Below are 54,531 nucleotides of genomic sequence, written 5' to 3'. Positions count from 1 at the left end.
AGCCGTCGAACCACCAGAACCCGGCCGCCGCGAACACCGCGACGACGGCGAGCGCGGCGCCGACGGCGGGCAGCAGCGCGCGCAGCGCCGCCCGCAGATCGGCCGCACCGGCCAGCACCGCGACCGCGGGCAGCGCCATCAACGCCAGACCGTAGTTGAGGAAGACCGCCCACCCCAGCAGCAGACCGGCGGCGACGGCGACCAGTTCCGGCCGACGGGTGCCGCGGTGCACCGCGACCGCCAGCAGCGCGACACCCCAGGCGGCGACGCCGGCGAAGTAGCCGTCGGCCGAGACCACCACCCAGATCGCGGTCGGCGCGACCGCGACGAACGGTGCGGCCAGCCGCGCGGTCGGCTCGCCTGCCACCGCCCGCATCGCCACCAGGATGGCCGCGGCCACACTGGATCCGACGAGCAGACACAGCAGCCCGGCCCACGCGCCGCCGCCCAGCCCGATCCGGTCGAGCCAGACGAACGTCAGCAGCGCGCCGGGTGGATGCCCGGACACGTGGGTGATCCACGAATCCGGTTGGTAGTCGAGGATCCGGTCGGCGAAACCACGCACCGCGGCGGGGATGTCGTCGATCGTGGGCACCTGCCGCAGGTATTCGTGCCGCGCGGTCAGCCGGCCGGCGAAGCCGCGCTGCCAGCCGTCGATCATCGCCAGCGAGAACGCCCACGCCGCCGAGGTCGCCCACGCCGTGAGCAATAGTGCGCGCCAGCCCAACCGCTGCGCGAGCGCCTGACCCCACAGCACCGCGGCGACACCGAGGACGACGGCCGGTATCGTTCCCCACCCGACGTGGGCGTTCCACCAGCCGAAGATCGGCGCGGTGCCCGCGAAGGTGCGGAACCGTTCGGGCGTCGCGTTGATCAGCGGGGTGACGGGGTCGAGATGCAGGTGGGGTACGACGAACGCGGCGACGACGAGCAGCAGGCCGAGCCCGGCGGCGATCGTCTCCCTGCGGTGGGCACGCACCCGGCCAGCCTACGGCTCACAACCGGGCACCGGCCCCGGTGAACTGATCGTGACGTGGTGTCAAACTCGTTTTACAGGCCCGACACATCGGCTGGTCAAGCTACGACCCATGTCGTATGTGAATCCAGCGCAGTTCGTCACCACGATGGTCGACGCTGGCGAGAAGAAGGCGTTCATGTCGACCCGCGACACCGTGATCCGCGCGTACATGGCGGGGGCGATCCTCGCGCTGGCCGCGGCGTTCGCGGTGACCGTGACGGTGCAGACGGGCAACGCCCTTGTCGGCGCGTTGCTGTTCCCGGTCGGGTTCTGCCTGCTGTACCTCCTCGGATTCGATTTGCTCACCGGCGTTTTCACGCTGGTGCCGCTGGCACTGCTGGACCGTCGCCGCGGTGTCACCCCGCGGGCGGTGGCGCGCAACTGGGGGCTGGTGTTCCTCGGCAACTTCGCGGGGGCACTCACCGTCGCGTTGATGATGGCGGTGATCTTCACCTACGGGTTCTCGGTGGACCCCAACGAGGTGGGGCAGCGGCTCGGTGAGATCGGCGCGAGCCGCACCGTCGGCTATGCCGACCACGGCGCGGCGGGCATGCTGACGCTGTTCCTGCGCGGCGTGCTGTGCAACTGGATGGTCTCCACCGGCGTGGTGGCGGCGATGATGTCGACGTCGGTGTCGGGCAAGGTGATCGGGATGTGGATGCCGATCATGCTGTTCTTCTACATGGGGTTCGAACACTCGGTGGTCAACATGTTCCTGTTCCCGTCCGGGCTGATGCTCGGCGGCGACTTCTCGGTCATGGACTACCTGCTGTGGAACGAGATCCCCACGGTCGTCGGCAATCTCGTCGGCGGGCTGGTGTTCGTCGGGCTGGCGCTCTACGCCACCCACGCCCGCACCGGCGGTGAGCGCAACCGCCCGGTCTCGCCCGAGGAGTTCACGCTGGCGGCCGAGGCGCGCGCATGACCCGCGACGAGCTCACCGCCGACATCACCGCGGCGCGGATCGCCAAACAGCTGACGTGGCAACAACTCGCCGATGCCATCGACCGGCCGGTGATGTGGACGATCGCCGCACTGCTCGGCCAGCATCCGATCCCCTTCGAACAGGGCAAGGTCATCGTCGACCTGCTCGGGCTGGACGAGTCGTCGGTGGCGCTGCTGGCGGCGGTGCCGATGCGCGGTGGGCTGCCCACCGCCGTACCCACCGACCCGACCATCTACCGCTTCTACGAGGTGCTGCAGGTCTACGGCGGCGCCATCAAGGAACTCATCCACGAGGAGTTCGGCGACGGCATCATGAGCGCGATCAACTTCAGCATCGACGTCGTGCGTAAGCCCCATCCCGCTGGCGATCGCGTGGTCGTCACCCTGGACGGCAAGTTCCTGCCGTACGACTGGACCGCCGCCGAGGAGTGAGGGACTTTGGTCCCTCGTCTCGAGGACCATCGCCCGGCCCCGGCGGCCGCCGCGCGTCCGTAGCCTGAGCGAATGCCTTCGCCCACAACGCTCAACGGCATCGTCGTCGGTGCCGACGGCTCCGCGCCCGGCTACGTCGCCGTCGACTGGGCGGCCCGCACCGCCGCCCGCCGTGCCGTGCCGCTGACGCTGGTTCACGTGACCGCGCCCAAGGATCTCCGGATGTGGATCGAGGTGCCCGCCCCCAACGAGTACCTGAGGTGGCAGAGCGAGCGCAGCGAGCAGGTGATGGCGCGCGCCGAGGAGATCGCCGAGCGGGCCGCCGAGGGCGGGCGCCTCACGGTGGTGCGGCAGGTCATCTCCGGGCAGGCGATCGCCACGCTGGTCGACATGTCCAAGGACGCCGACATGGTCGTGGTCGGCAGCCGCGGCCTCGGCGCCTGGGGCAGGCGTCTGCTGGGGTCGGTGAGCTCGGCCGTCGTCCACCACGCGCACTGCCCGGTCGCGGTCGTTCACGACGAGGATCCGCTGGTCGATCACCCGGACCAGGCGCCGGTGGTGGTCGGCGTCGACGGCTCCGAGGCCGCCGAGCGGGCCATCGCCATCGCGTTCGACGAGGCGGCGCGGCGCGGCGTCGACCTGGTCGCCGTGCACGCCTGGAACGACGTCGATTACGAGTTCCCCGACATCAAGTGGGTCGACTACACCGACCGCGGTGAGCGCATCATCGCCGAATGCCTCGCCGGGTACTGCGAGACCTATCCCGACGTCACGGTGCGCAAGGTGCTGGTGCGCGACCGCCCGGCGCGGCAGCTGCTGCAGCAGGCGGAGTCGGCGCAGCTGCTCGTGGTGGGCAGCCACGGCCGCGGCGGGTTCGCCGGCATGCTGCTCGGGTCGGTCAGTTCCGAGGTGGTGCAGGCCGCGCGTATCCCGGTGATCGTCGCCCGCGGGTCTTGACCGCCGGCCTCACCGGGCGGGCCGCACCTCCACGCAGCATTCCCCGGCGGCGGCGGACAGCACGGCCTCGACGGCATCGGTGCCCAGGCCGTCGAGCGCACCGGCCACGAAGGCGTGGTTGAGTCGGCAGACCAGCTCGGGCAGTTCGCGGGCAAGCGGGTGAAAGGGGCAGTTGCGCAACCGGATACACGCACCGTGAGTGCGGTACGGTTCGAACCCGTACCCGACGAGCATGTCCTCGGTCAGGCGCAGCGCGCGCTCGGCGCCGACGCGTCCGCCCCGCGGTCGGGTGGTCGCGCTCACCGCGGCCGCCCCACGCTCGCGGGCCAACCGCACCGCGGCGTCGCGCACCGAAGTGGGCCCGCCCTCGGCGAGCACCGCCCGGGCCAGGACGTCGGCCATCAGATCGGGTCTGCGCGGCGGAATGCTCACCGCGAAGTCAGCGTCGGCGGGCGCGTACATCTTCGGTGGGCGGCCGACACGCGCCTCGTTCTGCGAGAAGCGGAAGTGCAGCAGGCCGACGTCGACGAGCTTGTCGAGGTGGAACGCGGCCAGCTTCCGGGAGATGCCGACGGCGGACGCGGCTTCGTCGCGGCTCACCGGGCGGCGTTCGTCGCGGGCGAAGGCGTACAGCCGTCGCCGGATGTCGTCGCCCAGCGCCGCGATCGCGCGGATGCTGCGGCCCTCGTGGTCCACGGGTTCACGATATCGCCAACAAAGTTGGGTGAAACCCACTCTTGACCGAATCGTCCGAATAAGACCAAAATTGATTGTCCAAACCACAGCGATGTGGGAGGTGGTCGTGGACACACCGCTCGAGCAGGCCAAGCAACCCGTGAGCGCGCTGCTGGCCGGTCCCTACGGGCACCCCTTCCACCCGATCCTCGTCACGGTCCCGATCGGCGCATGGGCGGCCACCCTCTGCTTCGACATCGCATCCCATCTGGTCAACGAACCGGCCGCGCTCGCCCAGGGTGCGCAGTGGCTGATCGCGATCGGGGTGCTCGGTGCGCTGGCGGCCGCGACGGTCGGCTTCCTCGATCTGCTCGCGATCCCTTCGGGCACCCGCGCGCACCGGGTCGGGTTGCTGCACATGGCGCTCAACCTGACCGTCACCGCGCTCTACGCCGTCGGATTCGCCTGGCGGCACACGGACTATCCGCAGCAGGAGGCGGTCGGCATCGGGCCGCTCGCGTTGTCCGTACTCGGGTTCGCCGTGCTCGCGGTCTCGGGCTACCTGGGCGGGATGTTGTCCTACCGCTATGGCGTGCGGGTCGCCGGCGAATCCACACAGGCCGAGGGCTTCGGGGGGAGTCGAATCACCGACACCGGGAGGTAACGATGGGTATCGCGTCACTGATCGCCTGGATCCTGACCGCGGGTGGCGGCGCGTTCATGCTCGCCAAATGGGTGAGCGGCGGCGGCCACCGCGACCGCACGAGAACCCACTTGCCCCCGCCAATGGTGTTCGGCCACTTCGCTTTCGCGGCGCTGGGCCTCGTGCTGTGGATCGGATACGTGTTCACCGACAACCACCCGGTCGGCTGGGTCGCGCTGGCCCTGCTCATCCCGGTGGCGGCGCTCGGCGTCGCGATGGTGCTGCGCTGGTGGCCGGTGCACCGCAACCACACTCAACTCGTCGGCGCGGGCGCATCCGGGCCGGCCGACGCCCCCGAGCGGTCCTTCCCCGTCGCGGTGGTGCTCGCCCACGGCGTCCTGGCCGTCGTCACCGTGGTGCTCGCGTTGCTGGCGATCCTCGAGATCGGCGGCTAGTAGAGCATCCGCCGCAGGTTGTCCTCGGCGTAGTACTCGTCGAGTTCGGCCTCGCTCAGATCCGGTTTGAAGGACTTGGCCAACTGCGCGACGCTGGGCACCGCATCCGGACGCCAGGCCTCCGGCTTCCACGCGTTCGAGCGCAGAAAAGCCTTGGCGCAGTGGAAGAACACCTCTTCGACGCTGATCTCTAGCGCGAGGATCGGCCGCTTGCCCGCCACCACCATCGCGTCGAAGTAGTCCGCGTCGGCCAGCACGCGGGCGCTGCCGTTGACGCGGAGGGTGTCGCCGCGGCCGGGGATCACGAACACGGTGCCGACGCGCGGACGCTCCAGCACGTTGAGGTACCCGTCGACCCGTTTGTTGCCCGGCCGCTCCGGGATCGCGATCGTGCGGTCGTCGATGATGTGCACGAAGCCGGCCGGGTCCCCCTTGGGGGAAACGTCGAGGTGACCGTCGGCGTCGGTCGTCGCCACGAAACCCAGGGACGCGGCGCGCAGCCAGTCCTGGTGGATCGACGACAGGCGCGGGCTGACCTTGTTGGCCACGTAGCTGTTCGGATGGCCGACGATCTCCCGCAGTTCGTCGACGGACGTCACTTCTCGGCGCATACCGTCATCATGCCGGTGTTCCGAACCGTGCGCGCAACGCGTTTCGGTCCACCTTGCCGATGCCCTTGCGCGGCAGCGCGTCCAGCACGTGCACCTCGCGCGGCGCCGCGGTCGCGTCGAGTTCGGCCGCGACGTGCGCACGCAACTGCGCCACCGTGGGCGCCGCCGCCCCCTCGGCCGCCACGATCGCGGCCACCACCCGCTGTCCCAGGCGCTCGTCGGGCACCCCGAACACCACGCAGTCGGCGATCGCCGGGTGCCGGGACAGCACCGCCTCGACGATCGGCGGCATCACCGTCAGCCCACCGGTGCTGATCGCGTCGTCCACGCGGCCCAGCACTCGCAGCACCCCGCCGTCGAGGGCGCCGACGTCGTCGGTGCGGAACCATCCGGGTTCGGCGAACGGATCGGGGTCGACGGGGTTGCGGTAGCCCTTCGCCAGCGTCGGCCCGCCGAGCAGGATCCGCGCGTCGTCGAGCCGCACCCGCACCCCGTCCAGGGCCACCCCGTCGTAGACACACCCGCCTGCGGTCTCGCTCATCCCGTAGGTGCGCACCACCGAAACCCCTGCGGCAGCGGCTCTTTCGGCGAGACCGGCGGGCATCGGGCCGCCGCCGATCAGCACCGCGTCGAACGTCGCCAGCGCCGCGGCGGCCGCCGGATCGCGCAACACCTTGTCGAGTTGCACGCTGACCAGCGACACGTATCGCCGTCCCGCACCCATCCCGGCCACCGCCGCCACCAGCTCGCGCGGTTCGAAACTCGCCGGGATCGCCACCGGCGGCTCGCCGGCGACGACGCCGCGCACGAGCACCTGCAGGCCGGCGATGTGGTGGGCGGGCAGCGCGAGCAGCCAGCGGCCCGGCCCGCCGAGGCGGGTGTGGGTGGCGTGCGCGCTCGCCGTGCGCGCCGCCGCGGTGAGCATCGCCCCCTTCGGGGTGCCGGTGGTGCCCGACGTCGGCACCACCACGGCGACGTCGTCGTCGATCGGCGCCCCGACGCGCAGCGCCTCGGCCACCCGCCCGGCGTGCCCGGCGTCCTCGGCCGGAATCGGCAGGACCGCCGGGCCCCGGCCGGACACCATGTCCTCGACCGCGGGCAGGATCTCGAGCGCCGCACCGCCTGCCGGTACGGCGAGGGCGCGCAGGACGGCTATCGGTCCTCCTCCGGGTCGTCCCGGTCATCGACCGGCCAGTCCCGCGCCGCGAGCCTCGCCCGCACCCGCTCGATGTCGGCCGGGGTCGGCAGGTCATCGGTGATCGAGGTGATCAGCACCGCGATGTCGACGTGGTCGAACTCGCCGGTCTCATCGAGCGCCAGCGCCACCGCCGTGACCTCCTCGTCGGTCAACCGCCTGCGCAGCAACGCGAGCAGCGGCACCCGGTCCGGCCCCGGAACGCCCTCGGGGTAACCGGCGGTGATCCACGCGACGATCCTGGCTAGGAAGTTGGGCACTGACATCACTTTCCCGGGCACGGAGGCGACCGTGTGCCCGCAGGCAGTCGATGGTAGCCGCGGCGGCCTGCCGCCGCCCTGGACCAACGGCGGGCGCACGCTGGATGAACACTTGGTGAACAACCCCGTTTTGCCGGCAAAAGCCCAGGACACGCGGGAATTCGCCGCGCCCTAATTTTGGTTACGGAGGGCATGGCACAGCAGAATGAGGACTCGTGAGTTCCGAGTTGATCATCTTGGTGCTGCTCATCGCGACGGCACTGGCTTTCGACTTCACCAACGGTTTCCACGACACCGGAAACGCGATGGCCACGTCGATCGCAACCGGCGCGCTGAAGCCCAAGACGGCGGTCACGCTCGCGGGCATCCTCAACCTGGTCGGCGCATTCCTGTCGGTGGAAGTGGCCGTCACCGTCACCACCTCGGTGCTCAAGATCCAGGACGGCGACACCGGATCCCTGCTGCCGAACATCGACGCGTCCACCGGGCTGACCATCATCTTCGCCGGCCTCATCGGCGGCATCCTGTGGAATCTGCTGACCTGGCTGTTCGGCATCCCGTCGAGCTCCTCGCACGCCCTGTTCGGCGGCTTGATCGGCGCCGGTCTGGCCGCCATCGGGCTGTCCGGGGTCAACTGGACCGGCGTCACCCAGAAGGTGCTGATCCCCGCGATCGCCGCACCGGTCATCGCCGGTCTGGTCGCCGGCTGCGGCACCTGGATCGTCTACCGCATCACCCGCAAGGTGGCGCGCAAACAGCGTGAGACCGGCTTCCGCTGGGGTCAGATCGCCACGGCGTCGCTGGTCGCGCTGTCCCACGGCACCAACGACGCGCAGAAGACGATGGGTGTCATCGCGCTCGCCCTGATCACCACCGGCCACCTGACCGGGGACGTCAAGGAGCAGGGCCTGCCGTTCTGGATCATCGCCAGCTGCGCGCTGGCCATCGGCCTGGGCACCTACCTCGGCGGCTGGCGCGTCATCCGCACCCTCGGCAAGGGTCTGGTCGAGATCGAGTCCCCGCAGGGCCTGGCCGCCGAGGCGTCATCGGCCGCGATCATCCTCAGCTCAAGCGCCGCGGGTATGGCGCTGTCCACCACCCACGTCGCGACCGGATCGATCCTCGGCAGCGGCGTCGGCAAGCCGGGCGCGCAGGTGCGCTGGGCCGTGGCAGGCCGGATGGCCGTCGCCTGGCTGATCACGCTGCCCGCCGCTGGCCTCGTCGGCGCGCTGGCCTTCTGGCTGTCCCACTCGGTCGCGGGCATGACCACCCAGCTGGTCGGCGACGGGTTGATCTTCCTGATCCTCGTCGGCGTCTCCTTCGGACTGTGGTGGCGCGCCCAGCAGCAGAAGGTCGACCACCGCAACGTCAACGCCGACTGGGACGACGACAGCAACTCCGTGGTGCCCGCCGAGGTCCGCGAAGCGCCCCGCGACGTCGCGGCCGTCTGACCCGAACGACACGACTGAAGGACACCGGACATGGTTCACCTCGAGAGCATCCTGCGGGTGCTGGCCGTCGGCCTGATCCTCGGCGCGGGACTGCCCGCACTGTTCGCGTGCGGTCTGGTCGCCTACTCCGCCGGCGCGGGTGACCCCGACGCCGACGGCGCCGCCCAGGCCCCCAACCCGGCGCTGAAAGCCCTCGGCGTGGCGCTGTTCACGCTCGTCGGCGCGGTGATCCTGATCGGGCTGCTCTGGATCACCCGCTCGACGATCGAACACCAGCTCGGCATCAACCTGTTCCCGTTCGCGAAGTGAGGGTGGCGTTGACGACTGAGAACGCCGGCGTCATGGACAAGGTGCTGACGTGGCTGCGCGACGGCTATCCGCAGGGCGTACCGCCGAAGGACTACTTCCCGCTGCTGGCCCTGCTGAAGCGCTCGCTGACCGAGGAAGAGGTCGTCAAGGCCGCGCAGTCGGTGCTGCGCTCGACCGATTCCGACACCGTCACCGAGGACGAGATCCGCGCCGCGGTGCACGACCTCATCGACAAGGAACCCAACCCCGAAGAGGTGCATCAGGTCGCCGCGCGGTTGGCGTCGGTGGGCTGGCCGCTGGCCTCGCCGGTGCGCTAACCGCGGGTGTCGCGCCGCAACGGGTGATTGTCGGGCACTTGAACGACGATCAGCGTGACGCCGTCGGGGTCGCGCACGTGCATCTCGTAGAGCCCCCACGGTTCCTGCTTCGCCTCGCGCGCGATCGCGACGCCGCGCCCACGCAGCTCGTCCTGGGCGGCGTGGATGTCGCGGACCTGCAGCCACACCGTTCCGCCGGCGTCCGGACCGCCGTGGGCGGCCAGCTCGATGAGTGACTGGCCGGCGTAGAACACGGTGCCGCCGGCGTACTCACGGGCGATCGCCAGCCCGAGCCCGTCGCGGTAGAACCGCAGCGACGCGTCATAGTCCGCCGGCCGCAGCAGCATCCGGCTGGCCAGGATTTCCATGGGCCGTGTCTACCACGGCGCTCAGGCGCCGGGCTGGAACTGCTGCCGCTTGACGATCGCGTTGAACCACGTCGGCGCCAGCGAGTCGACGGCCCGCGCGGTGACCGCCATCCGCGGTGCGATGCGCACCGGGCGGTGCCGTGCCGCGGCGATCATCCAGTCGGCCGCCTCCTGCGAACTCAGCCCCGGCACCCGGTCATAGGCCCGCGTCGGCGCGATCATCGGGGTCTTCACCAGCGGGTAGTACAGCGTCGTCGAGTGCACACCCTTGTCGGCCCATTCGGTCTCGATGACCCGGCTGACCGCCGACAGCGCCGCCTTCGAGGCGACGTAGACCCCGAACAGCGGCGACGCCTCGCTGAACACCCCCCACGTCGCGACGTTGACGATGTGGCCCTCCCCGCGCTCGAGCATGGCCGGCGCGAGCCCGCGGATCAGCCGCAGCGGGGAGTAGTAGTTGAGCGTCATCGTGCGTTCGACGTCGTGCCAGCGGTCCAACGATTCGGCGATCGGGCGGCGAATCGACTTGCCCGCGTTGTTGATCAGGATGTCGACCCCGCCGAACCGGTCGGTCACCTCGGCCACCAGCTCGTCGACGGCGTCGAGGTCGGACAGGTCGCAGGCGCGGGCGGTGGCCTCGCCGCCCGCGGCGGTGATCCGTCCGACGAGCGCGTCGAGCAGGTCCTGCCGGCGCGCGACCGCGATGACGGTGGCGCCGCGGCGGGCGAACTTCTCGGCGGCCGCCTCCCCGATCCCCGACGATGCGCCGGTCAGCAGGATCCGTTTCCCGGCCAGGTCGATGTCGGCGCGGGGCTGCAGGAACTGCTCGGCCATCGAGGGCCGCATGCTGGTCAACATGAGGGTGTCGGACAGGCGGCGCAGCGGGTTCTTGCTCACCCAGGGAGTCTAGGTGAGCGATTTGTGCACGATTCCGAGCGGTGAGCGCGCGTAATCGTGCACAAATCACCGGGGACGGGCGGCTTCGGCGAGGGTGCGGGTGATCGACGCGGCCTGTGCGGCGGCGCGGTCGACCTTCGGATACTTGGGCTCGAACATGCCGGCCACGAACAGGCTGGCGTAGCCGTGCGCGGCGGCGATCTCGTGTTCGACGAGGCGTAGCGCGGCGCGGGTATCGCCACCGGTCACCGCGAGTGCCGGAACGAGGAACGCATCGCTGAGCGAGCGCATCGCATCTCGCTGGTCCGGATCCAGGACATCGCTCACGTCGTGGCCGTAGATGGCGTCCCACCCGATCCGGCGACGGGCGACGAACCTGACGTAGGTCCGGGCGGTCGCCTCCATCTGCTCGAGTGCGTCCCCCGTTCCGATGGCGGCGCGCACTTCCGCGTCGAATTCACGTGCGGCGGCGGTGACGACCGCGGCGAGGAACGCCCTGCGGTTGGGGAAGTGCCGGTACGGCGCCGCGGCGCTCACGCCGACGCGCTTGGCGGCCTCCGCCACGGACAACGCTTCCATTCCCCGCTCGGCGACCATGTCCAGGCCCGCCTCCACCAGCGCGGGCCGCAGGTCGCCGTGGTGATAGCTGCTGCGCGGCACCCCTTAGTAGTAGCACTGGTTTGACGCGAAGTTAGTGGTCTCTTACATTGGGATGTAAGAGACCACTAACATTGGAGCTGTCATGGACGTCTGGTTCATCACCGGAACTTCGCGGGGGTTGGGCGCGGCGATCGCGCGGTATGCGCTGGCGCAGGGAGACGCGGTCGTCGCAACGGCTCGGAACCCTCAGACCGTCGTCGCCGCGCTCGGCGCCAGCGAGAAGCTGCTCGCGCTGCCGCTCGACGTCACCGACCCAGCCGCGGTCCGCGCCGCCGTCACGGCCGCCGTCGACCGATTCGGCCGCATCGACGTCGTCGTCAACAATGCGGGCCGGGCCCTCGCCGGCGCGCTGGAGGAGATGAGCGACAAGCAGATTCGAGATCAGTTCGAGCTGAACGTGTTCGGCACCATCGACGTCATCCGCGCCACGCTGCCGACGCTGCGCGCTCAGCGGTCGGGGACCATCGTCAACCTCAGCTCGACGGCCGGTGTCATCGGGTTCCCCGCGTCGTCGATGTACAACGCGACCAAGTTCGCCGTCGAGGGCCTGACCGCAGGCCTCCGCCACGACCTCGCCCCGCTCGGCATCTCGGTGCTGGCGATCGAACCCGGAGCGTTCCGGACCGACTTCCTCGCAGCGTCGACGGTGTGGATCGCAGAGGAGCACGGCACCATCGACGACTACGCGGGCACGCCCGCACACGAGCAGGTCGCGCAGTTCGACGAGATGGACCAGACCCAGGACGGTGACCCGGACAAGCTCGCCGCGCTCCTCTACGACGTGGTGGCCGCGGGGGCTCCCCCCACCCGGCTTCCGGTCGGACCCGACGCGGTCGCGGCGACCGAGGGCCGCGTCGCCACCGACGCGGCCGAGCTCGCACCGTGGCGGGAGCGGGCGCTGGCGACGAGCATCTCGCGGGACTAGGAGTCGGCGAGCAGCTTCTCGCTGAGGTCCCAGAGGCGTTGCGCAGCTTCGGGGTCGACGGCGTAGCGGGTGACGCCGACGGTCATCTCGACCGGACCGCTCCCGAACTCGATACTGATGGGCTCGGTGACGTCCTCCAGCGGGGCGATGTCGTTGTTCTGTAGATACACGCCGCCGATGTCGGCCAGCGACGGGCTCGTCGCTGCCCACACCGTCGTCGATGCGCCTTGTTGCGGTGTCTTCATGTCGCGGTCGGGGTCGATGACCGGCGCTCCGGCATCGTCGATGAGACCCATGGCCTGCCAATCGCTTTCGGTCAGCCACGGGGCGAGGTTCGTCCCGAAGATCCCGCCGGGATGCAGGGCGTACCCGCGGATGCCGTCATCGGCGAAGCGGCGGTCCAGTTCGACCGCGAACAAGACGTTGGCGGTCTTGGACTGGCCGTAGCCGACCATGCCGTCATACGATCCGCTCTCGAAATGCGGATCGTCCCAGCGGATGTCGGACAGATGATGCCCCCACGACGAGAGGCCCACCACCCGGGCGCCGCCGGCCGACCGCAGCGCAGGCAGCAGGGCCCGGGTGAGCTGGAAATGACCGAGGTGGTTGGTGGCGAACTGGGATTCGTAGCCGCGGGCGTCCCGTGTCAGTGGGCTGCCCATGATCCCGGCGTTGTTGATGAGCATGTGTAGAGGCCGCCCCGAGTCGAGGTAGCGCGCGGCGAACGCCTCCACCGAGCCCGGGTCGAGTAGGTCGAGTTCGCCGACCTCGGCGCGGTCGATGCCGGCGACGGCCGCCGCGGCACGCCGGGGATCGCGCGAGCCGACGAGCACGGTGGCGCCCGCCGCGCTCAACGCCCGGGTGGTTTCGCGCCCCAGGCCGACGTGGCCTGCGGTGACGATGGCGGTGCGGCCGGACAGATCGATGCCTTCGAGGACGTCGTCGGCGGTGTTCGCGGCGGTGAATTCGGAGCCAAGGGGGTGCTGTTTGTGTGTCATGCCCGGAATAACAACGGCGGTCGGGGACTTCGCATGAGCATGAGTCCGCGTTTTCTGCGCGACAGTACGGATCAGCTCTCCGACGTCCTGCGGTTGGTCGAGGTGCACAGTGTGATCTCCGGGGGCTTCGGGGTCGCGGGCGCCTGGTCGACGCGTTTCGAACTGTCGTCCCCGCTGAAGTTCATCGCCGTGGTGGCCGGCCGCGCCACACTGACGGCCGACGGCGTGCGCGGCCCGATCGACATCGAGACCGGCGACGTGGTGGTGCTCAACCGCCGGTCGTGGGCGACGTTGCGGGGTGGGCCGGCGGAGCCGGTCAGGCAGCTCACGCTGACCGAACCGAACACGTTCGTGCGCATCGACGACGGCGACGACGACGTCGTCATCGGCGGACACATCGACGCGAACAGGGCGGGGGTGGAACTGCTGGCGGCCGGGCTGCCGCCGGCGGTCCACGTGCGGGCGTCAGCCACCGATGCCATGCACCTTCGCGAGACCCTGGAACGCATCTGGGAGGAGGCCACCGCCCGGCGGGTCGGCGCGGACTTCGCGGTCAACCAGCACGCCCAGTTGCTGGTCCTCACGGTCCTGCGGGCACACCTCGCCCAGGCCGATGAGCTTCCCCCGGGCTGGCTGCGACTGCTCACCGACGACCGACTGCGGGCAGCGGTGTCCCTGATGCACACCGATCCCGGACGGCAATGGCGGCTCGACGAGTTGGCCCGCGCCGCGACGATGTCACGCACCGCGTTCGCCGAGCGGTTCCGCGACGTGGCCGGGTCCCCGCCGCTGGCCTACCTCAGCGCGTGGCGGATGCGGCTCGCGCAGCGCGCACTGCGCGACGGTGACGTACGGATAGGGCCGTTGGCCGTCGAGCTCGGCTACACCTCCGAGAGCGCGTTCAGCACGGCGTTCAAGCGGGCGGTCGGGGTGTCGCCGCTGAACTACCGGGCGAGCGTCACCCCCGCTGAGCGATTTGTGCACGAAAACGCGCGCTCACCGCGCGAAATCGTGCACAGATCGCCGCGTCAGAAGTAGCGGGGGAACGCGCTCCAATCCGGATCGCGCTTCTCCAGGAACGCGTCCCGGCCCTCGACGGCCTCGTCGGTCATGTACGCCAACCGCGTCGCCTCCCCGGCGAACACCTGCTGACCCACCAGCCCGTCGTCGATGAGGTTGAACGAGAACTTCAGCATCCGGATCGCCTGCGGCGACTTGCCGTTGATCTCCGCGGCCCACTGCAGCGCCTCGGACTCCAGCTCGGCGTGGTCGACGACGGCGTTGACGGCCCCCATCTGGTGCATGGTCTCGGCGTCGTACGCGCGGCCGAGGAAGAAGATCTCACGGCCGAACTTCTGGCCGGTCTGGCGTGCCAGGTACGCGCTGCCGAAGCCGCCGTCGAAGCTGCCGACGTCGGCGTCGGTCTGCTTGAACCGGGCGTGCTGACGGCTGGCCAGCGTGAGGTCGCAGGTGACGTGCAGGCTGTGCCCGCCGCCTGCGGCCCACCCGTTGACCAGGCAGATGACGACCTTCGGCATGAACCGGATCAACCGCTGCACCTCGAGGATGTGCAGCCGTCCGGCGCGTGCGGCGTCGACGGTGTCGGCCGTCTCACCGGAGGCGTACTGGTAGCCGGTGCGCCCGCGGATGCGCTGGTCGCCGCCCGAGCAGAACGCCCAGCCGCCGTCCTTGGGCGACGGACCGTTACCGGTCAGCAGGACGACGCCGACGTCCGAGGACATCCGGGCGTGGTCGAGGACGCGGTAGAGCTCGTCGACGGTGTGCGGACGGAACGCGTTGCGCACCTCGGGGCGGTCGAACGCCACCCGCACCGTCGGCTGCGGGACGCCGTCGACGACGTGGCGGTGGTAGGTGATGTCGGTCAGGTCGAACCCCGGCACCGGCTGCCAGACCGACGGGTCGAACGGGTTGTCGCTCATGGCTGGAGAACCTACGCGATGGCGTCGAACCGGAAGACGGCGCAGCGGCCGGCGAGGGCTTCGAACTCATCGGGGGTGGCCTCGGTGACCAGTCCGGCGTTCTTCATGAAGTCGACGCCGGTCGGCACCAGCGTGGGGAACTGCCGCAGCAGCGGCCGCGCCTCCTCGGCGGACAGCTCGACCATGCGCACCTGCTCGCTGCGGCGGTTCTGGGTCAGCGTGACGTCGGGGTTGGCGCGCGCGTTGCGGACCCAGTCCGCGCCCGGAAAGCCGCCCACCACATAGCGTTTCCCGTCGACGAACATCGGGGTGATGGGGGTCGACCGCGGCTGACCGGATTTGCGGCCGGTGACGGTCAGGATCAGCGGCCCCTCTTTCCCGAAGATCGGCAGACCCACTTTCGCCGTGGCGATGACTACCTTGTTCAGCGGTTTCAGCCACCACGGCGGGCGGATGCGTTCCTCGGCCATATGCCTCCTAGAGTTCGACTCCGACAGCGGTGAGCGCGTCCCGCAACCCCGTGGGCCGCTCGGCAGTGGGCAGCGGGTCGACGAGCACGAACTGGCAGCCGACCGCACGTGCGCCGCCGTCGGCCTCGTCGCTGTCGCCGACCATCACCGCGTCGGCGGCGTCGACGCCGAGCCGGGTCAGGGCGGCGGTGAAGATCTCGGCTGCCGGTTTGGTGGCGCCGACCTCGAAGGACAGCACGAACTCGTCGACGGCGGTGTCGGCGCCGATCGCCGCGAACGCCGGCCGCACGTCGAACGCGATGTTGGACACCACCGCGGTTTTGATGCCCTGCCGGTGCAGCGCGGTCAGCACGTCGGCGGTGTCGGGGTAGGGGGTCCAGCAGGCCGGGTCGATCACGCGGCGGTAGAGCTGTTCGGCGTGCTGGTCGGCCAGCCCCGATTCGCGCAGCACGTGCAGGTACGCCTCGCGGTGCAGATGCGGTTCGAGGTCGCGGTTGACCCATGCGTGGTCGGCTTCGGGGGTCATCTTGACGGTGCGTCCGGTCGGTTGGGTGAGTCGGCGCAGGAGTTCGGCCTGCACGTGGCCGTCGATCTCCCGGTTGTGCACCTCCATACCGGTGAACCAGCTGTCGTCCTCTTCGAGGCGGAAGAGGGTCCCGGAGAAGTCGAAGAGCGCCGCGCGTACCGTCATCCCGACCATGGTGCCACGTCAGGTCCCGCGTATGCGGACGGCCTTGTCGGACAGCACTTCTCGTTCCCGGTCGTTGTCGGCCAGCGCGGCGGCGCGCTCGAACTGCGTGGCGGCCTCGGCGTTGCGTCCACGCCGCCCATTGTGCCGAGCAGACACAGATTCGCGTGATTCGCCGCTTTGCGACCCGAATCTGTGTCTGGTCGCGCCCGTAAAACTCAGCCCACTGCGCGCCCGGCGCCCTCCCAGAACTGGGCCCGCACCGCCTTCTTGTCCGGTTTGCCCAACGCGGTGATCGGCACGGAATCGGTGACGAACACCTGCTTGGGCACGTGCACCGAGCCCTTGCGCTCCTTCACCGACGCCTGGATCTCGCTGATCATGGTGGCCACCGCGGCCTCGGAGCCGTCGGCGTCGGGCCGCAGCACCACCACAGCCGTCACCGCCTCACCCCACTTCTCGTCGGGCGTGCCGATCACGCACACCTGCGCGATCGAAGGATGTTCGGCCACAACGTCTTCCACCTCGCGCGGGAACACGTTGAACCCGCCGGTGACGATCATGTCCTTCGTGCGGTCGACGATGAAGTAGAAACCGTCCTCGTCCTCGCGGGCCAGATCGCCGGTGTGCATCCACCCGTCGCGGAACGTCTCCGCCGTCGCCTCCGGCAGGTTCCAGTACCCACCCGACAGCAGCGGACCGGACACACAGATCTCGCCGACCTCGCCCCGGGGGACCGGCTTGCCCTCAGGATCCAGCAGCGCCACCCGAGCGAACAGCGTCGGCCGCCCGCACGACGTCAGCCGCTTGTCGTCGTGCTCCTTCTTCGACAGGTAGGTGATCACCATCGGCGCCTCGGACTGGCCGTAGTACTGCGCGAAGATCGGCCCGAACCGGCGGATCGCCTCCTTGAGCCGGACCGGGTTCATCGCCGAGGCGCCGTAGTACACGGTCTCCAACGAGGACAGGTCGCGGGTGTGCGAATCCGGATGGTCCATGAGCGCGTAGATCATCGACGGCACGAGCATCGTCGCGGTGATCTTCTGCTCCTCGATCACGCGCAGCACCTCGGCGGGATCGAACTTGGTCAGCACGATCAGCTCGCCGCCCTTGACGATGACGGGCGTGAAGAACGCGGCGCCGGCATGCGACAGCGGCGTGCACATCAGGAAGCGCGGATGCTCCGGCCATTCCCATTCGGCGAGCTGCACCGTCGTCATCGTCGTGATCGACTGGGTGGTGCCGATGACGCCCTTGGGTTTACCGGTGGTGCCGCCGGTGTAGGTCAGGCCGCCGATGTGATCGGGCGGCAGGTCGGCGGCGACCAGCGGTCTGGCCGGGTACTTCGCGGCCTCGGCGCTCAGGTCGACCGCCGTCACCCCGGCCTCGGCCAGCGCCTCGGGGACTGGCCCGATCGTGAGCACCTGCTTGAGCGACGGCACCTTCTCCACCAGGCCCAGCGCCCGCTCGACGAACATCGGGTTCGGGTCGATGATCAGCGACGTGACCTCCGCGTCGGAGAGCACATAGGCGTGATCGTCCAGCGAGCCGAGAGGGTGTAGTGCGGTGCGACGGTAGCCTTGGGTCTGGCCGGCGCCGATGATCATCAGCACCTCGGGCCGGTTCAGCGACAGCAGCCCGACGGCGGCTCCGGTCCCGGCGCCGAGCGCCTCGAACGCCTGGATGTACTGGCTGATGCGGTCGGCGAGCTCCCCACCGGTCATCGTGGTGTCGCCGAGGAACAGCACCGGCTTGTCCTTGTGGCGCTTCAACGCGCCGACCGTGAGGTGTCCGGAGTGCAGGAAATGGCGGAGCTGCGCGTCACTCATGGCATCAGACTAGAACGTGTTCCAATTCCAGTCAGCCGGTCCCCGCGAAATCGACGCCGTCAGTAGGCTCGCGCGATGACCGAGTTGCGGACGGCGATCCTGCGGATGGCGCGCGACCGCGGTCCGTCCAGCAGCATCTGTCCCTCCGATGCCGCGCGTGCCGTCGGCGGCGAACAGTGGCGCGACCTCATGGACGACGCCCGCGACACCGCCCGCGAGCTGGCCCGCGCCGGCGAGGTGGAGATCACCCAGAAGGGCGAGGTGGTCGATCCCGACACCACCTGGAAGGGCCCTATCCGGATACGCATCCGGCGCGCATAGGGAAACGCCCGATTTATCGGCCCGCCACGCTCCCTAGCGTCGACCCCAGACCTCTACGGTCGAAAGGGGACTCCGATGGCACACCGTCTCGCGTCACGCCGCCTGTGCACCGCCGGGGCGGCCGTCCTCTCGCTGGCGGTCGTCGGCGCGCCGGGTACCGCCGCGGCCGCTCCCGACACCTGCGTGCAGGGGTACGTCTGGCGGGAGGCTTCACCGAGCGACCACGTCTGTGTCACCCCTGGCGAGCGAAGCGCTGCGGCACAACAGAATTCGCAGGCCGCTGCGCGTAAGGAGCCGGCCGGCGGGGCGTACGGCCCGGACACCTGCAAACAGGGTTTCGTCTGGCGCGAGGCGTTTCCCGGCGACCACGTCTGTGTACCGCCTGCCGAACGCGACCAGGCCGCCGCCCAGAACGCCGCCGGGCCGCAACGGGTCGTGAAAGCCGACCCGGCACCGCTGCAGGGCCCGGGCGTGTCCTGGGACCAGACGCCCGTCGGCGGGCTGACCGCCCACATCCAGGACCGCAGCGGGAAGGCCGCGCAGTGCACCTACACCTCGGACTGGTACACGCGCAGCTTCTTCCTCCCCGCCAACGGCACCTACGATCTGGTGATCTTCCCCGCGGTGCCGAAGTTCCAGAACTGGAACGTCACGGTGTCGTGCGACAACGGGACGAAAACCCAGACCACCACGTTCTTCTGACCCCGCTAGCGGTGGACGACCCGGTCGGCCTCGGCACGCGCCTGCGCGGCGATCTTCTCGGCGAGTTCGGCCTTCCACTGGATCTCCTTGAACCGGCCCATCGATTCGATGATCTGGTCGAAGTCGATGTCCTGCTCCGCCATCGCCTCCTCGGCCCCGGGGCCGACCCGCATGATCAGCATGTAACGCGCCATTTTCGTCTCTCCTTCGGATGTGGTGAAGGGCGTTTCCATCGTGCCCTCGTACTGACGTCGAACGAGGGCGCAGATAATCGACACGACGAGAAAAAATTGTTTCGAGTTTTTCGGCGCAGCCGGTCACCGCAGGCCATCTGAGTAATATTCGCCCATGTCCGTCGCAGATCTCGTGCTGATCGGGACCGTTCTCACCGTCGACGACGCGCAACCCACCGCTGAAGCCGTCGCGGTGTCCGACGGGCGCATCGTGGCGGTGGGGGCCCGCGCCGACGTCGAATCCTGGATCGGGTCCGACACGGAGGTCGTCGACGTCGGGACGGGTTGTGTGCTGCCGGGTCTGGTGGAGGCGCACGGGCATCCGTTGATGGAGGCGATCGCGCTGGGGGAGCGGATGGCCGACATCCGGCCGGTCACCATGACCTCGGCCGATGAGGTCGTCGCGGCGGTGCACAAGGAGGTGGCCCGTCGCGGTCAGCAGGGCGCCTACCTCAACGGGTGGGATCCGTTGCTGCAGAACGGGTTACCGGATCCCACCCTGGCGTGGCTGGACGAGATCGCCCCCGACAGTCCGCTGGTGATCCTGCACAACTCCGGGCACAAGGCGTTCTTCAACAGCGTCGCGGCCAAACGGGCGGGCCTGCACCGCGACATCCCCGACCCGAAGGGCGCGCGCTTCGGCCGCGACGCCGACGGCGACCTCGACGGCACCGCGGAGGAGACGGCGGCGGTGTTCCCGCTGCTCGCCGGCGTTGTCTCCCCGAGCGACTATCCGTCGATGCTGGTCGCCGAGTGCGCGCGGCTCAATCGTGCGGGCCTGACGACGTGTTCGGACATGGCGTTCGATCCGGTGTTCCGGCAGATGCTCGCCGGCCTGCACGACGAGCTCACCGTGCGGTTGCGCGCCTACGAGATCTCCAATCCGCAGATGACCACCACCGCGCATCCCGGTGACGGCGATGATCTGGTCCGGCAGGTCGGCATCAAGATCTGGGTCGACGGGTCACCGTGGATCGGCAACGTCGACCTGACGTTCCCGTACCTCGACACCGCGGCCACCAGGACCATCGGCGTGGTACCGGGTTCCTGCGGTCACGCCAACTACAGCCGCGAACAACTCCGCGAGATCGTCGGCGCCTACTTCCCGCTCGGCTGGCAGATGGCGTGTCACGTTCACGGCGACGCCGGCGTCGACACCATCCTCGACGTGTACGAGGAAGTGCTGCAGGCACATCCGCGCCCGGATCACCGGCTGCGCCTCGAACATGTCGGCGCAATCACCCCCGAACAGTTGGAGCGCGCGCACGCGCTCGGTGTCACGTGCAGCATCTTCGTCGACCAGATCCACTACTGGGGAGACGTCATCGTCGACGGGCTCTTCGGCCCCGAACGCGGAAACCGTTGGATGCCATGCGGTTCGGCGGTCGCGACGGGTATGCGGATCTCGCTGCACAACGATCCGCCGGTGACCCCGGAGGAGCCGCTGCGCAACATCAGCGTGGCGGCCACCCGCCGGGCGCCGAGCGGCCGAGTGCTGGCGCCGGAGGAACGCCTGACCGTCGAGCAGGCGATCCGGGCCCAGACCCTCGACGCGGCGTGGCAGTTGTTCGCCGACGACGTGATCGGCTCGATCGAGGTCGGCAAGTACGGCGATCTGGTGGTGCTGTCGGCGGATCCGCGCGCGGTGGACCCCGAGGAGATCGCCGACCTCGAGGTGCTGTCGACGTACCTGGCGGGGCGCTGCGTTTACGCCAAACAGGTCTGACAACCAACGTTGTCGTGGCAGGCTTCGGGTATGTCCGAGCTGCCCGAACCGCGCCTCCTCGACGACCGTCTCCGCCACTGGGCGCAGACCGCCCCGGACGGTGAGGCCATCGTCTACCTCGACCGCACGTGGACCTGGGCGCAGTGGGATGACCGGATCCGCCGGCTCGCCGGTGCGTTGCGGGAATTCGGGGTCGGCCACGGGGACGCCGTGGCGTTTCTCGACAAGAACCACCCGGCGTGTGTGGAGACCACCTTCGCCGCGGCGTCGCTCGGCGCGGCCAACGCCGTCGTCAACTTCCGGCTCGCCGGCGACGAACTGGACTACGTCATCAACGACAGCGGCGCCAAGGTCCTCATCGTGGGACGCGAACTGCGCCCGGCGATCGAGCGTGTCCGCGACCGACTGACCAACGTGGAGCAGATCGTGGAGGTGACCCCGGACGGCGTGGACGGTGACGAATACGAGCGGCTGCTCGCCGGCGCCACCCCGGCCGACCGCGGCGCCGACGTCACCCCGGACGAAGTCTGCGTGATCATGTACTCCTCGGGCACCACCGGACGGCCCAAGGGTGTCGAGCTGACGCAGGGCAATCTCATCGCCCATACCGTGAACGCCCACGAGGGCTGGGGTTTCGACGACGGCGACAAGAACATGGTGTCGATGCCGTTCTTTCACGTCGGTGGGCAGTCCTATGTGCAGTTCGGCATCTACGACGGCGTGCCCAGCGTGTTGACCCGCGAGGTGGACGGGGCGTCGCTGGCCGATGCGATCCTCAAGGGCGCCAACCGGACCTTCCTGGTGCCGGCCGTCCTGGCGAAGGTGCTCGAGACCGGGCCGGAGGCGGTGAAGCTGTTCGGCGCGCTCAAGACGTTCTGCTACGGGGCGTCGCCGATGCCGCTGCCGCTGCTGCGCCGGGCGCTGCAGGCGTGGCCGGACACCGACTTCATCCAGGTCTACGGGCTGACCGAGGTGTGCGGGGTGATCAGCCACCTGATGGCCGAAGAGCACCGCGACACCGCGCATCCCGAGCGGCTGGTCAGCGCCGGGAAGCTGATCCCCAGAGCCGAACTGCGCATCGTCGACCCGAACACCGGCGAGGACGTGCCGACGGGCAAACAGGGCGAGTTGTGGTTCCGCACACCGCAATTGATGAAGGGCTACCACAACAAACCGGAGGCGACGGCCGATGCGGTCACCCCGGACGGCTGGTTCCGCACGGGTGACGTGGGGCGTGTCGACGCCGACGGGTACATCTTCGTCGAGGACCGGCTCAAGGACATGATTATCTCCGGCGGCGAGAACGTCTACTCCATCGAGGTCGAGCGGGTGCTCGCGGAGCACCCGGCGGTGACCGAGGTCGCGGTGATCGGTGTGCCGGACGAGAAATGGGGGGAGGCGGTCAAAGCCGTGGTCGCCGTCGACGGTTCGGTGTCCGCGGGCGAGTTGACGGACTGGTGCCGCGACCGGCTTGCCCGGTACAAGTGCCCGCGCAGCGTCGACATCGTCGAGGAACTGCCGCGCAACCCCACCGGAAAGATCCTCAAGAAGGAACTGCGCAAACCGTTCTGGGAGGGCCGCGACCGGACGACGGTGTGAGATCGGCGAGACTGACGGGATGGCTCCCGACCTCCCCGACCTGCCTGATCTTCTCGACCGCCTGCACGTGGTGGCGCTGCCGATGCGGGTGCGGTTCCGCGGCATCACGGTCCGCGAACTCGCGTTGATCGAAGGCCCGGCCGGCTGGGGTGAATTCGGACCGTTCCTCGAGTACGCGCCGCCCGAGGCCGCGACGTGGCTGGCCGCCGCACTCGAGGCGGCCTACACCGCACCGCCCGCCGTCCGGCGGGACCGCATCGCGATCAACGCCACGGTGCCCGCCGTCCCCGCCGCGCAGGTACCCGAGGTGCTGGCCCGGTTCCCCGGCGCCCGCACCGCGAAGGTCAAGGTCGCCGAACCGGGACAATCCCTGGCCGACGACGTCGACCGGGTGAACGCGGTGCGCGCGCTGGTGCCGACGGTGCGGGTCGACGCCAACGGCGGGTGGTCTGTCGAGGAGGCGGAGGCCGCCGCGGCGGCGCTGACGGCCGACGGACCATTGGAGTATCTCGAACAGCCGTGCCGCACGGTGCCCGAGCTCGCCGAGTTACGTTCCCGGACAACGGTTCCCATTGCCGCCGACGAGAGCATCCGGAAGGCCGACGATCCGCTGCACGTGGTGCGGGCAGGCGCCGCCGATGTCGCGGTGGTCAAGGTCGCACCCCTCGGGGGAGTGCAGCCGCTGCTCGACATCGCCGCGCAGATCGACATCCCGATCGTGGTGTCGAGCGCCCTGGATTCCGCCGTCGGCATCGCGCGCGGGTTGTCCGCCGCGGCCGCGCTGCCGCACCTGGACCACGCCTGCGGACTCGGCACGGGAGGACTGTTCGTCGACGACGTGGCCGAGCCGCTGATGCCGGTCAACGGGTACCTGCCGGTCGGACCGGTCGCGCCGGATCCGGACCGGTTGGCGGCGCTGGCCGTGAGCGGCGAGCGCCGGCAGTGGTGGATCGACCGGGTTGCCGAGTGCTTGCAGGTGCTAAAAGGCATGCGCGCGAACGGTTGAACGGTGCGATGATCGCCAGGACGGTAGGGGGCGCCCATGCGTATCGGTCTGATGGATTCGGCGATCGCCGCGCGGCCGACCGCCGACACGATGACTCGCGTCAACTACCTCACCGCCGCCGCCACCGGCTTCGACTCCTTCTGGGTGCCCGATCATCTCAACTCGCTGTTCCCGCGGGCGTTGTGGAGTCCGGAACACACGGAGGCGGCGCGCATCGTGCCGTCGCTCGATGCGTACATGGAACCGTGGACGTTGCTCGGCCACATCGCGGCACGTAACCGCGCGGCACGGCTGCGGTTGGGCGTCGGTGTCACCGACACCGGCCGGCGCAATCCCGCCGTCACCGCACAGGCCGCGGCGACGCTGCACCTGCTGAGCAGGGTCGCGCCATCCTCGGCATCGGTTGCGGTGAGCGCGAAGGCAACGAACCCTACGGGGTCGACTGGAGCCGTCCTGTCGCCCGATTCGAAGAGGCGTTGGCGACCATCCGTGCGCTGTGGGATTCCAAAGGCGCACTGGTGGACCGCGATTCAGAATTCTTCCCGCTGCGCAACGCGGTGTTCGACCTACCCCCGTACAAGGGGACGTGGCCGCAGATCTGGATCGCCGCCCATGGACCCCGAACGTTGCGCGCCGCCGGTCGGTACGCGGACGGGTTCTTTCCCGCATTCGCGCACACCCCGCGCGAGTACGCCCGCCGGTTGGACGTCGTCCGGTCGGCGGCCTCCGATGCCGGCCGCGACCCGATGGCCATCGTCCCGGCGATGTGGGCGATGACCCTGACCGGCCGCAGCCGTGCCGCCGTCGACGAGGCCCTCGAATCGCGAACCATCCGGGCCGGGGGGTTGATGGCCCCGGACGAGTTCTACGCCGAACACGGCGCCACGCACCCTCTCGGCACCGGCTTCGCCGGCGCGCAGGATCTGCTGCCGCATGGCTGGGACCAGCAGACCGCCATCGCCCACGTCGACAAGGTGCCGGTCGAGGTGGTCCGCAACTCGCTGCTGTGCGGCACCCCCGACGAGATCGTGGATCAGGCCGCAGAGTGGCGTGATTGCGGAGTCCGATACCTGGTGATCGCGGACATCACCCTGATGCAGCGCAAGTTCCGTAAGGGCCTGGCCGGTGTCGCGAGCTCGGTCAAGGTCGTCCGCGGCCTCAAGCGTCTCTGAACACTGACGGTCAGTACATGCAGACGTCGGCGATCAGCACCCCCGGCCACCCGGCGACGAGGATGCCGAACGACAGCAGTTGATCGCGGCTGCCGTAGAGGGTCTGCATGTGGTGCAGGTGTTCAGCGCGCAGACCCACCACGAGGACACCGATGACGAGATACGGCAGCGACGCCCATAGGAGCGTCTCCAACACGCCGCCGACGGACACCTCGTGACCGAGGACCCGCCGCAGCGTGCGCATCATGCGAGAAGTCTGGCACCGGAACGCGGCCTCGAGGCGATGAACCGCGGATGTCCTGATCTGTGGGATACCTGGCCTGGACGCCACGATTGCGCCCGTCCACACTGAGCCCATGACCAGGTCGGTGCTGATCGCCGGATTCCCCGGCATCCAAGCCCTCGATCTCGTCGGCCCCTTCGAGGTGTTCACCGGCGCCACCCGTTATCTGGCCACGAAGGGCGCCGACGGCTATGACGTCCGCGTCGGATCGGTCGGCGGCGGCCCGCTCGACACCGGCACCGGGCTGACGCTGCACGCCGAACCCCTCCCAGACCCGAACACCCCCCGCGACACCCTCGTCCTGCCCGGCGGCCGCGGCACCGAAACCGCCCTCGCCGACGGCGAACTCGTCGACTGGGTCCGTGCGGCCGCCCCGCACACCCGCCGCGTGGTCACCGTCTGCACCGGGGCGTTCCTCGCCGCCGAGGCGGGTCTGCTCGACGGCTGCGCGGCCACCACCCACTGGGCCTTCGCCTCCCACCTGGCGGCCCGCTATCCCGCCGTCACCGTCGATCCGGACCCCATCTTCGTGCGCAGTTCGCCGAAGGTGTGGACGGCCGCGGGCGTGACCGCGGGCATCGATCTCGCACTCGCCCTCGTCGAGGACGACCACGGCACCGACGTCGCGCAGACCGTGGCCCGCTGGCTGGTGATGTATCTACGCCGTCCGGGCGGTCAGACCCAGTTCGCCGCACCGGTGTGGATGCCGCGGGCCAAACGTGCCCCGATCCGCGACGTGCAGGAAGCCATCCAAGCCGAACCCGCTGCCGCGCACCGCATCTGCGATCTCGCCGACCGTGCGGCCATGAGCCCGCGCCACTTCACCCGCGTGTTCACCGCCGAGGTCGGCGAGGCCCCCGGCGCGTACGTCGAACGCATCCGCACCGAAGCGGCGCGCCGCCAGCTCGAGGAGACCGACGACACCGTCAGGGTGATCGCCGACCGGTGCGGTTTCGGCACCGCGGAGACCATGCGCCGCAACTTCATTCGCCGCCTGGGCGTCTCACCCGACCAGTACCGCAGAACGTTCGCCTGAAAGGACCGCATCACATGCAGATAGCGATCGTGCTCTATCCGGGTTTCACTGCACTGGATTTCATCGGCCCCTACGAGGTGCTGCGCAATCTGCCCGACAGCGAGGTGCGGTTCGTCTGGCACGAACCCGGACCGGTCACCGCGGACTCCGGTGTCCTCGTCGTGGGCGCCACCCACTCATTCGGAGAGACACCGACCCCGGACGTGCTGCTCGTCCCCGGCGGACCCACCTCGATGGAACACGCCCGCGACGAGGCGCTGCTGGACTGGATCCGCACCGCGCACCGCACCACCGCGTGGACCACGTCGGTGTGCACCGGATCGCTGATCCTCGGCGCCGCGGGCGTGCTGGCCGACAAACGCGCCACCTCCCATTGGATGGCCGTGCCGACGTTGAAGACCCTCGGCGCCATCCCGGTCGGCGACCAGCGGGTGGTGCGCGAGGGCAAGGTGGTCACGGCCGCGGGCGTGTCCGCGGGCATCGACCTCGCGATGTGGCTGGCCGGGCAGATCGCGGGGGAGGCGCACGCCAAGGCCACCCAGCTGATCCTCGAATACGACCCGCAGCCGCCGTTCGACTCGGGGCACCTGTCCAAGGCGTCGGCCGCGACGAAGGCCGCGGCCGCCGCGGCGCTGGGCAAGGACACCTTCGTCACCCACCGCCAACTCGGCCCGTCGACCATGCTGCTGTGGGACGCCGCGCTGCGCGCGGTCCGGTCGAGGGGGCGCCGCGCGAAGTCTGCCTAGGATCGCCGCATGGGCATACCCGAGGTGGATCCGACCGCAGGCTCGCCGATGCTGAAGGTCGGCGCCAGGCTGCTGCGCCCGCGGCCGGTGCGCTATCTCGTTCGTCACATCGTGCCGCGCATCGACCCGCCGCTGCTGCGCATGTCCGGCGGCCGGGTGTCCTCGGCGATGGTCACCCCCGAACTGCTGCTCACCACGGTCGGGGCGAAGTCCGGCGAACAGCGCGTCACCCCGCTGACGTACTTCACCGACAACGGCCGGGTGATCGTCGTCGCCTCGAACTACGGCGGGCGCCGCCACCCCGCCTGGTACCACAACGTGAAGAAACAGCCGCGCGTCACGCTGTCGGCGGGCGGATACGAGGGCACGTTCGTGGGCGAAGAGGTCACCGGCCCCGAGCGCGACCGGCTGTGGGACCTCGCCAAGAACTGGATCCCCAGCTACGCCGATTACGAGAAGCTCACGCAGGGCCGCACCATCCCGATCCTCGCCTTCACGGAGGTCTCCGAGTGATTTCGGCGCGCAAACGTACGCTGGGCGCACGTCAGCGCGCCGAAATCGCCGTCGAGTAGCGTCGGGAGGCGTGAATCTCGCTTACGACGATCGCGGCAGCGGCATCCCGGTGCTGTTCATCGCCGGTCGCGGCGGCGCAGGCCGCACCTGGCACCTACATCAGGTCCCCGAGTTCCTGCGCAACGGCTATCGCGCCATCACCTTCGACAACCGCGGCGTCGGCGCCACCGAGAACGCCGAGGGATTCGGCATCGAGCAGATGGTCGCCGACACCGCCGACCTCATCGAGAAGCTGAACGCCGCGCCGGTGCGCATCGTGGCGGTGTCGATGGGCTCCTACATCGCCCAGGAACTCATGCTCGCCCGCCCCGAACTGGTCCGCTCGGCGGTGCTCATGGCCACCCGCGGCCGCCACGACCGCGCCCGCAACTTCTTCTCCGACGCCGAGAAGGAGCTGACCTCCGCCGGTATCACGCTGCCCCCGCGCTACGACGCCAAAGTCCGTGTGCTGGAGAACTTTTCGCCCAAGACGATCAACGACGACCGGGCCATCGGCGACTGGATCGAGATGTTCACCATGTGGCCGACGAAGTACACCCCCGGGCTGCGCACCCAGGGCGACGTCGGCCCGAAGGAGAACCGGCTGCCGGCCTACCGCAGCATCCGCATCCCGACGCTGGTGATCGGGTTCGCCGACGACGTGCTGCTGCCGCCGCACCTGGGCAAGGAGGTTGCCGACGCGATGCCGCACGGGCGTTATCTGGAGATCCCCGATGCCGGTCACCTCGGCTTCATCGAGCGGCCGCAGGAGGTCAACGCCGCGGCGCTGAAATTCTTCGGGAATATCCTGTAGCGATGAACCCCTCGACGGCACAGGCGCGTGTCGTCGTCGACGAACTCGTTCGCGGCGGCGTGCGCGACGTCGTGCTGTGCCCGGGGTCCCGCAACGCGCCGCTGGCGTTCGCCCTCGCCGACGCCGACCGGGCCGGCCGGTTGCGGCTGCACGTGCGCATCGACGAGCGCACCGCGGGTTTCCTCGCGATAGGGCTGGCGGTGGCCGAACGCGCGCCGGTGTGTGTGGCGATGACGTCGGGCACCGCGGTGGCCAACCTCGGGCCCGCGGTCGTGGAGGCCAATTACGCCCGCGTGCCACTGATCGTGCTCAGCGCGAACCGGCCCTACGAACTGCTGGGCACCGGGGCGAACCAGACCTTCGAGCAGCTCGGCTACTTCGGCACCCAGGTGCGCGCGAACATCAGCCTGGGCCTGGCGGAGGACGCCCCCGACCGGATGGACGCCCTGAACGGGGAGTGGCGCTCGGCGACGTGCCGGGTGCTGGTCGCGGCGACGGGGGCGCGCAGCGCCAACGCCGGCCCCGTGCAGTTCGACATCCCGCTGCGCGAACCGCTGGTCCCCGCCTTCGACGACGACGGGTCCTGCCCGCCCGGCCGACCCGACGGCAGGCCGTGGACCTACACCCCGCCGGTGACGTTCGACCAGCCGCTGGACATCGACCTCACCCCGGACACCGTGGTGATCGCCGGCCACGGCGCGGGTGTGCACCCCAACCTCGCCGACCTGCCGACCGTCGCCGAACCCACCGCACCGCCTGCGGCCAACCCGCTGCACCCCCTCGCGCTGCGGCTGCTGCGGCCCAAACAGGTCATCATGCTCGGCCGCCCGACCCTGCACCGGCCGGTGTCGGCGTTGCTGGCCGACCCGTCGGTCCCGGTGTACGCGCTGACCACCGGGCCGCGCTGGCCCGACGTCAGCGGTAACTCGCAGGCCACCGGTACCCGCGCGGTCACCAGCGGCGCCCCCGAATCGGCGTGGCTGCGCCGCTGCGCGGAGGTCAACGCCCACGCCGTCACCGCGGTGCGCGAGCAGTTGAGAACCCACCCGTTGACCACCGGTCTGCACGTCGCCGCCGCGGTGGCCGACGCCGTGCGGGCGGGCGATCAGCTCGTGCTCGGCGCCAGCAACCCGGTCCGCGACGCCGCGCTGGTCGGGTTCACCCCGAACGGTGTGCAGGTGCGGTCCAACCGCGGCGTCGCGGGTATCGACGGCACGGTGTCGACGGCCATCGGCGCCGCCCTGGCCCACGACAGCACCGGCGGACGCACCATCGCGCTGATGGGCGATCTCACGTTCGTGCACGACAGCTCGGGTCTGCTGATCGGACCCACCGAACCGACCCCGCGCAACCTGACGATCGTGGTGTCCAACGACAACGGCGGCGGCATCTTCGAACTGCTCGAACAGGGCGATCCGCGCTTCTCCGACGTGTCCTCCCGGGTGTTCGGCACCCCGCACGACGTCGACGTCGGCGCGCTGTGCCGGGCCTACCACGTGGAGAACCGCCAGATCGAGGCCGCCCAGCTCGCCGAGGCGCTCGACGAACCGCACGACGGGATGCGCGTGCTGGAGGTGAAAGCCGACAGGTCGTCGCTGCGCGCGCTGCACGCGTCGATCAAGGCCGCCCTGTGAGGCTGCCCGACCGGGTCGCCGCCATGCGGCGTGCGGTGATCCCGCATCTGTACGGCGTCGAGGACGAGACGCGCGCGGAGCGGATCATCCGCCGGGTCCGCATCGGCGTCATCCTCGCGGCGTGTCTGGTGACGCTGCAGTCGGTGCTGATGGTCGTCGGCGCCTGGCGCAACGACCGCCAGATCGAACGCCACATGGGCGTGGCCGAGGCGACGGTGCTCAGCGCCGGGCCGCGCCGCTCGACCATCGAGTTCGTCACCCCCGACCGCGTCACCTACCGCCCCGAACTCGGCGTGCTGTATCCGTCCGAACTGGAGACCGGGATGCGGATCTACGTCGAATACGACCGCAACAACCCCGATCTCGTGCGGGTGCGCGACCGCAACGCGTCACTGGCCATCATCCCGGCCGGCTCGATCGCGGTGGTGGGCTGGCTGGTCGCCGGCGTGGCGCTGGTCGGTCTGGCGGTGCTGCAGAAACGCCTGGCCCGCGAACCCGAAACCGTCTGAGGCTGTTTGGCCGCCGCCGCGCCGGGTATCGCCCCGCGCGACGGAAGGAGCCAGCATGTCGATTCTGGACTCAGCCAGGAACCGCGCCATGCACCTGGCCGCAGGCGTGGTCGACAAGGTCGTCGAGAAGGCCCCCGACGCGGCGAACGGCCAGTCGGTCACGATCAACGCCGACGTCGTCGAGGTCGAGGAACTCTGGCGCGACGCCCGCCGCATGTCGGTCGTGCTCGGCGAACTCGGCGACGTGGAGTACACCCAACCGGACCGTTACCGGTGGCACCTGCACGCCGGACCGGTCTCGACGACGTGGGAGTCCGAGATCCACACCGACCCCGGCGGGCTGCGCTTCACCGGCGACGACGGTAACGAGATTCTCGTCGGTTTCCGGCCCGCGCCCAATCATCTCGGCACCGAGGTCACCCTCAAGACCAAGACCCCCGCACCCGATCTGCTCTCCGGTGCGCTCGCCTTCAAGGTGCTCTACCGCTGCCGGGCGCTGCTGCAGACCGGCGAGGTCCCCACCATCCGCAACAACCCGAGCGCGCGCCCGTCGGCGCGGTAAGGAAGACCCCTCATGCGCGCACTGTGCTGGAACGGCGTCAACAACCTGTCCGTCGAGACCGTCGACGACCCGGAGATCCTCAACCCGCACGACGTCATCGTCGAGGTCACGCTGACCACCACCTGCGGATCGGATCTGCACTTCATCGACGGCTATCTGCCGGGTATGCGCGCGGGCGACGTGTTCGGCCACGAGTTCATGGGCCGGATCGTCGAAACCGGCCGCGAGGTCCGCGACGTGCGGGTCGGTGACCGGGTGGTGGTGCCGTCCTTCATCGGCTGTGACCGGTGCTGGTACTGCGACAACGACCTGTACTCGTGCTGCGACACCACCAATCCGAATGCCGAACTGCAGCAACCACTCCTGGGCTATCCGTCCGGCGGCATCTACGGGTACACGCATCCGTTCGGCGGCTACGCCGGTTCCCACGCCCAGTTCGTGCGGGTGCCGTTCGGCGACACCAACTGCTTCCCGATTCCCGTCGACATCACCGACGAGCAGGCGCTGTTCCTGTCCGACGCCGTCCCGACCGGGTTCATGGGTGCGGACTTCTGCGACGTCAACGGCGGTGACACCGTGGCGGTCTGGGGTGCCGGCGGGGTGGGGCTGATGGCGGCCAAGAGTGCGCTGCTGCTCGGCGCCGACCGCGCCATCGTGATCGACCGCATCCCCGAACGCCTCGCGCTGGCCCGCGAATATGGTTTGGAGACAATCGATTACGCCAACGCCGACAGCGTCCAGGAGACGCTGCGGGAGATGACGGGCGGCCGCGGTCCCGACGCGTGCATCGACGCGGTCGGGATGGAGGGCCACAGCACCGGCCTGCAGCAGGTCTACGACCGGGCCAAACAGCTGCTGCGGCTGGAGACCGACCGCGCCAGCGCGCTGCGGCAGGCGATCCTGGCCTGTCGCAAGGGCGGGGTGGTCTCGGTTTTGGGTGTCTACGGGCTGACCGACAAGTTCCCGATGGGCGTGGTGACCAACAAGGCGCTCACGATCAGATCCGCTCAGCAGCACGGTCAGCGGTACATGCCGCGGCTGTTCGACTACGTCGAGCAGGGCGACCTCGACCCGGCGAAGTTGATCACCCACGACCTGCCGCTCGAACAGGGCGTTCGCGCCTACGACATGTTCAAGAACAAGCAGGACAACTGCATTCGCGTGGCGCTGCGCCCTTGACCTAGGTGGTCGCGACCAGGTTCGCCAACCAGTTCTGGTCGCTGATGTCGAGGACTTCGTCGTTGACCAGGTCGTACACGGTGGGTGTGCCGATATGGTCGGCGTTGACCTGGGCGAGCAGTTCGACGTTGAGGTCGGTCATGTCGACGGTGTCGACGGCCTCGCCGCCGCCGCGGATCGCCTGCACGCCGGGGGCTGGGATGCCGCTGCGCTGCGCCATGTCGGCCATCTCGTCGTTGGACGGGCCCTGTCCGCCGGGTTGCTGATGCGCCCACAGGTCCTCGACGAACGCCTGGAAGGTGACCGCACGCGGTGCCGCGTCGGCGGCGGCGAACATCGCGTTGCTCACCCGCGCGGAATGGTCGGTCTCGCGGTCGAGGAACGTCACGGGCCGGTAGATGACCGCCAACTGCCCGAGGCTGATGTAGCTGGTCATCTCGCTGCCGAAGTCGGCCTGCAGCATGGCGCAGTGCGGGCACTGTGGTTCGGTGAACACCTCGATCTGCGCCGAGGCGTCCGGATCGCCGACGAGGATGCCGTAGCCGTCCTCGGTCACGGCGGTGCGGGGCTGGTTGGGGTCCTGACGGGCGATGCCGGCGACCTCACGCGTGCAGCCGACGGTCAGCAGCACCAGCGCCGCGGCGACGAGCGCGATCCAGATCCGCACAGGGAAACGGTACCGCCCCTGGTCTTCGTGTCACGTATGCCGCGACGCAACCTGGCGGTCAGGTTGCGCTGAGAGCCTCGGCTCGTGCGCGTTGCGATCGTCGCAGAGTCCTTCCTCCCCAACGTCAACGGCGTCACCAACTCGGTGCTGCGGGTGCTCGAGCATCTGCGGCGCACCGGACACGAGGCGATAGTCATCGCCCCGGACACCCCCCGCGGGGAGCCCCCGGCCGACCGGGTGCACGACGGGGTGCGGGTCCATCGGGTGCCCTCGCGGATGTTCCCGAAGGTGACGTCCCTGCCGCTGGGAGTGCCGCGGCCCCGCATGCTGGGGGTGCTGCGCGGATTCGACCCCGACGTGGTGCATCTGGCGTCGCCGGCGCTGCTCGGGTACGGCGGGGTGCACGCCGCGCGTCGCCTCGGGGTGCCGACGGTCGCGGTGTTCCAGACTGACGTCGCGGGTTTCGCGCAGAGTTACGGCATGGGGGCGGCGTCGCGGGCGGCGTGGGCGTGGACGCGCCATTTGCACAGCCTCGCCGACCGCACCCTGGCGCCGTCGACGTCGGCGATCGCCGATCTCGAGGCGCACGGGGTGCCGCGGGTGCACCGCTGGGCGCGTGGTGTGGACGTCACCGGGTTCGCACCGTCGGCGCGTGACGAGGGGTTGCGCCGACGGTGGTCGCCCGGCGGCAGGCCGATCGTCGGATTCGTCGGCCGGCTGGCGCCGGAGAAACACGTCGAACGGTTGGCGGCGCTCAGCGCCCGCGACGATGTGCAGGTGGTCGTCGTCGGCGACGGCGTCGACCGTGCCGAACTCGAAAACCTCATGCCGACAGCGGTTTTCACCGGTGCGCTGTACGGCGACGCGCTGGCGGCGGCCTACGCGAGCATGGACGTGTTCGTGCACCCGGGGGAGCACGAGACGTTCTGTCAGGCGGTGCAGGAGGCGATGGCCTCAGGTCTGCCGGTCGTCGCCCCGAACGCCGGCGGCCCACGCGACCTGGTCGCCCCGTACCGCACCGGCCTGCTGCTGGAGGTCGCCGATTTCGAGCACCGGCTGTCGGAGGCCGTCGGCCATCTCGTCGACGAGCGGGACCGTTACTCGGTCGCGGCGCGGCGCGGCGTCCTGGGCCGGACCTGGCCGGCGATCTGCGACGAACTCATCGGCCACTACGAGGCGGTCGCAGGCATCCGTGGGGTCAGGGCCGCCTGATCCACCCGTGTCAGTCGGTCGGCTCAGCGTCCGGGCGTGTCGCCTTTTCGGCGGCCTGGCCGCCGTCTTCGCGGGTGAGCTGCGGGATCAGCCCCCCGGCGAGGACGTACTGCGCCTGCCGGGGTGAGAGGCGATGGCGCACTTCGAACGTCGAGTCCTTGCTGACGTTCCGTACGGAGAAGGTGTCGGTGCCGTTGACGGCGTCGTGGAGGCCGCTCAACGCCAGGGTGTCGTCCTGGTCGATCCGGTCGTGGTCGTCGGGGTCGACGAACTCCAGGGCGAGGACGCCGAAGTTGGCGAGGTTCTGCCAATGGATCCGGGCGAACGACTTCGCGATGACGACCCGCAGGCCCAAGTGCCGCAGCGCGATCGCGGCGTGCTCGCGTGAGGACCCCTGGCCGTAGTTCTCCCCGCCGACGACGATGTGTCCGGTGTCGCGCGCCTGTTCGGCCCGCTCGGGATAGGACTCGTCCACCTGCGTGAAGCTGAACTGCGCGAGCTTGGGGATGTTCGACCGATACGGCAGCGCCCTGGCGCCGGCGGGCGAGATCTCGTCGGTGGAGATGTTGTCGCCCACCTTGAGCAGCACCGGCGCCTCGAACTCGTCGAGAAGTTGTTCCGGGTCGGGCAGCCGCGAGATGTTCGGCCCCTTCACCGGGGTGATCTTCTTCGCCTCGTCGGGGTCCAGCGGTGGAACGAACATCGCGGTGTTGACCGAGTTGCGTTCGGGCATCTCCAGCGTCGGGTAATCCACGCCCTGGTCGCGCGCCCAGTCCCGCGGATCGGTGATGACCCCGGTCAACGCGGAGGCGGCGGCGGTCTCCGGCGAGCACAGCCAGACCTTGTCCTCCTTGGTTCCCGACCGGCCGGGGAAGTTGCGGGGCATGGTGCGCAACGAGTTGTGTCCGGTCGCGGGGGCCTGGCCCATCCCGATGCAGCCCATACAGCCGGCCTGGTGGATCCGGGCGCCGCTGATGACCAGCGAGGTGGTCGCACCCATCTTCGTGAGATCGGTCAGGATCTGCCGGGAGGTGGGGTTGATGTCGAAACTCACGGCGGGCGAGGTCTGCCGACCGTCGACCATCGCCGCGGCGATCGCGAAGTCGCGAAGCCCTGGGTTGGCGCTGGAGCCGATCACGACCTGGGCGATCTCCTCGCCGGCGACCTCCCGGACGGGGACGACGTTGCCCGGCGAGGACGGCTTGGCGATCAGCGGCTCGATCTGCGACAGGTCGATGGTCTCGTCGATGTCGTAGGTCGCGCCGTCGTCGGCGACCAGTTCGATCCAATCGTCCTCGCGGTCCTCCGCGCGCAGGAAGTCGCGGACCGCGTCGTCGCTGGGGAACACCGTGGTGGTGGCCCCCAATTCGGCGCCCATGTTGGCGATGACGTGGCGGTCCATCGCGGTCAGACCCGCCAGGCCGGGTCCGTAGTACTCGATGATGCGGTTCACCCCGCCCTTGACGTCGTGGCGGCGCAGCATCTCCAGGATGACGTCCTTGGCCGAACACCATTCCGGCAGTTCGCCTTCCAAGCGGACACCCCAGATCTCGGGCATGCGGAAGTGCAGCGGCTTGCCGGTGATCGCGACCGCCACCTCGAGTCCGCCGACGCCGATCGCCAGCATGCCGAGGGAGCCGGCGGCGGGGGTGTGGGAATCCGAGCCCACCATCGTCTTGCCGGGGATGCCGAAGCGCTGCATGTGCGTCGGGTGCGACACCCCGTTGCCCGGCTTGGAGAACCACAACCCGAAGCGTTGCGCCGCGGTACGCAGGTACTCGTGGTCCTCGGCGTTCTTCTCGTCGGTCTGCAGCAGATTGTGGTCCACGTACTGCACGCTGACGTCGGTGCGCGCGGTGTCGAGGTCCAGCGCCTCGAGCTCCTGCATGACCAAGGTCCCGGTGGCGTCCTGGGTGAGCGTCTGGTCGATGTGGATCGCGATCTCTTCGCCGGGGGTCATCTCCCCGGATTCGAGATGCGCTTCGATCAGTTTCTGGGTGACATTCGCCGGCATACCGTCTTCCTCCGCCGTTTCAGGCAGGTTTACCGGGTCGGTAGCCCGTCAAACAGCGGCCTACCCCTGCGCCTCGACCGCGACGGGCTGCCATTCCTCCCACGTCGCCAGCCGGCTCTCGTAGTCGGCCTTGGCGATGCTCAACGGCACCTCGCCGAAGAACACCCGAAGCGGCGGGTTCTCCGCGTCGACGACCTTGAGGATCGCGCTCGCCGACGCCTTGGGATCACCCGGTGTGGCATTGCGCTTGCTGCGGGCGGCCTGCGCCTGCGCCTTGGCCTCGTCGTAGTCGGGGATCGGGGTGGCGTGCTTGGCCGACGGGCCCGCCCAGTCGGTGGAGAACCCGCCCGGCTCGACCAGCGTCACGTGCACGCCGAACGGCGCCACCTCCTGCGCCAGCGCCTGCGAGAACCCCTCCAGCGCCCACTTCGACGCGTGGTAGATCCCGACGTTGGGGAAGGCGCTGATCCCGCCGATCGACGACACCTGCACGATGTGGCCGCTGCGCTGCGCCCGCAGGTACGGCAGGGCGGCCTGGGTGATCCAGAGCGCTCCGAACACGTTCGTCTCGATCTGGTCGCGCGCCTCCTGTTCGGAGAGCTCCTCGATGAACCCGAACTGTCCGTAGCCGGCGTTGTTGACGACGATGTCGAGGCGTCCGAAATGGTCGTGCGCCTGTGTGACGGCGGCGAAGTCCGCCTCGCGGTCGGTGACGTCGAGCGCGATGGGCAGCAGCGCGTCGCCGAACTTGTCGACCAGATCCGTCAGGGTCGCGGTGTCGCGTGCGGTCGCCGCCACCCGGTCACCCCGCTCGAGTGCGGCGATCGCCCATTCGCGGCCGAATCCGCGCGATGTACCAGTGATGAACCAGACTTTTCCACTCATACCCGCTAACAAGGGCGGCGGCGTCCCCCATTCCCGAAGCCAGGACATTCACAGGTAGCGTCGGCGTCGTGAGCCGGGCGTCGTTGGACAAGAACCCCCATGAGGTCGCGTCGATGTTCGACGCGGTGGCACGCCGCTACGACATCACCAACACCGTGCTCTCGTTGGGGCAGGACCGGTTCTGGCGTCGGCAGACCCGCGCGGCGCTGGGCATCGGACCCGGCGACAAGGTGCTCGACCTCGCGGCGGGCACCGCGGTCTCGACGGTCGAACTCGCCGCCTCCGGCGCGTGGTGCGTGGCCGCCGACTTCTCGGTGGGGATGCTGTCGGCGGGACGCGGGCGCGACGTGCCGAAGGTGGCCGGGGATGCGACGAAACTGCCGTTCGCCGACGACTCCTTCGACGCGGTGACGATCAGCTTCGGCCTGCGCAACGTGGTCGACCACGTCGCGGGTCTGCGGGAGATGGCGCGGGTGACGCGGCCCGGCGGCCGGTTGGTGGTGTGCGAGTTCTCCACGCCGACCAACCGTGCGTTCGCCACGCTGTACAAGGAGTACCTGATGCAGGCGCTGCCCCGGATGGCGCGTGCGGTGGCGTCGAATCCCGACGCCTACGTCTACCTCGCCGAATCGATCCGGGCCTGGCCCGATCAGCCGGGTCTGGCGCAGCGGATCGCGGACGCGGGGTGGTCGCAGGTGCGGTGGCGCAACCTCACCGGCGGGATCGTGGCGCTGCACGCCGCGGTCAAACCCTGACCGTCAGATGTTCGACGTGTCGGCGGGTGCGTTCGGCGGCTGCTGGGTCGCCGAAACATCCTCGACCGCAACGGGTTCCAACCCCAGCGTGTAGGCCGTCATCGACAGCGACCCGTACGAGTAGCCGTCGACGAGCACCCGCGCCTCGTCCTCGCCCGCGGCAGCCAGCCCGGCCAGGTACAGCCACGGGATGAAGTGGTCCGGGGTCGGCACCGCGATCCCGTAGTCGGCGTGCCCGGTCAGCCCGGCGGCGCCGGACGGATCCGACAGGATCTGCTCTCGGGCCGCGTCGTCGAAGCGCTGCGCCCAATCGAATCCCGTGGCGAGGTTCCAGTCCATCGCCCTCAGGTTGTGAACGACGTTGCCGCTGGCCAGGATCAGCACGCCGCGCTCCCGCAACGGGGCCAGCTTCGCACCCAGGTCGAGGTGGTAGTCCAGCGGTTTATCGGCGTTGATGGACAGCTGGACCACCGGGATCGACGCATCGGGGAAGGCGTGCACCAGCACCGACCAGGTGCCGTGGTCGATACCCCAGCTGTCGATGTCGGCGCCCACCCACGTCGGGTGCACCACCTCACTGACCTCGTCGGCCAAGTCGGGTAGTCCGGGGGCCGGATATCGCACGTCGAACAACTCCTGCGGGAACCCGTAGAAGTCATGGATCGTGCGGGGCCGCGGCATCGCGGTCACGGCGGTCGCGTTGATGTACCAGTGCGCGCTGACCACGAGGATCGCCCGCGGTTTCGGCACCGCCGCCCCGAAGGCGCGCCACGCCGCGGTGTAGCGGTTCACTTCCAGCGCGTTCATCGGACTGCCGTGCCCGATGAACGCCGCAGGCATGGGCGTCACGTCACCAGTTTCGCCGCGACGGTGACCACGCGGGTGGCCATGTGGTCGAGCGCGGCCAGCGTGGCGTCGTCGAGGTCGTTCTGGTTGTGCGGCCCGGTGACGTGGCTGACCCCGTAGGGGTTGCCGTCGGCGAATTTCAGCCCGTCGGTGTAGCCCGGCGGCACGAGGATGCCCCCGAAGTGCATGAGCGAGGTGTACATCCCGATCAGCGTGGTCTCCTGTCCGCCGTGCACAGTCTGGCTCGAGGTGAAGCACGCGTACACCTTGTCGGCCAGTTTGCCGTGCGCCCACAGACCTCCGAGCGAGTCGAAGAAGGCCTGGAACGGCGACGCCGTACTGGAGAAGCGGGTGGGGGAGCCGAAGATCACCGCGTCGGCCCAGACGACGTCGTCCCCGCTGGCGGCCGGAAGATCTTTGGTCGCTTCGTAATTCGCTGACCAGGCGGGATTCTCGGCGAACGTCTTGGGGTCTCTGGTCTCGGCGATGTGGCGCACCCGCACGTCGGCGCCTGCGCGTTCGCCCGCCGCGGCGAGGCGCTCGGCCATCTTCGTGCCGTGCCCGGTCGCCGAGTAGTAGATCACTGCAAGTTTCGTCATGTCTCCGGACGATAGCCGGGCGGCCGCGGCGCGTTGAGGTGATACCGCACCCCGAGCATCCGGATCACGAAGCACACGCCGGCCGCGGCCAGCGCCGTCGCCAGGTTGTACACGTCGAGCCGCATGATCAGCACCGTGAGCAGCGCGGCGATCAGCGCCGGGATCGCGTAGAGCTCGCTCCGCAGCACCGTGGGCACCTGTCCGACGAGGGCGTCGCGGATCGTGCCGCCGCCCACGGCGGTGATCACCCCGAGCAGCGCCGCCGGGGCGACCCCGAGCCCGTAGGCCAGTGCCTTCATGGTGCCGATGACCGCGAACACGCTCAGCCCGATCGCGTCGAGCGCGGTGATCGACATCTCCCAACGCGCCAGGACGTGGTTGAGCGCGAACGCGATCAGCGCCCCGCCCACCGCGAGGATGAAGTACGGCCAGTCCACGAACGTCGCGGGCGGGATCGCCCCGATCAGCACGTCACGGATCACCCCGCCGCCCAACGCCGTCATCATGCCGAGCGTCACCACACCCACGACGTCGAGGTGGGTCGCCCGCAGTGCCGTCAACGCCCCGTTGAGCCCGAACACGAACGTGCCGGTCAGATCGAGTGCGAACAGCAGCGGCGGTTGGGTGTTCACCGGTCCTGCCTATCACGGGTCTCAATAAGCGCGGCGCAACCGCATCCCCAACGGCCGCCCGTCGGGGTCGAGCACGATGCGATAGGCCGGGATGGTCAGCCACCGGTGCCGGGCGGGTGGGCGGTCCCGGTCGTGCCGGAACTCGTGGTGACGCAGGCGGCCCGGCGGCCGCTGCCCGCGGCACCCGCCGGCGTGCCAGGCGTCGAGCGCGGCGGCCTCCGCGCGGACGGTCGCGGCGGCCCGGTCGGGGTCGAGCAGGTCGGCATCATCATCGAGCTCGAGGTGTTCGCGCATCAGGTCCAGCCGCAACCGGCGCGCGAATCGCCGTGCGCCATCACCCAATCCACCGGGGTCGGCGGGTGCGCGGGTGTCCCGCTCGTCGTCGATGACGGCGGCGGCCAGTTCCGAATCATGGGTCCACGAGCGGTTGTTGAGGTTGTTGCTGCCCACCACCGCCCACACGTCGTCGACGATGCACACCTTCGCGTGCACGTAGATCGGCCAGCCCTCGGCGTTCTCGATGTCGAAGATCTGCACCCGGTCCCCGCCGGCGGTGCGCACCATCGCCATCGCCTCGAGCTGACCCATCTCCGCCGCCCTGGTCGCCACCTTCTGGTCGACGCGGCGCGGCACCACCGCGATGAGATGCAGATCCGGTGACCGGCGCAACGCCGCGGCGAAGATGCGCGCGACGTCGACCGACCACAGGTACTGGTCCTCGACATAGATCAGCCGCCGCGCCCGGCGCAGCGCCTTGGCGTAACCGCGGGCGACGCTGCGCTCACCCAGCGGGGCGAACGGGTGCGCGGGCCTGCGACGCGGATAGGTGCGCAGCAGTTGCACCGCACAGTCACCGGCGACCGGCGGGTCGGGCGCCGGTTCGGGAAGCGGTGTCGCCGTGCGGCGGGTGCGGTACACGAGGTCCGAGACGACCTGCCACGGCAGTCGGCTGGTGAGGGCCGGATCGTCCCAGCGTTCCCGGAACACGTCCTCGACCTCGCGGACGGCGGGTCCGTGCAGCCGCAGCTGCAGATCGTGGCGGGCCGGGGTGGCGCCGTACAGGTCGTCGGACGCGTCGGGTTGCGGGTCACCGCGGTGGCCGGCGTCGTCGCGGCTGCCGCGGTCGAGGTCGATGCCGCCGACGAACGCCACGTCCTCGGACGGCCGCCCGGCGTACCGGATCACGACCGCCTTCTGGTGGTGGCTGCCGAGCGCCCGGATGCGTTGGTCGAGAAGCACTTCCACACCGGCCGTGGATACGGTCCTGGCGAAGTCGCGGTTCTGTTCGAGGTGGTACCCGAGCGCGCCGATGTGGGCGCGCCACAACAGCACTCGTACCGTCGCGCCGCGTCGCGCGGCCGCGCAGAGCGCATCGGCGACGGTCGGTCCGTCGTCGGTGAGTCGTTCGTCGGCGTCGGCACGCCACCCGGCCATCAGGATCAGGTCCCCGGACCCGGCTGCGGCCAACGCCTCGGCGAGTGCGGCGAAGTAGGTGCGCCCGTGCAGCAGCGGCGTCACCGAATTCTGCGTCGTCCACGCCCGTAGCCGGGTGGCGTCGTTACCGCGTTCCCCGGCGGCCAGGAACCATCCGTTGATCGCCGTGTGCCGTCGGGTCCGCAGCTCGAGGACGGCGTTGAGTTGCGGCAGCAACTCCTCGGCGTTCGGTGCCGCGACCACACTGACCCCGGGCAACTCGTCGCCGCGCACCGGGCGGTAGGTCCGGATGAAGTCCTCGCGCAGCGCGATCACTGCGACCCGGCCCGGATGTTCGCGCGCGAACCCCGCGAACAGGTGGGGGTCGGCTCCGGCGTCGTCGCCCAACAGGATCCACCGCCGGTCGGGATGCTGTTCGGCCAGCCGGTCGAGCGCCGCCCGCTTGGGCGCCAGACTCTGCCCGACGAGCCAGCCCGGGGCGAGGTCACCGCCTGCGGTGAGCGTGGTCCCGGGCGGGTAGCCGGTGTTGTCGAGGACCTCCGCGATCACCTGCGCGGACAGGTCGGGGGCGGCGGTCAGGTAGAACACCTCGGGCGTGAGCTCGGACTCGGCGAGATGGCGTACCAGATGCGGCATGCCCAGCACCGACCGGCGGTCGCGCGGACTGCGATTGAGCAGCGCCCGCACCCGGCCCCACTGCCTGCGCACATGGGTGATCGGCAGGACCCCGTCGACGTCGCACACCACACCGAATGCGGGTCCGTCGGGTGGGATCGGCACCCTTGAATTGTGCCCCGATCGGGCCGCGGTCACCGGATTCGCGCGAAAAAGGTTGCGGCGAAGGGCGATCAGGCTCGTGACTCCCACAACCGTAGGCTCTGCTCACCCACGGTCGGGTCGTGGGTCTGCTGGAAGTTGCGCCCGCCGCGGCGGTAGGTCGCCAGCACCGCAGGCGGCAGCTGCGGTTCGAGAAACGGGTCGGCCAGCCACCGGCAGGGCCGCACGTGGACCAGGTCGACAGCCGTTGCGGCAGCGGTGTCGTCGCGCCGGTACGGGCCCGCGATGCGGCCGAGCCAGAACAGTCCGTCCGGGTCGCGGGTCCACACCAGTGCGCCGTCGGCGATCTCGGCGAACCGGGCGATGCGGCGCGTCAGGCGCTCCCCGTCGACGCCGAGTTCCCCGAATCCGCACACCCCGAGCCGACGGGCCCGCTCGATCGTCCGCGCGACGTCGATCCCGTCGTCGCGGGACCGCATCGGCGCCCGATAGACCGCAACCATGTCCGCCATCTTGCGGGATATGCTCGCACCGACCGGCGACGGGAGTGGCTGTTGCAGACGTTCTGGCGGTATGTGCGCTTTCAGCTGATGATGTTCACCCTCGGCATCGTCGGGCCCATCTTCCTCGTGCTGTTCTTCACCACCCGCCCGGATCCGACGATGAAGTGGGCGTACTGGATCGGGTTGTTCATCACGACCGCCGACATCCTCATCGCGCTGGCGCTGACCGATTCGACCCGCAGCGATGACCGCCCGCCCGCCGACATGCGGATCGCCCTGGTATTCGCCAGGTTTCGGCAGCGCGACCTCTGATCAGCTGAACGGTTTGCGGGCGTCCAGACCTCGCGAGGCCAGCCCACCGACCCGCCACACGCGGGCGATCCAGTCGGCGTCCTCGTCGGTGACCAGGTTGCCCATCACGCGGACGGCGATGCGCATCAGCGTTGTCGACCGCATCGCGACTGGCCCGGCCACCGGCAGGAACCGCGGCAACGTCAGCAACAACGCCAACCGCCGCGCCACCGAGAACCCGCGGGCGTAGTGCTCGGTCAGCACCGCGGGCCACGCCTGCGCCAGGTCGGCGGCGCCCACCAACTCGGCGGCCAGCCGTCCGGTCTCCAGCCCGTAGTCGATGCCCTCGCCGTTGAGCGGGTTCACACACGCCGCCGCGTCGCCGATCAGCATCCAGTTCGGGCCGGCCACCCCCGACACCGCACCGCCCATCGGCAGCAGCGCCGACAGCGGGGCCCGCGGTTCACCGGTGAACCCCCACTCCTCGCGCCGCAGCGACGTGTAATACGACATCAGCGGCCGCAGCGCGGCGTCCGCCGGCCGCTTGTCGGTCGCCAGCGCGCCGACGCCGATGTTCACCTCGCCGTTGCCCAGCGGGAAAATCCAGCCGTATCCGGGCAGCACCTTGCCGTCCGGGGAGCGCAACTCCAGATGCGAGGTGATCCACGGTTCGTCGCTGCGGGGGCTGGCGATGTACCCGCGGACCGCGACGCCGTACACGGTCTGCTGATGCCACTGCCTGCCCAGCGTGCGCCCGAGCGTCGAGCGGGCCCCGTCGGCGACGATCAGCGTCCCGACGCCGACCTCCTCACCCGAGTCCAGCGTCACCGCCTCGACCCGGCCGGACGAATCATGCCGCACGCCAACGGCTTTGGTCCCCAGCAGCATCTTGGCGCCGTCGTCGGCGGCTACCGAACGGATCCGGTCGTCGAGTTCGGTGCGGGGGACCGCACTGCCGGTCGACGGGAACGACGGGCCCGGCCAGTCCACCTCCACCGCGGAACCGAACCCCGACATCCGCAACCCGCGGTGCCGGATGCGGGTGTCCAGCCACGGGCCGAGGCCAAGGCGTTCGAGCTCGGCGACCGCGCGCGGGGTCAACCCGTCCCCGCACGCCTTGTCGCGCGGGAACTGCGCCGAGTCGATCACCAGCACGTCGCGGCCATTGCGGGCCACCCACGCCGCGGCCGACGAACCCGCAGGTCCAGCGCCGACGACGACCACATCCGCCCGGGTCTTCATCGTCACAGTATGTTGGCAGGGTGAGGACACCGGCGACCGTGGTGGCGGGCGTGGATTTCGGCGACGCGGCCTTCGCGGCCGACGTCCGCGCCGGAGTCGCCCGCATCGAGGATCTGATGTCCACCGAGCTGGGCAGGGCGGACGAGCTGATGGCCGAGGCCGTCCAGCATCTCTTCCAGGCCGGCGGCAAGCGCTTCCGGCCGCTGTTCACGGTGCTCTCGGCCCAGCTGGGGCCCGAACCCGACGCCTGGCAGGTCACGGTGGCGGGCGCGGTGATCGAGCTGGTCCATCTGGCCACGCTCTATCACGACGACGTCATGGACGAGGCGCAGATGCGCCGCGGAGCGCCGAGCGCCAACGCCCGCTGGGGTAACAACATCGCGATCCTCGCCGGGGACTACCTGTTCGCGACGGCCTCGCGGCTGGTGTCCCGGCTCGGGCCCGAGGCGGTGCGCATCATCGCCGACACGTTCGCCCAGCTCGTCACCGGGCAGATGCGCGAGACCCGCGGCGCGGCCGAGCACGTGGACGAGATCGACCACTACCTCAAGGTCGTCTACGAGAAGACCGCCTGCCTGATCGCGGCGTCGGGCCGTTTCGGCGCGACGTTCTCCGGGGCCGACGAGGCCCAGATCGAGCGGTTGGCGCGCCTCGGCGGCATCGTCGGCACGGCGTTCCAGATCTCCGACGACATCATCGACATCGACAGCGATCCCGACGAATCGGGCAAGGTGCCGGGCACCGACCTGCGTGAGGGTGTTCACACCCTGCCCGTGCTGTACGCGCTGCGGGAGTCCGGCCCGGACGCCGACCGGCTGCGTGAACTGCTCGCCCGGCCCGTCGACAACGACGACGATCTGGCCGAGGCGCTGCGGCTGCTGCGCCGCTCACCTGGGATGGAGCAGGCGAAGGCGACCGTCGCGCGATACGCGCAGGAGGCCCGTGACGAACTGGCGGCGCTGCCGGACATGCCGGGCCGCCAAGCGCTGGCCTCGCTGGTCGACTACACGATCACCCGGCACGGCTGAGATCCGCCGGAACCCAGACGGCTGTATGCAGCGTTGGATCAGCGAAGACTTCACAAGGGGGTAGCTGATGACGTGGAATCCGCACGCGAACAGGTTCAAGACGTTCCTGTTGTTGGTGGGGATGTCTGCGCTGATCGTGTTCGTCGGTTCCCTGTTCGGCCGCTCGATCATGGCGCTGGCGGTGCTGTTCGCCGTCGGCATGAACGTCTACGTGTACTTCAACAGCGACAAGCTGGCGCTGAAGGCGATGCATGCGCAGCCGGTGAGCGAACTGCAGGCGCCGGTGATGTACCGGATCGTGCGGGAGCTGGCCAACGCGGCGCACCAGCCGATGCCGCGGCTCTACATCTCCGACACCGCGAACCCGAACGCGTTCGCGACCGGACGTAACCCGCGCAACTCGGCGGTCTGCTGCACGACGGGGATCCTGCAGATCCTCAACGAGCGCGAACTGCGCGCGGTGCTGGGCCACGAGCTCTCGCACGTGTACAACCGCGACATCCTGATCTCGTGTGTGGCCGGGGCCATGGCGTCGGTGATCACCGCGCTGGCCAACATCGCACTGTTCGCCGGGATGTTCGGCGGCAATCGCGAGGGGACGAATCCCTTTGCGCTGCTTTTGGTCTCTTTCCTCGGCCCGATCGCGGCGACGGTGGTGCGGATGGCGGTGTCGCGGTCGCGGGAGTACCAGGCCGACCAGTCCGGGGCCGAGCTGACCGGCGATCCGCTGGCGCTGGCGTCGGCGCTGCGCAAGATCTCCGGCGGGGTGGAGGCGGCGCCGTTGCCGCCGCAGCCCCAGCTGGCCGATCAGGCCCACCTGATGATCGCGAGCCCGTTCCGGTCGGGCGAGAAGATCGGCAAGCTGTTCTCGACGCACCCGCCGATCGAGGACCGGATCCGTCGCCTCGAGGACATGGCCGGCCGGGGGCCGGGCTACTACTGAGCTCGCTCGCGTTGTATCGACGCTCTCTCCGCGGCATCCCATCCTGTGATTGCCCTGTCCTGAACCTGTGAACCTGCTGGTCAGGGCAATATTCCGATTTTGCAACGTTTCAACTTACTGCGCAGTAAGGTTCCGTCCGGTCCACTCCCGGACAAGATCAAAGGAGCCTGATGCACACGAGTGTTCGACCGTTCGCGACCGCCGGTATCGCCCTGGTCGGTGCGAGCGCCATTGCGATTCCCCCGCTGGTCGCAACCCCCACCCTGCCCGAGGTCAAGGTGGCCAATCCCGCAGTTCAACTGAGCGCCGCCGTCGACCCGATCGAGGCTTGGCTACAGGTGTTCGAGACCTCGGGCGCCAACCTGGAGAAGCTGGCCGACGCCTGGCTGCAGACCCCCGCCCCGGTACTGCAGCAGGTGCTCGCCAACCAGTTCGGCTATCTGGGCGAGCTGCCCGACGTCGGCGCGATCGCCGAGCAGATCGGCACGAACCTGGAAGCGGCGCTCACCTCGCTGTTCGCCGAGGATCTGAGCACGCTCGAAGGCGACCACGGGCCGGTTTACGACCTGCTGCTCCACGGGATCCCGGGCTTCATACCGCCTGTGGTGCCCGCCGACCTGGCGCCGCTGGTGCAGTTCTCCACCAGCTACCTCAGCGGTGTGCTCCTGGGCCTGGTGGGTCCGGTCGTCGCTCCGGTCCTGGCGCTGGCCGCCAGTACGAATGCGATCGTCGGAAACTTGACCGGCGACGAACCCGATTTCGAGGCCGCGCTGAACACGTTGGTCAACACCCCCGCAGCGATGGCCGACGCGTTCCTCAACGGCGGCCAGTCGGTGGACATCACTCCACTGCTCAAAGCGGTCGGGCTCGAGTCGCCCTTCCCGGACTTGGATTTCGGCGCCCGCCTCGTCTTCGGCGGGCTGCTCAGCCCCGGCGGATCGATCTTCAACGCCATGTCGATCGATCTGGGCGACGGCAGTGGTCCGACCGGCGTGGGCCCGGGTGCGATCGGCTCGCTGATCGGGCTGTCGCAGACGATCGCGAAGGCGATCGGCTGGGATGGCATCGGGAACCCGCTGGCCCCGCGGGTCGACGCGCCTGCGCTGAAGACGGCGGACGATACCTCGGTCTCGGCCTCGAAGACCGTCACCGTCCAGGCCATCACCGCCGGTGACACGGTCACCGACGACGACGACAAGCCGGCGACCGACGAAACCGACTCGGCCGCAACGCCTGCCGCTGATGCGCCCGCCGAGGAGCAGGCCGACGACGTCACGGAGCCGACCGAGGCGGATCAGGAGACGGCGACGCCCGCCAAGGCCAAGCCCGACGTGAAGCGCAACGATCTCGGCAGCCAGATCAAGGGTGCCGTCAAGAACGCGACCGACCGGCTGAACGCCATCGGCGCCAAGCTCCACAAGGGTCCGAAGAAGTCCTCGGAGACCAAGGCGGGCGACAGCGCCGACAGCAAGGACGACACCAAGTCCAACAGCAAGGTCGACTCGAAGTCCGAAACGAAGTCGGAGTAGCCCCGTCGCGCGTCGAGATCGACACCAGGGTCGTCGAACCCCTCGGCTGACGACCCTCACGTCGATCTCGACGCGCTCGGCCGAGAAACGAAACCCGACCCGGAGGCGATGATCAACGCATGGGAAACCAGTCAGCCGCTGCGCGCCGCCACCCCGCCACATATGGTGTGGGCGTGTTCAGCAGAATCCTGGCAGGAGCCGCCACGATCCTCGGCGCAGCGGTCATGACGGCCGGCGCCGCCGCGGCTCAACCGCCCACGCCTGAGCCCGCCCCGCCGCCGCCCGCGCCGAACGTCAACGCCTGGCCGCCGGTGAGCCCCGCGGAGTACCGCGCGATGGAGGGCACCTGGTACGTCTTCGGCGCCCCCGGCGACCTGACCTGCGTCATCCAGCGCGGCGGCGCCTACGGCTGCAGCGGCCCCATCCCCGCCGCTCCTGGCGGTGCGAACCACGTCAGCGGCGCCATCGGCGGCGTGCCGACGTTCTCGAACGCGGCCAACTCCTTCAGCAGCGTCGTCGAAGAGGTCAAGCCGCTGCCTGCGAACACCCGGCTGAGCTTCCAGACCGTCAGCTGCGGCACCGACGGCACGATGACCACCTGCGTCGACGCGCACAACGGCGCCGGCTTCGTCCTCAGCCCGACGGCCAGCTTCGTCCTGCAGCCGAGCAACCCGCTGCTGCTGCCCCGCGAAGGCCGCACCAACCCCTACTTCAACTAGGGGCTCAGAACCCCGAGCCGTGCACCTCGTGGCCGGGCTTCTCGGCGACGAGGCCGCGGTAGGCCTGCTCGACCGTGGATCCGTGATTGATCACGCCGTCGACCTCGCGGGCGATCGGCATGTTCAACCCGTACTGCTGGGCGAACTCCATGATCACCTTGGAGGCCTTGACGCCCTCGGCGACCTGGTTCATCGACGCGATGATCTCCTCGATCGGCTTGCCGGCCCCGAGCTGTTCGCCGACGTGCCGGTTGCGGCTGCGCTGGCTGGTGCAGGTGACGATCAGATCGCCCATACCCGCCAGACCCGCGAAGGTGTCGCGGTGTCCGCCCATGGCCTCGCCGAGTTTCGACATCTCGCGCACCGCGCGGGCGATCACCATGGCGCGGGTGTTCTCCCCGATACCGAGTGAATAGCCCATGCCGACCGCGATCGCGTACACGTTCTTCAGGGCACCCGCCATCTCCACGCCCACCACGTCGTCGGTGGTGTAGGTACGAAAACGCTTGGTGCGGAACAACTCTGCCAACTGAGCGGCCAGGTGCTGGTCGGGCATCGCCAGCACCGCCGCCGCGGCGTACCCGTCGGCGACCTCGCGGGCGATGTTCGGCCCGGCCAGGATCCCGGCCGGATGTCCGGGCAGCACCTCGTCGACGATCTGGCTCATCCGCATGTTGGTGCCCTGTTCGAGCCCCTTGACCAGCGACACCACCGGCACCCACGGCCGCAGTTCGGCGGCGAGTTTCTCGAGCACCCCGCGGAACCCGTGCGACGGCACCCCCATGACCACGACGTCGGCGCTGTTGACGCACTCGGTGAAATCCGTCGTCGCGCGCAGCGTCTCGCTCAACTCGACGTCGTCGCCGAGGTAGCGCGAGTTGCGGTGGTTGGCGTTGATGTCTTTGGCGGTGTCTTCCGAGCGCACCCACTGGATGGTGGGTGCCCGGCGGGAGCAGATCGATGCGACGGTGGTTCCCCAGGAGCCACCTCCGAGGACGACGACCTTGGGCTGTCGTTGCGCGTGTGCCATGGCGATCAGCGTAGGACGGGGACCGCCGTCGGTGAGGGCGATTCGATTGGTGCAGCAACCGCGTCGCGGGCCGGGCGATAATGAGAACCGGTCGACTCAGGGGGTGCGGTGTCGGTTTCGCTGGCGGTGGTCGAAGGGTCGAATCCCGACGGTCTGATCGACGCCGCAGCGCGCATCGGCGAGAAGATCACCGCTCTCGACACCGTCATGGCCCAACAGCGGCACACTTTGGCGGAGCTGCGGGGGAACTGGAAGGGCAGGGCCGCCGACGCGGCGATCACCCGGGCCGAGGCCAATCTGGATCAGCAGGCGGAGCTCCGGGCGCGCCTGTCCGCGCTGCAGACGGCGCTGCAGACCGGCGGTGCGCAGCTGTCATCGACCCGGCGCGGACTGCTGATGTTGGTCAAGACGTTGCGCGCCGCGGGCTGGCAGGTCGCCGACGACGGCACCTGCACGCCGCCGCCGTTCCTGCCGCCGGTGTTCGCCGGGCTGGCACTGGCCTGGACCGCCGTCATCAAGAAGCTGCTCGAGCAGTACGACGCCATCGACCGATCGACGGCGTCGGCCGTCACCGCGGCGGTCGGCGGGCCGGTGCCGCAGACACCGCACGGCACACTCGGTGATCCGCGGCAGCTCCCCGGCAAGGACACCGCACCCGAGGACGTCAAGACGTGGTGGGACTCGCTGAGCCGGGCGGAGCAAGACCGGCTGATCGCCGACCACCCACCGGAGTTGGGGAACCTCAACGGGATTCCCGCCGCGGTCCGCGACGAGGTCAACCGGGCGGTGATGACCGACGACCTCGACCGGGTTCGCGCCGCCGCCGAGCGCAACGGGGTCTCCGAGGACGACGTCATCGCCGACCCGACGCGCTACGGGCTGACCCAGACCGACGCGACCCGCTTCCACAACGCCCGCCGCACCAGCGAGGGCCTGGCGCACCAGCGCGGCCCCAACCCGAAGAACCCGCGGCCGGTGATGCTGTGGGGCTACCAGCCGCTGGCCGACAACGGGCAGGGGCGGGCGGCGATCGCGATCGGTAACCCCGACACCGCGAGGAACACCGCGGTGATCGTGCCTGGCACCGGCAGCAGCGTGCGCGACGGGTGGCTCGCCGACGGGCACAACGACGGCATCAACCTCTACGACCAGTCCCGGCTCGCCGACCCGGACGATCCGACCGCGGTCATCATGTGGATGGGTTACGACGCGCCCGACGGCTTCACCGATCTGCGCATCGCGAATCCCGATCTCGCGCGGGCGGGCGGGGAGCTGCTGGCGGCCGATGTGAACGGGTTGTCGGCCACCCACACCGGACCGTCGCACGTCACCGTCATCGGGCACTCCTACGGTTCGACGACCGTGGCCGACGCGTTCGCCGGCAGCGGGATGCGGGCCAACGACGCGGTGCTGATCGGCAGCCCGGGCACCGATCTGGCCAAGAGCGCGGCGGACTTCCACCTCGACGGCGGCAATGTCTACGTGGGCGCGGCGTCCACCGATCCGGTCAGCTGGATCGGCACCCCCGGTGATCTCCCGGCGGACGTGCTCAACCGCACGCTGGGATACCCGGTCGGGCCGGACGCCGGGCTCGGCGCCGACCCCGCGGGCGACGAGTTCGGCTCGGTGCGCTTCCACGCCGAAGTGGCCGGAGAGGACGGGTTGGACGTGCATGATCATTCCCATTACTACGACCTGGGCAGCGAATCGATGCGGGCGATCACCGAGATCGCCAGCGGCAACAGTGACCGGCTGGCCGATCAGGGCCTGCTCGCCGAGGGCCGTCGTCAACCGCACATCACCACCCCCGATCACGTGGACCTGCCGTTCGTCGGCCGGGTCCCGATACCGCACATCGACTCCGACATCCCGGGCACACCCGCGTTCATCGATCCGGAAGCCGGCCGACCAGGGAGCTCTGTGACCACTGACCATGACTACAAACCGACCGGGTGAGCGGATGCGGGCGGCGCTGACCGCCACGCTGCTGGCGGGCACGATCGCGTTAGGAGGATGTTCGATGTCCGACTCGAACCCGGAATCCCGCGGCGGCGGCGAGGAGGTGGCCGCGCCCCTTTCCGACGAACAGGCCCAAGCCCAGGTCGTCGACGTCGGCAGGGAGCTGCGGACCGTCGCCGGGCTGCAGGACGTCGGCGGCGGGTTCTCGTTCGAGTCGTGCAACGACCAGGGGGAGCCGCCGTATCGCGGGCTGCTGGAGATGAGCGCACAGCTGCCCGCGGGCACCGACACCCAGACCTACGCGCGCCAGGTCGCCGACGCGATGGTCGCGGCCGGCTGGACCGATGGGCCGCCGCCGGGCAAGAAGCCCTACGGCACCGTCATCCACAAGGACGGGGTGATGGTGGTGATGGGTCCGGGCAACGTCGACGGGCTGCTGGCGTTCACCGTTCAGGGGGAGTGCCGCAACACCACCGACCACCGCGACGACGGTAAGACGGTGGGTCGCGACATCACCCCGGAACTGCTCAGCGGTAGTTGACGAACTGCAGCGCCACCTCGAGGTCGGCCTGCTTGAGCAGCGCGATCACGGTCTGCAGATCGTCGCGCTTCTTGCTGCTGACGCGGATCTCGTCGCCTTGGATCTGGGCCTTGACGCCCTTGGGACCCTCGTCTCGGATGATCTTGGTGATCTTCTTGGCCTGCTCGCTGGTGATGCCCTCTTTGATGGTGCCGGAGACCTTGTAGGTCTTCCCGCTGGGCTGCGGGTCGCCGGCGTCGAAGGCCTTCATCGAGATGTCGCGGCGGACGAGTTTCTCCTTGAAGACGTCGACGGCGGCCTTCACGCGCTCCTCGGTGGAGCTGACGATCTCGATGGCCTCGTCACCCTTCCAGGCGATGGTGGTGTCGGTGCCCCGGAAGTCAAAACGGGTGCTCAGCTCCTTGGCTGCCTGATTGAGCGCGTTGTCGACCTCCTGACGATCGACCTTGCTCACGACGTCGAAGCTGGAATCCGCCATGGACTCGCTCCTTCCTGGCTTTGTTCGGGCGTTTTCGTCTTCGGACCATCCTCGTTGTACCCTGCTAGTCGCACCAAATCCGAGGACCCGATCCGAGGACACGGTGCGACCACCCGGCAGGTTGCCCGAGCGGCCAATGGGAGCGGACTGTAAATCCGTCGGCTTACGCCTACGCAGGTTCGAATCCTGCACCTGCCACACTGATCAGGCCCCCTTTCGAGGGGGCCTGACGTGTTCGAAGGGTCCGGAATTGTCACGGATTGTCACAACTCGCGTGGAACTCTGCGTGTGGGAGGCTGCCGATACTCGGCACGCGCTCGCTGTCACCGATGACTAGGCCGCGACGCTTCGCGCGGCCCTCATCGCCCTCAGGGATGAGCTCGCTGGCGGTCACTCGGGTTGGACTAGACGTTTCACGCTACCTGCGACAAGAAGGCGGTCCGCGACGCCGTCCTCAGGTTCTGTCTGGTCTTGACCTCCACTTCGACATCACCCTCCCCGAGAGGAGGAAGGCTCAAACGAAGATCCGTGTTGATGACCCGACGCTCTTACCAAGTACGCATGGTTCCACCACTTCAAGTACGGAGCAGTGCGGGTGTTGGACAATCCCGACTAAGGAGGGATTGTCTAGCCGCCTTGACTAGATTTAGTCTAGCATTCTAGACTACTGTCATGGTCAGTGAAGAAGCCACGCATTCGATTGTCAAGCGTCTTACGCGGGCCGGATTCACCAGCACCGGCGCCAAGGGGAGCCACACCAAGTGGACCCACCCCACAGGGGTCACGGTCATCGTCCCGACGGGCCACCGGACGATCTCCCCCGGCGTCGTGCGCAAAGTGAACAAATCCATCGCAGAGGCGACAGGGAAAGGAGCGAAATGACCACCACGATGAGTATCGAAATCGTCCGCGACGGGCGCTGGTGGATGGTTCACATTCCCGAGATCGACGGCATCACCCAAGCCCGCCGCCTCAGTGAAGCCGAACAAATGGCGCGCGAGTACATCGCACTTGATCAAGGCTTACCCCTTGATCAAGTCAAAGTCGAAATCGCTAACATTCGCATGCCTGACGAACACGCCGACTTCTTCATCGAGCTACTCGACGGGTCCCGAGAAATAATCGAACTCAAGGCTCATGCTCGTCAGATTGAAGAGCGAGCCAACGACATGATGCGCGAGTACTGCCACTGGCTCGTCACATACGAAATCCCCGTCCGCGACATCGCCGTTCTGTTGAACATCTCACCCCAGCGGGTGAGCCAACTCGCCAACGTCGACCCCGACGAGCCGAACATGGAAGCACTCGATGACGTCGACCAGGACGGCGATGATTCAGTATCTGACCTACTCGAAAAGCTGGAAACAGCGATTAAATTCCGGAGGTCGGGATTGCCTGCCACCACGGTCGTGGAGATCGGCCACAAAGCCCCCACACGAAAGACCGCCCAGCGTGCAATGGTCGACGTACCGATCAGGACCTCTAACGGCAAGGTCCGCACCGTCAAGACGCCCGTCCAGGTGAGATGGGAAGTTCACGGCCCAGGGAACGGCAGAACCCGCACCGTGAGAAGGTAAGTGGCCACCGTGGCATCGACTGAATCAGTAGCCCAACGCTTCCGCGTACCGGCTATAACGCAATCACAGGCGCAACGTCAGACGGCGCCACCGCCGCAATCGGAAGCAGACTCTTACCGCTGGTCATCGAATGGAAGGGCGGTTCCGGCGTCCGAATTCCGCCGTGCGGTCACGAACGCGGCCCTGAACGAGAAGAGCTTGGCTACCCGCCGCCCCTTCGGCGGGTAGCCAAGCATCTTCTGTGACGTCGCATCCCCCGGGCGACGCACATGGACTCCGTGCCGCGCGCTGCTCGGCCCCCGCTGCGCAGCGGCCACAAAGTCCTTGTCAAATAAACCAAGTGTTCGTCGGTTCAGGAATCGGGGTTTCCCCTACGGTGCTCATATGAGTGCAGGATCCGGGTCCCGACCTTGCTGCTCAGCCGCTGCGGAGCCAGTCCCGCCTGCTCGCACGTCCGCGACACCAGCGCGGGTTCGCACCCGTCGAACACCCCGTAGAGCACCTCGTCCGACGGCACCGCGACGGTCAGCACGAGGTGGATGTCGGTGCCCGCAGCGCGCATTCGCGCAGCGACCGATTCGATCCGCGCGACGAAGGCGTCGATCAGCTCTTCGGTGAGGTCAGGCAGGTACCACTCGGCCAGACAACCCGACGGCTGAGCGTCGACAGTGAGCATGCTCCACACGCTAGGGCCTTTCGAATCCTGACGAATTGGGGAAATCCCTACTCTTCACCGCCGATTTGTACCGTGTG

The 54,531-nt window shown here is 69.2% G+C and carries 62 protein-coding genes, 1 tRNA gene and 1 pseudogene (1 of these 64 cut by a window edge); 36 read left to right on the top strand and 28 right to left on the bottom strand.

All coding sequences use genetic code 11. The features are described from left to right. Positions 1–979, bottom strand: partial view of a hypothetical protein gene (locus AU194_RS04755; protein WP_059088081.1) — the 5' portion only. It extends 374 nt beyond the left edge of the window; only the first 979 of its 1,353 coding nucleotides appear in the window; it begins with the start codon at positions 977–979; its stop codon lies off the left edge, out of view. 109 nt (positions 980–1,088) lie between these two features. Between AU194_RS04755 and AU194_RS04750 the strand changes: the two genes are divergently transcribed. The 3 genes from AU194_RS04750 to AU194_RS04740 all read left to right on the top strand — a co-directional run bounded on the left by AU194_RS04750 (position 1,089) and on the right by AU194_RS04740 (position 3,352). Continuing rightward, on the top strand, positions 1,089–1,943 hold the full coding sequence (locus AU194_RS04750) for a formate/nitrite transporter family protein (RefSeq protein WP_059088080.1): 855 nt from the start codon (positions 1,089–1,091) through the stop codon (positions 1,941–1,943). Continuing rightward, positions 1,940–2,395 carry a cyanase gene (gene cynS, locus AU194_RS04745; protein ID WP_059088079.1) on the top strand — a complete coding sequence of 152 codons (456 nt, stop codon included), beginning with the start codon at positions 1,940–1,942 and terminating at the stop codon, positions 2,393–2,395. The genes AU194_RS04750 and cynS overlap by 4 nt, the downstream gene beginning before the upstream one ends. 72 nt (positions 2,396–2,467) lie before the next feature. Then, positions 2,468–3,352, top strand: coding sequence for a universal stress protein (locus AU194_RS04740; protein WP_059088078.1), 885 nt, complete (start codon positions 2,468–2,470; stop codon positions 3,350–3,352). 9 nt (positions 3,353–3,361) lie between these two features. Here AU194_RS04740 and AU194_RS04735 read toward each other — a convergent pair whose 3' ends face one another. Then, positions 3,362–4,048, bottom strand: coding sequence for a metalloregulator ArsR/SmtB family transcription factor (locus AU194_RS04735; RefSeq protein WP_059088077.1), 687 nt, complete (start codon positions 4,046–4,048; stop codon positions 3,362–3,364). Positions 4,049–4,154: 106 nt separating this feature from the next. On the opposite strand from AU194_RS04735, the gene AU194_RS04730 reads away from it, so the two are divergent. Together AU194_RS04730 and AU194_RS04725 are read left to right on the top strand one after the other, a co-directional pair. Next, positions 4,155–4,691, top strand: coding sequence for a DUF2231 domain-containing protein (locus tag AU194_RS04730; protein ID WP_231743167.1), 537 nt, complete (start codon positions 4,155–4,157; stop codon positions 4,689–4,691). A 2-nt stretch (positions 4,692–4,693) separates the two neighbouring features. Next, positions 4,694–5,125, top strand: coding sequence for a hypothetical protein (locus AU194_RS04725; RefSeq protein WP_059088075.1), 432 nt, complete (start codon positions 4,694–4,696; stop codon positions 5,123–5,125). Here the strand turns inward: AU194_RS04725 and AU194_RS04720 are convergent. Genes AU194_RS04720 through AU194_RS04710 form a run of 3 tightly spaced genes read right to left on the bottom strand, consistent with a single transcriptional unit; the run spans position 5,122 to position 7,191 of the window. Beyond that, positions 5,122–5,736, bottom strand: a complete 615-nt coding sequence (locus AU194_RS04720; RefSeq protein WP_059088074.1) for an MSMEG_1061 family FMN-dependent PPOX-type flavoprotein — start codon at positions 5,734–5,736, stop codon at positions 5,122–5,124. The two genes, AU194_RS04725 and AU194_RS04720, sit on opposite strands and share 4 nt — an antisense overlap. Positions 5,737–5,743: 7 nt before the next feature. Next, a complete protein-coding gene (gene menE, locus AU194_RS04715; protein WP_369804024.1) occupies positions 5,744–6,841 on the bottom strand; it encodes an o-succinylbenzoate--CoA ligase in 1,098 nt (365 codons plus the stop codon). A gap of 47 nt (positions 6,842–6,888) precedes the next feature. Beyond that, complete coding sequence (locus tag AU194_RS04710; protein ID WP_157575897.1) at positions 6,889–7,191, bottom strand: DUF3349 domain-containing protein; 303 nt, start codon at positions 7,189–7,191, stop codon at positions 6,889–6,891. 215 nt (positions 7,192–7,406) lie between these two features. Here AU194_RS04710 and AU194_RS04705 point away from each other — a divergent pair, with 215 nt between their 5' ends. Genes AU194_RS04705 through AU194_RS04695 form a run of 3 tightly spaced genes read left to right on the top strand, consistent with a single transcriptional unit; the run spans position 7,407 to position 9,268 of the window. Further along, positions 7,407–8,642: an inorganic phosphate transporter gene (locus AU194_RS04705; RefSeq protein ID WP_059088073.1), complete on the top strand. Its 1,236-nt coding sequence runs from the start codon at positions 7,407–7,409 to the stop codon at positions 8,640–8,642. Between the two features lie 30 nt (positions 8,643–8,672). Beyond that, positions 8,673–8,951 carry a hypothetical protein gene (locus AU194_RS04700; protein ID WP_059088072.1) on the top strand — a complete coding sequence of 93 codons (279 nt, stop codon included), beginning with the start codon at positions 8,673–8,675 and terminating at the stop codon, positions 8,949–8,951. A gap of 32 nt (positions 8,952–8,983) precedes the next feature. Then, complete coding sequence (locus AU194_RS04695; RefSeq protein WP_059088106.1) at positions 8,984–9,268, top strand: DUF3349 domain-containing protein; 285 nt, start codon at positions 8,984–8,986, stop codon at positions 9,266–9,268. Here the strand turns inward: AU194_RS04695 and AU194_RS04690 are convergent. From AU194_RS04690 to AU194_RS04680, 3 genes are all read right to left on the bottom strand, one after another. Next, positions 9,265–9,636 carry a VOC family protein gene (locus tag AU194_RS04690; protein ID WP_059088071.1) on the bottom strand — a complete coding sequence of 124 codons (372 nt, stop codon included), beginning with the start codon at positions 9,634–9,636 and terminating at the stop codon, positions 9,265–9,267. The genes AU194_RS04695 and AU194_RS04690 overlap by 4 nt on opposite strands. A gap of 21 nt (positions 9,637–9,657) precedes the next feature. Then, positions 9,658–10,533: an SDR family oxidoreductase gene (locus tag AU194_RS04685; RefSeq protein WP_059088070.1), complete on the bottom strand. Its 876-nt coding sequence runs from the start codon at positions 10,531–10,533 to the stop codon at positions 9,658–9,660. A gap of 66 nt (positions 10,534–10,599) precedes the next feature. Beyond that, positions 10,600–11,193 carry a TetR/AcrR family transcriptional regulator gene (locus AU194_RS04680; protein ID WP_059088069.1) on the bottom strand — a complete coding sequence of 198 codons (594 nt, stop codon included), beginning with the start codon at positions 11,191–11,193 and terminating at the stop codon, positions 10,600–10,602. An 82-nt stretch (positions 11,194–11,275) separates the two neighbouring features. Here AU194_RS04680 and AU194_RS04675 point away from each other — a divergent pair, with 82 nt between their 5' ends. Beyond that, positions 11,276–12,118, top strand: coding sequence for an SDR family oxidoreductase (locus tag AU194_RS04675; RefSeq protein WP_059088068.1), 843 nt, complete (start codon positions 11,276–11,278; stop codon positions 12,116–12,118). Here the strand turns inward: AU194_RS04675 and AU194_RS04670 are convergent. Continuing rightward, complete coding sequence (locus AU194_RS04670; protein WP_059088067.1) at positions 12,115–13,116, bottom strand: SDR family NAD(P)-dependent oxidoreductase; 1,002 nt, start codon at positions 13,114–13,116, stop codon at positions 12,115–12,117. The two genes, AU194_RS04675 and AU194_RS04670, sit on opposite strands and share 4 nt — an antisense overlap. Before the next feature lie 33 nt (positions 13,117–13,149). Between AU194_RS04670 and AU194_RS04665 the strand changes: the two genes are divergently transcribed. Next, positions 13,150–14,154, top strand: coding sequence for an AraC family transcriptional regulator (locus tag AU194_RS04665; protein ID WP_059088066.1), 1,005 nt, complete (start codon positions 13,150–13,152; stop codon positions 14,152–14,154). Here AU194_RS04665 and AU194_RS04660 read toward each other — a convergent pair. The 5 genes from AU194_RS04660 to fadD8 are packed head-to-tail and all read right to left on the bottom strand — an operon-like array spanning position 14,145 to position 18,043. Further along, positions 14,145–15,056, bottom strand: coding sequence for a 1,4-dihydroxy-2-naphthoyl-CoA synthase (locus AU194_RS04660; RefSeq protein WP_059088065.1), 912 nt, complete (start codon positions 15,054–15,056; stop codon positions 14,145–14,147). The genes AU194_RS04665 and AU194_RS04660 overlap by 10 nt on opposite strands. Positions 15,057–15,067: 11 nt before the next feature. Beyond that, complete coding sequence (locus AU194_RS04655) at positions 15,068–15,526, bottom strand: nitroreductase family deazaflavin-dependent oxidoreductase (protein ID WP_059088064.1); 459 nt, start codon at positions 15,524–15,526, stop codon at positions 15,068–15,070. 7 nt (positions 15,527–15,533) lie between these two features. After that, positions 15,534–16,226, bottom strand: coding sequence for an HAD family hydrolase (locus AU194_RS04650; protein ID WP_059088063.1), 693 nt, complete (start codon positions 16,224–16,226; stop codon positions 15,534–15,536). 9 nt (positions 16,227–16,235) lie between these two features. After that, positions 16,236–16,373 carry a hypothetical protein gene (locus AU194_RS31630; protein ID WP_157575896.1) on the bottom strand — a complete coding sequence of 46 codons (138 nt, stop codon included), beginning with the start codon at positions 16,371–16,373 and terminating at the stop codon, positions 16,236–16,238. Positions 16,374–16,432: 59 nt separating this feature from the next. Then, entirely contained in the window at positions 16,433–18,043 is a 1,611-nt protein-coding gene (gene fadD8 / locus AU194_RS04645) for a fatty-acid--CoA ligase FadD8 (protein WP_059088062.1), read from the bottom strand. 75 nt (positions 18,044–18,118) lie between these two features. Here fadD8 and AU194_RS04640 point away from each other — a divergent pair, with 75 nt between their 5' ends. Further along, positions 18,119–18,364: a DUF3253 domain-containing protein gene (locus tag AU194_RS04640; protein WP_059088061.1), complete on the top strand. Its 246-nt coding sequence runs from the start codon at positions 18,119–18,121 to the stop codon at positions 18,362–18,364. 75 nt (positions 18,365–18,439) lie between these two features. After that, complete coding sequence (locus AU194_RS32125) at positions 18,440–19,066, top strand: hypothetical protein (protein WP_059088060.1); 627 nt, start codon at positions 18,440–18,442, stop codon at positions 19,064–19,066. 5 nt (positions 19,067–19,071) lie between these two features. Here AU194_RS32125 and AU194_RS04630 read toward each other — a convergent pair whose 3' ends face one another. Beyond that, the gene (locus tag AU194_RS04630; RefSeq protein ID WP_059088059.1) at positions 19,072–19,260 is read right to left on the bottom strand and encodes a hypothetical protein; all 189 of its coding nucleotides are present in this window, start codon (positions 19,258–19,260) and stop codon (positions 19,072–19,074) included. Positions 19,261–19,414: 154 nt separating this feature from the next. Here AU194_RS04630 and AU194_RS04625 point away from each other — a divergent pair, with 154 nt between their 5' ends. The 4 genes and pseudogenes from AU194_RS04625 to AU194_RS04610 all read left to right on the top strand — a co-directional run bounded on the left by AU194_RS04625 (position 19,415) and on the right by AU194_RS04610 (position 24,802). Next, positions 19,415–21,025, top strand: a complete 1,611-nt coding sequence (locus AU194_RS04625; RefSeq protein ID WP_059088058.1) for an amidohydrolase — start codon at positions 19,415–19,417, stop codon at positions 21,023–21,025. Positions 21,026–21,055: 30 nt separating this feature from the next. Further along, positions 21,056–22,624: a long-chain-fatty-acid--CoA ligase gene (locus AU194_RS04620; RefSeq protein ID WP_059088057.1), complete on the top strand. Its 1,569-nt coding sequence runs from the start codon at positions 21,056–21,058 to the stop codon at positions 22,622–22,624. 19 nt (positions 22,625–22,643) lie between these two features. Continuing rightward, a complete protein-coding gene (locus AU194_RS04615) occupies positions 22,644–23,630 on the top strand; it encodes an o-succinylbenzoate synthase (RefSeq protein WP_059088056.1) in 987 nt (328 codons plus the stop codon). Positions 23,631–23,666: 36 nt separating this feature from the next. Next, positions 23,667–24,802: pseudogene (locus tag AU194_RS04610) on the top strand (LLM class flavin-dependent oxidoreductase). A 10-nt stretch (positions 24,803–24,812) separates the two neighbouring features. On the opposite strand, the gene AU194_RS04605 reads toward AU194_RS04610, so the two are convergent. Continuing rightward, positions 24,813–25,049, bottom strand: a complete 237-nt coding sequence (locus AU194_RS04605; RefSeq protein ID WP_059088055.1) for a hypothetical protein — start codon at positions 25,047–25,049, stop codon at positions 24,813–24,815. Positions 25,050–25,158: 109 nt separating this feature from the next. On the opposite strand from AU194_RS04605, the gene AU194_RS04600 reads away from it, so the two are divergent. The 8 genes from AU194_RS04600 (at position 25,159) to AU194_RS04565 (ending at position 32,117) form a co-directional block, all read left to right on the top strand. Further along, on the top strand, positions 25,159–26,121 hold the full coding sequence (locus AU194_RS04600) for a GlxA family transcriptional regulator (protein WP_059088054.1): 963 nt from the start codon (positions 25,159–25,161) through the stop codon (positions 26,119–26,121). A 14-nt stretch (positions 26,122–26,135) separates the two neighbouring features. Then, a complete protein-coding gene (locus AU194_RS04595) occupies positions 26,136–26,867 on the top strand; it encodes a DJ-1/PfpI family protein (protein WP_059088053.1) in 732 nt (243 codons plus the stop codon). Positions 26,868–26,876: 9 nt separating this feature from the next. After that, a complete protein-coding gene (locus AU194_RS04590; protein ID WP_059088052.1) occupies positions 26,877–27,380 on the top strand; it encodes a nitroreductase/quinone reductase family protein in 504 nt (167 codons plus the stop codon). A gap of 70 nt (positions 27,381–27,450) precedes the next feature. Next, positions 27,451–28,233, top strand: coding sequence for an alpha/beta fold hydrolase (locus AU194_RS04585; RefSeq protein WP_059088051.1), 783 nt, complete (start codon positions 27,451–27,453; stop codon positions 28,231–28,233). Positions 28,234–28,235: 2 nt separating this feature from the next. Next, positions 28,236–29,867, top strand: coding sequence for a 2-succinyl-5-enolpyruvyl-6-hydroxy-3-cyclohexene-1-carboxylic-acid synthase (gene menD / locus AU194_RS04580; protein ID WP_059088050.1), 1,632 nt, complete (start codon positions 28,236–28,238; stop codon positions 29,865–29,867). Then, positions 29,864–30,376 (top strand): DUF3592 domain-containing protein, encoded by a 513-nt coding sequence (locus AU194_RS04575; RefSeq protein ID WP_059088049.1) that lies wholly within the window; start codon positions 29,864–29,866, stop codon positions 30,374–30,376. The genes menD and AU194_RS04575 overlap by 4 nt, the downstream gene beginning before the upstream one ends. Positions 30,377–30,431: 55 nt before the next feature. Beyond that, the gene (locus AU194_RS04570; RefSeq protein ID WP_059088048.1) at positions 30,432–30,938 is read left to right on the top strand and encodes a hypothetical protein; all 507 of its coding nucleotides are present in this window, start codon (positions 30,432–30,434) and stop codon (positions 30,936–30,938) included. Positions 30,939–30,950: 12 nt separating this feature from the next. After that, entirely contained in the window at positions 30,951–32,117 is a 1,167-nt protein-coding gene (locus tag AU194_RS04565) for a zinc-dependent alcohol dehydrogenase (protein ID WP_059088047.1), read from the top strand. A gap of 1 nt (position 32,118) precedes the next feature. Here the strand turns inward: AU194_RS04565 and AU194_RS04560 are convergent, their stop codons facing one another. Next, positions 32,119–32,784, bottom strand: a complete 666-nt coding sequence (locus AU194_RS04560) for a thioredoxin domain-containing protein (protein WP_059088046.1) — start codon at positions 32,782–32,784, stop codon at positions 32,119–32,121. Between the two features lie 84 nt (positions 32,785–32,868). On the opposite strand from AU194_RS04560, the gene AU194_RS04555 reads away from it, so the two are divergent. Beyond that, on the top strand, positions 32,869–33,996 hold the full coding sequence (locus AU194_RS04555; RefSeq protein WP_059088045.1) for a glycosyltransferase family 1 protein: 1,128 nt from the start codon (positions 32,869–32,871) through the stop codon (positions 33,994–33,996). Between the two features lie 10 nt (positions 33,997–34,006). On the opposite strand, the gene AU194_RS04550 is transcribed toward AU194_RS04555, so the two are convergent. Beyond that, a complete protein-coding gene (locus AU194_RS04550; RefSeq protein ID WP_059088044.1) occupies positions 34,007–36,010 on the bottom strand; it encodes an aconitate hydratase in 2,004 nt (667 codons plus the stop codon). A gap of 60 nt (positions 36,011–36,070) precedes the next feature. Beyond that, the gene (locus tag AU194_RS04545; RefSeq protein WP_059088043.1) at positions 36,071–36,895 is read right to left on the bottom strand and encodes an SDR family oxidoreductase; all 825 of its coding nucleotides are present in this window, start codon (positions 36,893–36,895) and stop codon (positions 36,071–36,073) included. Positions 36,896–36,963: 68 nt separating this feature from the next. Between AU194_RS04545 and AU194_RS04540 the strand changes: the two genes are divergently transcribed. Then, complete coding sequence (locus AU194_RS04540; RefSeq protein ID WP_059088042.1) at positions 36,964–37,650, top strand: demethylmenaquinone methyltransferase; 687 nt, start codon at positions 36,964–36,966, stop codon at positions 37,648–37,650. Positions 37,651–37,653: 3 nt separating this feature from the next. Here the strand turns inward: AU194_RS04540 and ygiD are convergent, their stop codons facing one another. The 5 genes from ygiD to AU194_RS04515 form a co-directional block, all read right to left on the bottom strand. Further along, complete coding sequence (ygiD, locus tag AU194_RS04535; RefSeq protein ID WP_059088041.1) at positions 37,654–38,490, bottom strand: 4,5-DOPA dioxygenase extradiol; 837 nt, start codon at positions 38,488–38,490, stop codon at positions 37,654–37,656. Positions 38,491–38,495: 5 nt separating this feature from the next. Next, positions 38,496–39,095 carry an NAD(P)H:quinone oxidoreductase gene (gene wrbA / locus AU194_RS04530; protein WP_059088040.1) on the bottom strand — a complete coding sequence of 200 codons (600 nt, stop codon included), beginning with the start codon at positions 39,093–39,095 and terminating at the stop codon, positions 38,496–38,498. Continuing rightward, the gene (locus AU194_RS04525) at positions 39,092–39,727 is read right to left on the bottom strand and encodes a trimeric intracellular cation channel family protein (RefSeq protein WP_059088039.1); all 636 of its coding nucleotides are present in this window, start codon (positions 39,725–39,727) and stop codon (positions 39,092–39,094) included. The genes wrbA and AU194_RS04525 overlap by 4 nt, the downstream gene beginning before the upstream one ends. A gap of 21 nt (positions 39,728–39,748) precedes the next feature. Beyond that, positions 39,749–41,941 (bottom strand): phosphatase domain-containing protein, encoded by a 2,193-nt coding sequence (locus AU194_RS04520; protein ID WP_197417512.1) that lies wholly within the window; start codon positions 41,939–41,941, stop codon positions 39,749–39,751. Between the two features lie 68 nt (positions 41,942–42,009). After that, the gene (locus tag AU194_RS04515) at positions 42,010–42,441 is read right to left on the bottom strand and encodes a GAF domain-containing protein (protein WP_231743165.1); all 432 of its coding nucleotides are present in this window, start codon (positions 42,439–42,441) and stop codon (positions 42,010–42,012) included. Positions 42,442–42,492: 51 nt separating this feature from the next. Between AU194_RS04515 and AU194_RS04510 the strand changes: the two genes are divergently transcribed. After that, the gene (locus tag AU194_RS04510) at positions 42,493–42,753 is read left to right on the top strand and encodes a hypothetical protein (protein ID WP_059088037.1); all 261 of its coding nucleotides are present in this window, start codon (positions 42,493–42,495) and stop codon (positions 42,751–42,753) included. On the opposite strand, the gene menJ is transcribed toward AU194_RS04510, so the two are convergent. After that, positions 42,754–43,974 carry a menaquinone reductase gene (menJ, locus tag AU194_RS04505; RefSeq protein ID WP_059088036.1) on the bottom strand — a complete coding sequence of 407 codons (1,221 nt, stop codon included), beginning with the start codon at positions 43,972–43,974 and terminating at the stop codon, positions 42,754–42,756. Between the two features lie 20 nt (positions 43,975–43,994). On the opposite strand from menJ, the gene grcC1 reads away from it, so the two are divergent. From grcC1 to AU194_RS04485, 4 genes are all read left to right on the top strand, one after another. Then, complete coding sequence (gene grcC1 / locus AU194_RS04500; RefSeq protein ID WP_197417510.1) at positions 43,995–45,002, top strand: nonaprenyl/(2E,6E)-farnesyl/geranylgeranyl diphosphat synthase; 1,008 nt, start codon at positions 43,995–43,997, stop codon at positions 45,000–45,002. A gap of 67 nt (positions 45,003–45,069) precedes the next feature. Next, complete coding sequence (htpX, locus tag AU194_RS04495; RefSeq protein ID WP_059088034.1) at positions 45,070–45,945, top strand: zinc metalloprotease HtpX; 876 nt, start codon at positions 45,070–45,072, stop codon at positions 45,943–45,945. A 170-nt stretch (positions 45,946–46,115) separates the two neighbouring features. Beyond that, entirely contained in the window at positions 46,116–47,474 is a 1,359-nt protein-coding gene (gene gjpA / locus AU194_RS04490; RefSeq protein WP_059088033.1) for an outer membrane porin GjpA, read from the top strand. 119 nt (positions 47,475–47,593) lie between these two features. Continuing rightward, positions 47,594–48,193 carry a hypothetical protein gene (locus tag AU194_RS04485; RefSeq protein ID WP_059088032.1) on the top strand — a complete coding sequence of 200 codons (600 nt, stop codon included), beginning with the start codon at positions 47,594–47,596 and terminating at the stop codon, positions 48,191–48,193. Positions 48,194–48,197: 4 nt separating this feature from the next. On the opposite strand, the gene AU194_RS04480 is transcribed toward AU194_RS04485, so the two are convergent. Beyond that, complete coding sequence (locus tag AU194_RS04480) at positions 48,198–49,223, bottom strand: NAD(P)H-dependent glycerol-3-phosphate dehydrogenase (protein WP_059088031.1); 1,026 nt, start codon at positions 49,221–49,223, stop codon at positions 48,198–48,200. A 108-nt stretch (positions 49,224–49,331) separates the two neighbouring features. Between AU194_RS04480 and AU194_RS04475 the strand changes: the two genes are divergently transcribed. Together AU194_RS04475 and AU194_RS04470 are read left to right on the top strand one after the other, a co-directional pair. Further along, positions 49,332–51,179, top strand: coding sequence for an alpha/beta hydrolase (locus tag AU194_RS04475; RefSeq protein ID WP_059088030.1), 1,848 nt, complete (start codon positions 49,332–49,334; stop codon positions 51,177–51,179). Further along, positions 51,157–51,723, top strand: a complete 567-nt coding sequence (locus tag AU194_RS04470; RefSeq protein WP_059088029.1) for a hypothetical protein — start codon at positions 51,157–51,159, stop codon at positions 51,721–51,723. The genes AU194_RS04475 and AU194_RS04470 overlap by 23 nt, the downstream gene beginning before the upstream one ends. On the opposite strand, the gene AU194_RS04465 is transcribed toward AU194_RS04470, so the two are convergent. Further along, entirely contained in the window at positions 51,710–52,201 is a 492-nt protein-coding gene (locus AU194_RS04465) for a YajQ family cyclic di-GMP-binding protein (protein WP_059088028.1), read from the bottom strand. The two genes, AU194_RS04470 and AU194_RS04465, sit on opposite strands and share 14 nt — an antisense overlap. A gap of 115 nt (positions 52,202–52,316) precedes the next feature. Between AU194_RS04465 and AU194_RS04460 the strand changes: the two genes are divergently transcribed. The 3 genes from AU194_RS04460 to AU194_RS32475 all read left to right on the top strand — a co-directional run bounded on the left by AU194_RS04460 (position 52,317) and on the right by AU194_RS32475 (position 53,778). After that, a tRNA-Tyr gene (locus AU194_RS04460) sits at positions 52,317–52,399 on the top strand. A 474-nt stretch (positions 52,400–52,873) separates the two neighbouring features. Next, on the top strand, positions 52,874–53,083 hold the full coding sequence (locus tag AU194_RS30910; protein ID WP_082698471.1) for a type II toxin-antitoxin system HicA family toxin: 210 nt from the start codon (positions 52,874–52,876) through the stop codon (positions 53,081–53,083). After that, complete coding sequence (locus AU194_RS32475; protein ID WP_231743164.1) at positions 53,080–53,778, top strand: hypothetical protein; 699 nt, start codon at positions 53,080–53,082, stop codon at positions 53,776–53,778. The genes AU194_RS30910 and AU194_RS32475 overlap by 4 nt, the downstream gene beginning before the upstream one ends. Before the next feature lie 352 nt (positions 53,779–54,130). Here the strand turns inward: AU194_RS32475 and AU194_RS04450 are convergent, their stop codons facing one another. Next, on the bottom strand, positions 54,131–54,454 hold the full coding sequence (locus AU194_RS04450) for a hypothetical protein (protein WP_059088027.1): 324 nt from the start codon (positions 54,452–54,454) through the stop codon (positions 54,131–54,133). Positions 54,455–54,531 lie beyond the last annotated feature (77 nt).

The sequence above is a fragment of the Mycobacterium sp. GA-2829 genome, assembly GCF_001499965.1.
Classification (GTDB): Bacteria; Actinomycetota; Actinomycetes; order Mycobacteriales; family Mycobacteriaceae; genus Mycobacterium.
Note: the sequence above shows the minus strand (reverse complement) of the source record. Positions and strands in the feature narration are given on the sequence as shown.

Bases quoted from the DNA above. Each gene is read 5' to 3' on its own strand.
- AU194_RS04690 (WP_059088071.1), bottom strand. From the start codon at position 9,636: ATGGAAATCCTGGCCAGCCGGATGCTGCTGCGGCCGGCGGACTATGAC.
- AU194_RS04515 (WP_231743165.1), bottom strand. From the start codon at position 42,441: ATGGTTGCGGTCTATCGGGCGCCGATGCGGTCCCGCGACGACGGGATC.
- AU194_RS04470 (WP_059088029.1), top strand. From the start codon at position 51,157: ATGACTACAAACCGACCGGGTGAGCGGATGCGGGCGGCGCTGACCGCC.
- AU194_RS04465 (WP_059088028.1), bottom strand. From the start codon at position 52,201: ATGGCGGATTCCAGCTTCGACGTCGTGAGCAAGGTCGATCGTCAGGAG.
- AU194_RS32475 (WP_231743164.1), top strand. From the start codon at position 53,080: ATGACCACCACGATGAGTATCGAAATCGTCCGCGACGGGCGCTGGTGG.
- AU194_RS04485 (WP_059088032.1), top strand. From the start codon at position 47,594: ATGGGAAACCAGTCAGCCGCTGCGCGCCGCCACCCCGCCACATATGGT.
- wrbA (WP_059088040.1), bottom strand. From the start codon at position 39,095: ATGACGAAACTTGCAGTGATCTACTACTCGGCGACCGGGCACGGCACG.
- AU194_RS04615 (WP_059088056.1), top strand. From the start codon at position 22,644: ATGGCTCCCGACCTCCCCGACCTGCCTGATCTTCTCGACCGCCTGCAC.
- AU194_RS04640 (WP_059088061.1), top strand. From the start codon at position 18,119: ATGACCGAGTTGCGGACGGCGATCCTGCGGATGGCGCGCGACCGCGGT.
- cynS (WP_059088079.1), top strand. From the start codon at position 1,940: ATGACCCGCGACGAGCTCACCGCCGACATCACCGCGGCGCGGATCGCC.
- AU194_RS04480 (WP_059088031.1), bottom strand. From the start codon at position 49,223: ATGGCACACGCGCAACGACAGCCCAAGGTCGTCGTCCTCGGAGGTGGC.
- menD (WP_059088050.1), top strand. From the start codon at position 28,236: ATGAACCCCTCGACGGCACAGGCGCGTGTCGTCGTCGACGAACTCGTT.
- AU194_RS04675 (WP_059088068.1), top strand. From the start codon at position 11,276: ATGGACGTCTGGTTCATCACCGGAACTTCGCGGGGGTTGGGCGCGGCG.
- AU194_RS04665 (WP_059088066.1), top strand. From the start codon at position 13,150: ATGAGCATGAGTCCGCGTTTTCTGCGCGACAGTACGGATCAGCTCTCC.
- AU194_RS04625 (WP_059088058.1), top strand. From the start codon at position 19,415: ATGTCCGTCGCAGATCTCGTGCTGATCGGGACCGTTCTCACCGTCGAC.
- AU194_RS04670 (WP_059088067.1), bottom strand. From the start codon at position 13,116: ATGACACACAAACAGCACCCCCTTGGCTCCGAATTCACCGCCGCGAAC.
- AU194_RS04660 (WP_059088065.1), bottom strand. From the start codon at position 15,056: ATGAGCGACAACCCGTTCGACCCGTCGGTCTGGCAGCCGGTGCCGGGG.
- AU194_RS04590 (WP_059088052.1), top strand. From the start codon at position 26,877: ATGGGCATACCCGAGGTGGATCCGACCGCAGGCTCGCCGATGCTGAAG.
- AU194_RS04650 (WP_059088063.1), bottom strand. From the start codon at position 16,226: ATGGTCGGGATGACGGTACGCGCGGCGCTCTTCGACTTCTCCGGGACC.
- ygiD (WP_059088041.1), bottom strand. From the start codon at position 38,490: ATGCCTGCGGCGTTCATCGGGCACGGCAGTCCGATGAACGCGCTGGAA.
- AU194_RS04605 (WP_059088055.1), bottom strand. From the start codon at position 25,049: ATGATGCGCACGCTGCGGCGGGTCCTCGGTCACGAGGTGTCCGTCGGC.
- AU194_RS04700 (WP_059088072.1), top strand. From the start codon at position 8,673: ATGGTTCACCTCGAGAGCATCCTGCGGGTGCTGGCCGTCGGCCTGATC.
- AU194_RS04570 (WP_059088048.1), top strand. From the start codon at position 30,432: ATGTCGATTCTGGACTCAGCCAGGAACCGCGCCATGCACCTGGCCGCA.
- AU194_RS04750 (WP_059088080.1), top strand. From the start codon at position 1,089: ATGTCGTATGTGAATCCAGCGCAGTTCGTCACCACGATGGTCGACGCT.
- menJ (WP_059088036.1), bottom strand. From the start codon at position 43,974: ATGAAGACCCGGGCGGATGTGGTCGTCGTCGGCGCTGGACCTGCGGGT.
- AU194_RS04655 (WP_059088064.1), bottom strand. From the start codon at position 15,526: ATGGCCGAGGAACGCATCCGCCCGCCGTGGTGGCTGAAACCGCTGAAC.
- AU194_RS04545 (WP_059088043.1), bottom strand. From the start codon at position 36,895: ATGAGTGGAAAAGTCTGGTTCATCACTGGTACATCGCGCGGATTCGGC.
- AU194_RS30910 (WP_082698471.1), top strand. From the start codon at position 52,874: ATGGTCAGTGAAGAAGCCACGCATTCGATTGTCAAGCGTCTTACGCGG.
- AU194_RS04565 (WP_059088047.1), top strand. From the start codon at position 30,951: ATGCGCGCACTGTGCTGGAACGGCGTCAACAACCTGTCCGTCGAGACC.
- AU194_RS04630 (WP_059088059.1), bottom strand. From the start codon at position 19,260: ATGGCGCGTTACATGCTGATCATGCGGGTCGGCCCCGGGGCCGAGGAG.
- fadD8 (WP_059088062.1), bottom strand. From the start codon at position 18,043: ATGAGTGACGCGCAGCTCCGCCATTTCCTGCACTCCGGACACCTCACG.
- AU194_RS04620 (WP_059088057.1), top strand. From the start codon at position 21,056: ATGTCCGAGCTGCCCGAACCGCGCCTCCTCGACGACCGTCTCCGCCAC.
- AU194_RS04550 (WP_059088044.1), bottom strand. From the start codon at position 36,010: ATGCCGGCGAATGTCACCCAGAAACTGATCGAAGCGCATCTCGAATCC.
- AU194_RS04595 (WP_059088053.1), top strand. From the start codon at position 26,136: ATGCAGATAGCGATCGTGCTCTATCCGGGTTTCACTGCACTGGATTTC.
- AU194_RS04740 (WP_059088078.1), top strand. From the start codon at position 2,468: ATGCCTTCGCCCACAACGCTCAACGGCATCGTCGTCGGTGCCGACGGC.
- AU194_RS32125 (WP_059088060.1), top strand. From the start codon at position 18,440: ATGGCACACCGTCTCGCGTCACGCCGCCTGTGCACCGCCGGGGCGGCC.
- gjpA (WP_059088033.1), top strand. From the start codon at position 46,116: ATGCACACGAGTGTTCGACCGTTCGCGACCGCCGGTATCGCCCTGGTC.
- AU194_RS04450 (WP_059088027.1), bottom strand. From the start codon at position 54,454: ATGCTCACTGTCGACGCTCAGCCGTCGGGTTGTCTGGCCGAGTGGTAC.
- AU194_RS04725 (WP_059088075.1), top strand. From the start codon at position 4,694: ATGGGTATCGCGTCACTGATCGCCTGGATCCTGACCGCGGGTGGCGGC.
- AU194_RS04720 (WP_059088074.1), bottom strand. From the start codon at position 5,736: ATGCGCCGAGAAGTGACGTCCGTCGACGAACTGCGGGAGATCGTCGGC.
- AU194_RS04695 (WP_059088106.1), top strand. From the start codon at position 8,984: ATGGACAAGGTGCTGACGTGGCTGCGCGACGGCTATCCGCAGGGCGTA.
- AU194_RS04600 (WP_059088054.1), top strand. From the start codon at position 25,159: ATGACCAGGTCGGTGCTGATCGCCGGATTCCCCGGCATCCAAGCCCTC.
- htpX (WP_059088034.1), top strand. From the start codon at position 45,070: ATGACGTGGAATCCGCACGCGAACAGGTTCAAGACGTTCCTGTTGTTG.